The 55,265-nt window shown below is 64.8% G+C and carries 53 protein-coding genes (2 of these 53 only partly in view); 21 read left to right on the top strand and 32 right to left on the bottom strand.

Translation table 11 applies throughout. The features are described 5' to 3' along the window. The 3 genes in view from uraD to ACYVHH_RS14460 are tightly spaced (at most 33 nt apart) and all read right to left on the bottom strand, a layout consistent with a single transcriptional unit that may run on beyond the window. A protein-coding gene (gene uraD, locus ACYVHH_RS14470) for a 2-oxo-4-hydroxy-4-carboxy-5-ureidoimidazoline decarboxylase (protein WP_460565897.1) crosses the window boundary here: on the bottom strand, window positions 1-247 show its 5' portion. It extends 1,532 nt beyond the left edge of the window; only the first 247 of its 1,779 coding nucleotides appear in the window; its start codon is at window positions 245-247; the stop codon falls past the left edge of the window. Window positions 248-252: 5 nt separating this feature from the next. Then, on the bottom strand, window positions 253-1,218 hold the full coding sequence (gene puuE, locus ACYVHH_RS14465; protein ID WP_460565896.1) for an allantoinase PuuE: 966 nt from the start codon (window positions 1,216-1,218) through the stop codon (window positions 253-255). Between the two features lie 33 nt (window positions 1,219-1,251). Next, a complete protein-coding gene (locus tag ACYVHH_RS14460; RefSeq protein ID WP_460565895.1) occupies window positions 1,252-2,010 on the bottom strand; it encodes a GntR family transcriptional regulator in 759 nt (252 codons plus the stop codon). A 117-nt stretch (window positions 2,011-2,127) separates the two neighbouring features. On the opposite strand from ACYVHH_RS14460, the gene uraH reads away from it, so the two are divergent. The 5 genes from uraH to ACYVHH_RS14435 all read left to right on the top strand — a co-directional run bounded on the left by uraH (window position 2,128) and on the right by ACYVHH_RS14435 (window position 6,494). Beyond that, entirely contained in the window at window positions 2,128-2,484 is a 357-nt protein-coding gene (uraH, locus tag ACYVHH_RS14455) for a hydroxyisourate hydrolase (protein ID WP_460565894.1), read from the top strand. A gap of 220 nt (window positions 2,485-2,704) precedes the next feature. Continuing rightward, complete coding sequence (locus tag ACYVHH_RS14450; RefSeq protein WP_460565893.1) at window positions 2,705-3,916, top strand: urate hydroxylase PuuD; 1,212 nt, start codon at window positions 2,705-2,707, stop codon at window positions 3,914-3,916. 115 nt (window positions 3,917-4,031) lie between these two features. Next, a complete protein-coding gene (locus tag ACYVHH_RS14445; protein WP_460565892.1) occupies window positions 4,032-5,510 on the top strand; it encodes a nucleobase:cation symporter-2 family protein in 1,479 nt (492 codons plus the stop codon). Window positions 5,511-5,520: 10 nt separating this feature from the next. Beyond that, window positions 5,521-6,258 carry a class II aldolase/adducin family protein gene (locus tag ACYVHH_RS14440; RefSeq protein WP_460565891.1) on the top strand — a complete coding sequence of 246 codons (738 nt, stop codon included), beginning with the start codon at window positions 5,521-5,523 and terminating at the stop codon, window positions 6,256-6,258. Window positions 6,259-6,287: 29 nt separating this feature from the next. Beyond that, entirely contained in the window at window positions 6,288-6,494 is a 207-nt protein-coding gene (locus tag ACYVHH_RS14435; RefSeq protein WP_460565890.1) for a 4-oxalocrotonate tautomerase, read from the top strand. 120 nt (window positions 6,495-6,614) lie between these two features. Here ACYVHH_RS14435 and pyk read toward each other — a convergent pair whose 3' ends face one another. From pyk to gcl, 5 genes are read right to left on the bottom strand one after another with little or no spacing between them, the layout of a single operon-like run. Continuing rightward, on the bottom strand, window positions 6,615-8,036 hold the full coding sequence (pyk, locus tag ACYVHH_RS14430) for a pyruvate kinase (RefSeq protein ID WP_460565905.1): 1,422 nt from the start codon (window positions 8,034-8,036) through the stop codon (window positions 6,615-6,617). A 2-nt stretch (window positions 8,037-8,038) separates the two neighbouring features. Further along, entirely contained in the window at window positions 8,039-9,340 is a 1,302-nt protein-coding gene (locus ACYVHH_RS14425; protein ID WP_460565889.1) for a glycerate kinase type-2 family protein, read from the bottom strand. Between the two features lie 30 nt (window positions 9,341-9,370). Next, window positions 9,371-10,276: a 2-hydroxy-3-oxopropionate reductase gene (gene glxR, locus ACYVHH_RS14420; RefSeq protein ID WP_460565888.1), complete on the bottom strand. Its 906-nt coding sequence runs from the start codon at window positions 10,274-10,276 to the stop codon at window positions 9,371-9,373. Window positions 10,277-10,324: 48 nt separating this feature from the next. Continuing rightward, window positions 10,325-11,101 (bottom strand): hydroxypyruvate isomerase, encoded by a 777-nt coding sequence (gene hyi / locus ACYVHH_RS14415; protein ID WP_460565887.1) that lies wholly within the window; start codon window positions 11,099-11,101, stop codon window positions 10,325-10,327. A 36-nt stretch (window positions 11,102-11,137) separates the two neighbouring features. Further along, window positions 11,138-12,931, bottom strand: coding sequence for a glyoxylate carboligase (gene gcl, locus ACYVHH_RS14410; RefSeq protein WP_460565886.1), 1,794 nt, complete (start codon window positions 12,929-12,931; stop codon window positions 11,138-11,140). A 114-nt stretch (window positions 12,932-13,045) separates the two neighbouring features. On the opposite strand from gcl, the gene ACYVHH_RS14405 reads away from it, so the two are divergent. Beyond that, entirely contained in the window at window positions 13,046-13,987 is a 942-nt protein-coding gene (locus ACYVHH_RS14405; protein WP_460565885.1) for a LysR family transcriptional regulator, read from the top strand. A gap of 12 nt (window positions 13,988-13,999) precedes the next feature. On the opposite strand, the gene mnmE is transcribed toward ACYVHH_RS14405, so the two are convergent. From mnmE to rpmH, 5 genes are all read right to left on the bottom strand, one after another. Then, window positions 14,000-15,463 (bottom strand): tRNA uridine-5-carboxymethylaminomethyl(34) synthesis GTPase MnmE, encoded by a 1,464-nt coding sequence (gene mnmE / locus ACYVHH_RS14400; protein ID WP_460565884.1) that lies wholly within the window; start codon window positions 15,461-15,463, stop codon window positions 14,000-14,002. 63 nt (window positions 15,464-15,526) lie between these two features. Next, the gene (gene yidC, locus ACYVHH_RS14395; protein ID WP_460565883.1) at window positions 15,527-17,209 is read right to left on the bottom strand and encodes a membrane protein insertase YidC; all 1,683 of its coding nucleotides are present in this window, start codon (window positions 17,207-17,209) and stop codon (window positions 15,527-15,529) included. After that, window positions 17,206-17,487: a membrane protein insertion efficiency factor YidD gene (yidD, locus tag ACYVHH_RS14390; protein ID WP_460565882.1), complete on the bottom strand. Its 282-nt coding sequence runs from the start codon at window positions 17,485-17,487 to the stop codon at window positions 17,206-17,208. Before yidD ends, yidC begins: the two co-directional genes overlap by 4 nt. Beyond that, a complete protein-coding gene (locus ACYVHH_RS14385; protein WP_460565881.1) occupies window positions 17,480-17,917 on the bottom strand; it encodes a ribonuclease P protein component in 438 nt (145 codons plus the stop codon). Before ACYVHH_RS14385 ends, yidD begins: the two co-directional genes overlap by 8 nt. Before the next feature lie 55 nt (window positions 17,918-17,972). Then, window positions 17,973-18,107, bottom strand: a complete 135-nt coding sequence (gene rpmH / locus ACYVHH_RS14380; protein WP_101049475.1) for a 50S ribosomal protein L34 — start codon at window positions 18,105-18,107, stop codon at window positions 17,973-17,975. A 287-nt stretch (window positions 18,108-18,394) separates the two neighbouring features. On the opposite strand from rpmH, the gene dnaA reads away from it, so the two are divergent. The 3 genes from dnaA (at window position 18,395) to gyrB (ending at window position 23,683) form a co-directional block, all read left to right on the top strand. Then, window positions 18,395-19,816: a chromosomal replication initiator protein DnaA gene (dnaA, locus tag ACYVHH_RS14375; RefSeq protein WP_460565880.1), complete on the top strand. Its 1,422-nt coding sequence runs from the start codon at window positions 18,395-18,397 to the stop codon at window positions 19,814-19,816. An 81-nt stretch (window positions 19,817-19,897) separates the two neighbouring features. Continuing rightward, window positions 19,898-21,004, top strand: a complete 1,107-nt coding sequence (gene dnaN / locus ACYVHH_RS14370) for a DNA polymerase III subunit beta (protein WP_460565879.1) — start codon at window positions 19,898-19,900, stop codon at window positions 21,002-21,004. 84 nt (window positions 21,005-21,088) lie between these two features. After that, window positions 21,089-23,683, top strand: a complete 2,595-nt coding sequence (gyrB, locus tag ACYVHH_RS14365) for a DNA topoisomerase (ATP-hydrolyzing) subunit B (RefSeq protein WP_460565878.1) — start codon at window positions 21,089-21,091, stop codon at window positions 23,681-23,683. Window positions 23,684-23,803: 120 nt separating this feature from the next. On the opposite strand, the gene moaA is transcribed toward gyrB, so the two are convergent. Genes moaA through ACYVHH_RS14340 form a run of 5 tightly spaced genes read right to left on the bottom strand, consistent with a single transcriptional unit; the run spans window position 23,804 to window position 29,082 of the window. Beyond that, window positions 23,804-24,958, bottom strand: a complete 1,155-nt coding sequence (moaA, locus tag ACYVHH_RS14360; RefSeq protein WP_460565877.1) for a GTP 3',8-cyclase MoaA — start codon at window positions 24,956-24,958, stop codon at window positions 23,804-23,806. Between the two features lie 21 nt (window positions 24,959-24,979). Further along, window positions 24,980-25,633 (bottom strand): nitroreductase family protein, encoded by a 654-nt coding sequence (locus tag ACYVHH_RS14355; RefSeq protein ID WP_460565876.1) that lies wholly within the window; start codon window positions 25,631-25,633, stop codon window positions 24,980-24,982. Window positions 25,634-25,691: 58 nt separating this feature from the next. Continuing rightward, entirely contained in the window at window positions 25,692-26,006 is a 315-nt protein-coding gene (locus ACYVHH_RS14350; RefSeq protein WP_460565875.1) for a c-type cytochrome, read from the bottom strand. A 57-nt stretch (window positions 26,007-26,063) separates the two neighbouring features. Next, a complete protein-coding gene (locus ACYVHH_RS14345) occupies window positions 26,064-28,547 on the bottom strand; it encodes an arsenate reductase (azurin) large subunit (protein ID WP_460565874.1) in 2,484 nt (827 codons plus the stop codon). Window positions 28,548-28,557: 10 nt separating this feature from the next. Then, entirely contained in the window at window positions 28,558-29,082 is a 525-nt protein-coding gene (locus ACYVHH_RS14340; protein ID WP_460565873.1) for an arsenate reductase (azurin) small subunit, read from the bottom strand. A gap of 194 nt (window positions 29,083-29,276) precedes the next feature. Between ACYVHH_RS14340 and ACYVHH_RS14335 the strand changes: the two genes are divergently transcribed. The 4 genes from ACYVHH_RS14335 to ACYVHH_RS14320 all read left to right on the top strand — a co-directional run bounded on the left by ACYVHH_RS14335 (window position 29,277) and on the right by ACYVHH_RS14320 (window position 33,213). Further along, entirely contained in the window at window positions 29,277-30,113 is an 837-nt protein-coding gene (locus tag ACYVHH_RS14335) for a substrate-binding domain-containing protein (RefSeq protein WP_460565872.1), read from the top strand. Beyond that, entirely contained in the window at window positions 30,113-31,558 is a 1,446-nt protein-coding gene (locus tag ACYVHH_RS14330; RefSeq protein WP_460565871.1) for an ATP-binding protein, read from the top strand. Before ACYVHH_RS14335 ends, ACYVHH_RS14330 begins: the two co-directional genes overlap by 1 nt. Continuing rightward, window positions 31,555-32,859, top strand: a complete 1,305-nt coding sequence (locus ACYVHH_RS14325; RefSeq protein WP_460565870.1) for a sigma-54-dependent transcriptional regulator — start codon at window positions 31,555-31,557, stop codon at window positions 32,857-32,859. Before ACYVHH_RS14330 ends, ACYVHH_RS14325 begins: the two co-directional genes overlap by 4 nt. Before the next feature lie 99 nt (window positions 32,860-32,958). Further along, window positions 32,959-33,213: a VF530 family protein gene (locus tag ACYVHH_RS14320; RefSeq protein ID WP_460565869.1), complete on the top strand. Its 255-nt coding sequence runs from the start codon at window positions 32,959-32,961 to the stop codon at window positions 33,211-33,213. Window positions 33,214-33,216: 3 nt separating this feature from the next. On the opposite strand, the gene ACYVHH_RS14315 is transcribed toward ACYVHH_RS14320, so the two are convergent. The 3 genes from ACYVHH_RS14315 to ACYVHH_RS14305 form a co-directional block, all read right to left on the bottom strand. Continuing rightward, window positions 33,217-35,505 (bottom strand): putative bifunctional diguanylate cyclase/phosphodiesterase, encoded by a 2,289-nt coding sequence (locus ACYVHH_RS14315; RefSeq protein WP_460565868.1) that lies wholly within the window; start codon window positions 35,503-35,505, stop codon window positions 33,217-33,219. Window positions 35,506-35,572: 67 nt separating this feature from the next. Further along, window positions 35,573-35,782, bottom strand: coding sequence for a hypothetical protein (locus tag ACYVHH_RS14310; protein ID WP_460565867.1), 210 nt, complete (start codon window positions 35,780-35,782; stop codon window positions 35,573-35,575). An 83-nt stretch (window positions 35,783-35,865) separates the two neighbouring features. After that, window positions 35,866-37,158: an anion transporter gene (locus ACYVHH_RS14305; protein WP_460565866.1), complete on the bottom strand. Its 1,293-nt coding sequence runs from the start codon at window positions 37,156-37,158 to the stop codon at window positions 35,866-35,868. A gap of 248 nt (window positions 37,159-37,406) precedes the next feature. Here ACYVHH_RS14305 and ACYVHH_RS14300 point away from each other — a divergent pair, with 248 nt between their 5' ends. Beyond that, on the top strand, window positions 37,407-38,765 hold the full coding sequence (locus tag ACYVHH_RS14300; RefSeq protein WP_460565865.1) for a homoserine dehydrogenase: 1,359 nt from the start codon (window positions 37,407-37,409) through the stop codon (window positions 38,763-38,765). A gap of 17 nt (window positions 38,766-38,782) precedes the next feature. Here the strand turns inward: ACYVHH_RS14300 and ACYVHH_RS14295 are convergent, their stop codons facing one another. Next, entirely contained in the window at window positions 38,783-39,664 is an 882-nt protein-coding gene (locus ACYVHH_RS14295; RefSeq protein ID WP_460565864.1) for a Tim44 domain-containing protein, read from the bottom strand. A 163-nt stretch (window positions 39,665-39,827) separates the two neighbouring features. Here ACYVHH_RS14295 and ACYVHH_RS14290 point away from each other — a divergent pair, with 163 nt between their 5' ends. Further along, complete coding sequence (locus ACYVHH_RS14290; protein ID WP_460565863.1) at window positions 39,828-40,247, top strand: TerB family tellurite resistance protein; 420 nt, start codon at window positions 39,828-39,830, stop codon at window positions 40,245-40,247. Between the two features lie 138 nt (window positions 40,248-40,385). Next, a complete protein-coding gene (locus ACYVHH_RS14285) occupies window positions 40,386-41,117 on the top strand; it encodes a hemerythrin domain-containing protein (RefSeq protein ID WP_460565862.1) in 732 nt (243 codons plus the stop codon). A gap of 15 nt (window positions 41,118-41,132) precedes the next feature. Here ACYVHH_RS14285 and ACYVHH_RS14280 read toward each other — a convergent pair whose 3' ends face one another. Both ACYVHH_RS14280 and ACYVHH_RS14275 read right to left on the bottom strand, forming a co-directional pair. Continuing rightward, the gene (locus tag ACYVHH_RS14280) at window positions 41,133-42,491 is read right to left on the bottom strand and encodes a GAF domain-containing protein (RefSeq protein ID WP_460565861.1); all 1,359 of its coding nucleotides are present in this window, start codon (window positions 42,489-42,491) and stop codon (window positions 41,133-41,135) included. Then, the gene (locus ACYVHH_RS14275; RefSeq protein ID WP_460565860.1) at window positions 42,488-42,994 is read right to left on the bottom strand and encodes a hypothetical protein; all 507 of its coding nucleotides are present in this window, start codon (window positions 42,992-42,994) and stop codon (window positions 42,488-42,490) included. The genes ACYVHH_RS14280 and ACYVHH_RS14275 overlap by 4 nt, the downstream gene beginning before the upstream one ends. Window positions 42,995-43,046: 52 nt before the next feature. Here ACYVHH_RS14275 and ACYVHH_RS14270 point away from each other — a divergent pair, with 52 nt between their 5' ends. Then, window positions 43,047-43,397 carry a zinc ribbon domain-containing protein YjdM gene (locus tag ACYVHH_RS14270; protein ID WP_460565859.1) on the top strand — a complete coding sequence of 117 codons (351 nt, stop codon included), beginning with the start codon at window positions 43,047-43,049 and terminating at the stop codon, window positions 43,395-43,397. A gap of 16 nt (window positions 43,398-43,413) precedes the next feature. Beyond that, entirely contained in the window at window positions 43,414-44,028 is a 615-nt protein-coding gene (locus ACYVHH_RS14265; RefSeq protein WP_460565858.1) for a 3'-5' exonuclease, read from the top strand. On the opposite strand, the gene ACYVHH_RS14260 is transcribed toward ACYVHH_RS14265, so the two are convergent. Together ACYVHH_RS14260 and ACYVHH_RS14255 are read right to left on the bottom strand one after the other, a co-directional pair. After that, window positions 44,029-46,212, bottom strand: a complete 2,184-nt coding sequence (locus ACYVHH_RS14260) for a putative bifunctional diguanylate cyclase/phosphodiesterase (RefSeq protein WP_460565857.1) — start codon at window positions 46,210-46,212, stop codon at window positions 44,029-44,031. 2 nt (window positions 46,213-46,214) lie between these two features. Then, on the bottom strand, window positions 46,215-46,976 hold the full coding sequence (locus ACYVHH_RS14255; RefSeq protein ID WP_460565856.1) for an oxygen-binding di-iron domain-containing protein: 762 nt from the start codon (window positions 46,974-46,976) through the stop codon (window positions 46,215-46,217). Window positions 46,977-47,134: 158 nt separating this feature from the next. Between ACYVHH_RS14255 and ACYVHH_RS14250 the strand changes: the two genes are divergently transcribed. The 3 genes from ACYVHH_RS14250 to ACYVHH_RS14240 all read left to right on the top strand — a co-directional run bounded on the left by ACYVHH_RS14250 (window position 47,135) and on the right by ACYVHH_RS14240 (window position 49,010). Continuing rightward, window positions 47,135-48,247, top strand: coding sequence for a 3-deoxy-7-phosphoheptulonate synthase (locus tag ACYVHH_RS14250; RefSeq protein WP_460565855.1), 1,113 nt, complete (start codon window positions 47,135-47,137; stop codon window positions 48,245-48,247). Between the two features lie 59 nt (window positions 48,248-48,306). Further along, window positions 48,307-48,687, top strand: coding sequence for a rhodanese-like domain-containing protein (locus ACYVHH_RS14245; protein ID WP_460565854.1), 381 nt, complete (start codon window positions 48,307-48,309; stop codon window positions 48,685-48,687). An 83-nt stretch (window positions 48,688-48,770) separates the two neighbouring features. Next, the gene (locus tag ACYVHH_RS14240) at window positions 48,771-49,010 is read left to right on the top strand and encodes an SHOCT domain-containing protein (RefSeq protein ID WP_460565853.1); all 240 of its coding nucleotides are present in this window, start codon (window positions 48,771-48,773) and stop codon (window positions 49,008-49,010) included. 7 nt (window positions 49,011-49,017) lie between these two features. Here the strand turns inward: ACYVHH_RS14240 and ACYVHH_RS14235 are convergent, their stop codons facing one another. The 6 genes from ACYVHH_RS14235 to ACYVHH_RS14210 all read right to left on the bottom strand — a co-directional run. Next, window positions 49,018-50,472, bottom strand: a complete 1,455-nt coding sequence (locus ACYVHH_RS14235; RefSeq protein ID WP_460565852.1) for an aldehyde dehydrogenase — start codon at window positions 50,470-50,472, stop codon at window positions 49,018-49,020. A 16-nt stretch (window positions 50,473-50,488) separates the two neighbouring features. Beyond that, window positions 50,489-51,310, bottom strand: coding sequence for an ABC transporter ATP-binding protein (locus ACYVHH_RS14230; RefSeq protein WP_460565851.1), 822 nt, complete (start codon window positions 51,308-51,310; stop codon window positions 50,489-50,491). Further along, the gene (locus ACYVHH_RS14225) at window positions 51,307-52,110 is read right to left on the bottom strand and encodes an ABC transporter ATP-binding protein (RefSeq protein ID WP_460565850.1); all 804 of its coding nucleotides are present in this window, start codon (window positions 52,108-52,110) and stop codon (window positions 51,307-51,309) included. The genes ACYVHH_RS14230 and ACYVHH_RS14225 overlap by 4 nt, the downstream gene beginning before the upstream one ends. After that, a complete protein-coding gene (locus tag ACYVHH_RS14220; protein WP_460565849.1) occupies window positions 52,103-53,131 on the bottom strand; it encodes a branched-chain amino acid ABC transporter permease in 1,029 nt (342 codons plus the stop codon). Before ACYVHH_RS14220 ends, ACYVHH_RS14225 begins: the two co-directional genes overlap by 8 nt. Further along, entirely contained in the window at window positions 53,128-54,018 is an 891-nt protein-coding gene (locus ACYVHH_RS14215; RefSeq protein ID WP_460565848.1) for a branched-chain amino acid ABC transporter permease, read from the bottom strand. Before ACYVHH_RS14215 ends, ACYVHH_RS14220 begins: the two co-directional genes overlap by 4 nt. A gap of 75 nt (window positions 54,019-54,093) precedes the next feature. Further along, a protein-coding gene (locus ACYVHH_RS14210; protein ID WP_460565847.1) for an amino acid ABC transporter substrate-binding protein crosses the window boundary here: on the bottom strand, window positions 54,094-55,265 show its 3' portion. The gene runs 22 nt beyond the window's last position; the window shows 1,172 of its 1,194 coding nt (coding positions 23-1,194); its start codon lies off the right edge, out of view; the stop codon is at window positions 54,094-54,096.

The raw sequence follows: 55,265 nt of genomic DNA, 5'->3' as shown, positions 1-55,265 counted from the left end.
TCAGGGTCTTGGACACCATGGCCTTGCCCGCCAGCTCCGGGTGGGCGCGGATCAGCCTGAGCTGCGCGTCCACACCCGCTTCGCGCACCACCTCGATCATGGCGCGCTTGAGGTGCGCCACGCTGGCGAAGGGCCGCGCTAAGGCGGCGCGCTCGGCAATCCAGGGCGAATGTTCGTAGGTGCCGTCCAGCAGTGCCGTGAATTCGGCGGCGCTGGCGGCGTTGAGCTGTTCTATCGTCAAGGGCATGGCGGTCACTCCCACACGAAGGCGGTGGCGGGGTTGAAGGGGTGCGTGGCCTTCCAGTGGCGCGCAATGTCGATGCGGCGTGTGACCCAAACACGGTCGTGTTTTTCGATGTGGTCCAGGAAGCGCTGCAGCGCGCGCATGCGGCCCGGGCGGCCCAGCAGGCGGCAGTGCATGCCGATGCTCATCATGCTCGGGCGCTCGTCGCCCTCGGCGTAGTGCACATCAAAGGCATCCTTCAGGTATTCAAAGAACTCGTCGCCGTGGCTGTAGCCCTGTGGCAGGGCAAAGCGCATGTCGTTACAGTCCAGCGTGTAGGGCACCACCAGGTGCGGGGCGAGCGAGCCGTCGGTCTTCTTCACCTGCAGCCAGAAGGGCAGATCGTCGCCGTAGTAGTCGCTGTCGTACTCGAAGCCGCCGAAGTCCGCCACCAGGCGGCGGGTGTTGGGGCTGTCACGGCCCGTGTACCAGCCCGCACCGTGCAGTTGCTGGCCATGGTCGCCGGTCAGCCGGGCGATGATTTCCATGCCTTTGTGCAGGTGCTCGCGCTCCAGTTCGGGCTCCATGTTCTGGTAGTGGATCCAGCGCCAGCCGTGGCAGGCGATTTCGTGGCCCAGGTCCAGAAAGGCCTGAGTCACTTCGGGGCAACGCTCCAGCGCCATGCTCACGCCGAACACGGTCAGCGGCAGGCCGCGTTTTTCGAACTCGCGCAGGATGCGCCACACGCCCACCCGGGAGCCGTATTCGTAGATGCCTTCCATGCTCAGGTGCCGGGCCGGGAAGGCGGCCGGGTTGAACATCTCGGACAGGAACTGCTCGCTGCCTGCGTCGCCGTGCAGCACGCTGTTTTCGCCACCTTCTTCATAGTTGAGCACGAACTGCACCGCCACACGGGCGCGGCCGGGCCATTGGGCGTGGGGCGGGTTGGGGCCGTGGCCGTAAAGGTCACGCGGGTAACGCTGTGGGCTGCTCATGGGTGTTGTCTCTTGCGGGTTGGGGGTTGAAGGTCATGGGCGCAGCGCGGCGCCCAGGTCTGAGGTGTGCGGGTTGAAGCGCAGGTTGCGCTCCACGTTGGTGATGTGGTGTTCCATCAGGCGCACGGCGGTGCGGGCATCGCGACGCTCCAGAGCGTCGACGATCTGCACGTGCTCCTGCTGGGAGTGTTCTGCCGAATGGGACGACTGGTACATCAGCGAAATGAGCGACGAGCGCCCGAGCAGGTCGCTGAGCAATTCGGCCAGCACGTCGTTGCCCAGCATGCGCGCCAGCACCACGTGGAAGTCGGCCAGCAGGCGCGTGCGTCCGGTCACGTCGGTGCGGGCCACGGCTTCGCGCTCCTCGCGCAGATGGGCGCGCAGGGCGGCAATCTGTTCGTCGGTAATGCTTGTGCAGAGCTGGCGCACCATGGCGCCTTCCAGCATGGAGCGCACCTCGAACACGTGGCGCGCCTCGTCCACACCGGGCGTGGAAACAAACGCGCCGCGCGCGGGCTCCAGCGTGACCAGGTGGTTGCGGCTCAACTGGTTGAGTGCCTGACGCACGATGGTGCGCGAAACCTTGAAGATGTCGGCGATCTTCTGCTCGGCCAGCTTGGTGCCGGGCATGAGGCGACGCTCGACGATGGCCAGGGTGATCGATTCGACGATGCGCTCGGTGGCGCCAGCGGGTTCGTCACCAGGCACGCTGCGGGCCGCACGGCTGGCCCGCTTGCGCGCGGGTGCAGGCTTGGCTTCCAGTTGCGGAGCAGGGGAAGGTTTGCGGGCCATGTCTCTCTTTGTTGTGTTCAAAGTGTGTGCTAAAGTGTATACAAAAATAAACGGCACTGCAAACACCATGCGCCTTTTTGCCTGCCGCCCCTTCCCACCCTATCTGGAGATCACACCATGGGCCACCTCAGCACCCACGTTCTGGACACCATGAATGGCTGCCCCGCCGCTGGCATGAAGGTGACGCTGCAACGCGTCACCAGCCAGGGCGTGGAAACGGTCAAGAGCATCACCCTCAACCACGACGGGCGCAACGACGGCGGGCCGCTGCTTGACGCCAGCAACATGGCCGCTGGCCGCTACCGCCTGACCTTCGAGGTGGCGGCGTATTTCCGCGCACGCGGCGTGGCACTGCCCGAACCCGCCTTCATCGACACCGTACCCATCGATTTCGGCATTGCCGATGCCGCAGGCCATTACCACGTGCCCCTGCTGGTCAGCCCCTGGGCCTACTCGACCTACCGCGGCTCGTGAAAACCGCCCTGACCGCGCAGGAAATCCGTTAAGCTCTAGGGAAATCCCTGATTTGGGTGTATGCGTAGTTGTATACACTTTATGCACGTCGCCGCGGAGCCCGGTCACCCGGGGCCCATGCATCGGCCCTACCGGTTGCGACGTTTCCTCCTCACAGAGCCCGCAGTGGTGAGGTGTTTGCACAGCCTCAGGCTGTGCTCACATCATTGGTGAGGATGCGATGGATGCATACCTTCTCGACTGGGCCAACCTGCTGCTGCGCTGGGCCCACGTCATCACGGCCGTCGCCTGGATCGGCGCGTCGTTCTACTTCGTCATGCTGGACAACAGCCTGTCCCCCCCCACCCATGGCGACCTGAAGGCCAAGGGCGTGGACGGCGAGATGTGGGCCGTGCACGGCGGCGGCTTCTACCACTCCAACAAGTACATGGTGGCACCCAAGTGGCTGCCACTGCCGCAGAACCTGCACTGGTCGTACTGGGAAAGCTACTCCACCTGGCTGACCGGATTCGGCCTGTTCACGGCGCTGTACCTTTTCAACGCGGGCACCTTCCTCATTGACAAGAGCGTATTCGACTGGACGCCAGCCGCCGCCATCGCCACATCGCTGGGCTTCCTGGTGGCGTTCTGGGTCATCTACGACGTGATCTGCCGCACGCTGGGCCAGCGCAAGAATGGCGACCTGGTGGTGGGCGTGCTGGTGTTCCTGTTCATCGTGTTCGCCTCCTGGCTGGCCTGCCAGCTGTTTGCGGGCCGCGCCGCCTTCCTGCTGGTGGGCGCCATGATCGCCACGGCCATGAGTGCCAACGTGTTCTTCTGGATCATTCCCGGCCAGCGCAAGGTGGTGGCATCGCTGCGTGCGGGTGAAACACCCGACGCCATCCACGGCAAGCGTGGCAAGCAGCGCAGCGTGCACAACACCTACTTCACGCTGCCGGTGCTGATCGCCATGCTGTCCAACCACTACGGCTGGCTGTACCAAGGCCCCAACAACTGGTTGGTGCTGGTGCTGCTGATGCTGGCGGGCGCCCTCATCCGCCACAGCTTCGTGGCACGCCACAAGGCCCACGTGCTGGGCCGGCGCACGCCGTGGGAACACGCCGTGGCAGGCACCGTGGTGCTGGTGGGCATGGCGGTGTGGCTGGCCCCCGCCGCTCCCAGCCCCGAAGCCAGGGCCGCTGCCAGCCAGCCCGTGGCCTTCGCACAGGTGCAGAGTGTCATCGAGCAGCGCTGCGCCATGTGCCACAACGAAGCACTGCCAAGCAAGGGCGTTGCCCTGCACACCCCTGAGCTGGTCAAGCAACATGCCCAGGCCATCTACCAGCAGGCATCGGTGCTCAAGCTGATGCCGCTGAACAACGCCACGCAGATCACCGAAGACGAGCGTGCCCTGATCAAACGCTGGTTCGATCAGGGAGCAACGGTCAACTGACCGCCCGGTTCCCCCCCTCCACCCAAGCGCAGCCCGCCCGAAAGAAATCAGGGCGAAGAGGCGAGCTGCGCCTGTGGTGGACCACTTCAACCACAAAAAACCCCTGGAGACAACCATGAGTGAGACCGCAGTCCACCCCGTGGATGAAAAACTGCCCACCGGCCGCCTGGCTGCGCTGGGCCTGCAACACGTGCTGGTGATGTACGCAGGCGCGGTGGCCGTGCCGCTCATCATCGGCCGCGCGCTGAAGCTGAGCCCCGAGCAGGTTGCACTGCTCATTTCCGCCGACCTGTTCTGCTGCGGACTGGTCACGCTGATCCAGAGCCTGGGTGTGACACGCTACTTCGGCATCAAGCTGCCGGTGATGATGGGCGTGACCTTCGCGGCCGTAGGACCGATGGTGGCCTTCGCCAACGCCACACCGGGCGTGGACGGGGCGCGCGCCATCTTCGGCGCGATCATCGGTGCAGGCATCATCTCGATGCTCATCGCCCCCATGGTGAGCAAGCTGCTTCGGTTCTTCCCGCCCGTGGTCACCGGCACCATCATCGCCATCATCGGCATCAGCCTGATGCGCGTGGGCGTGGGCTGGGCCCTGGGTGGCCCGCCCCCGATGGCCCAGAGCGTGGACGTGCCCAAGCTGGTGGCCATGGTGGACGGCGCCAAGGCCGCAGCAGCGCAGTCGGGCGCCGAGCTGACCAAGCTGCCCGGTCCCATTCCCATGGTGGACAACCCGGCCTACGGCGCGCTGGACAACCTGGCCATTGCGGCCGTGGTGCTGGTGTTCATTCTGCTGCTGGTGAAATACACGCGGGGCTTCGTGGCCAACATCTCGGTGCTGCTTGGCATTGTGGTGGGCTGCGTGATCGCAGTGGGCATGGGCAAGATGAATTTCGACAAGGTGGACAAGGCACACTGGTTCGACGTGGTCACGCCCTTCGCCTTCGGCACGCCCACTTTCGACATCGTGATGATCCTGACCATGACGCTGGTGATGATCGTGGTGATGATCGAATCGACCGGCATGTTCCTGGCGCTGAGCGACATCACGCAAAAGCGCATCACCCAGCCGGAGCTGGCCGCAGGCCTGCGCACCGACGGCCTGGGCACGCTCATCGGCGGCATCTTCAACACCTTCCCGTACACCAGCTTTTCGCAGAACGTGGGGCTGGTGGGCGTGACGGGCGTGCGCAGCCGCTGGGTGTGCGTGGCGGGCGGCGTCATCATGATCGTGCTGGGCATGCTGCCCAAGATGGCGGCCTTCGTGGAATCCATCCCCACCTTCGTGCTGGGCGGCGCCGGGCTGGTGATGTTCGGCATGGTGGCGGCCACGGGCATCCGCATCCTGGCCAACGTGGACTACCGGGGCAACCGCAACAACCTGTACATCGTGGCGCTGTCCATCGGTTTCGGCCTGATCCCGCTGGTGGCGCCGCGCTGGACGCAGCAGATGGCCCACGGCCTGCACCCGCTGCTGGAAAGCGGCATTCTGCTGACGGCAGTGTCAGCGGTGGTGCTGAACCTGTTCTTCAACGGCGCCCGCGAGGACACCGAAGGCGCCATTGAAGCGGCCAAGACCGCCGAGGCACACTGACCGGCAGGCCATGCGCCCTCCACGCACCGAAGGCGAGGTCCGCAAGGACCTCGCCGCCGCTTTCCGGCTTGCCGCGCTGGCGGGCTGGGACGACACGATCTACACCCACCTCTCGGCAGCCGTGCCCGGTGAGCCGGGGGTGTACCTCATCAACGAATTCGGCCTGGGGTTTGACGAGGTGACAGCATCCAGCCTGGTGAAGGTGGACCTGCAAGGCCGGGCCGTGGACGGCAGCGGCCGACCGGTGAACCCGACGGGCTTCACCATCCACGGCGCCGTGCACGCAGCACGCCCCGAGGTGGAATGCGTGATTCACCTGCACAGCCCCTGGGGCGTGGCACTGTCCATGCGGCCAGAAGGCTTGCTGCCCTGTTCCCAGTGGGCCATGCGCCTGCACGGCCGCCTGGGCCGCCACCCCTACGAAGGCCTGGCTCTGGGCGCAGACGAGCAACGCAGGCTGGTGACCAACCTGGGGGCGCTGGACGGCCTCATCCTGGACAACCATGGCGTGCTCACCGTGGGCCGCACCGTGGCCGAGGCGTTCATGTTGATGCACATTCTGGAGCGGGCCGCGCAGGCCCAACTGCGCGCCATGGCCGCTGGAGCACCCGTATTGGTTGCCACACCGGAACTGGCCGAACGCACGTTGCGGCAATGGCTGGGCGACGGCAGCGAACGCGATGGCGACCTGGAATGGCCCGCCCTGCTGCGCCGCGCCCACCGCCTTTCGCCGGGCTTTGACCTTTGACAACCTTTGTTTCTACTGGAGTACCTGCCATGCCCGCCCTTCGCGTGGAATTGTTCAAAGGCCGCACGCCGGAGCAAAAGGCCGAACTGGCCAAAGCATTGACCGACGCCTGCGTGCGCGTGCTCGGCGGTTCGCCCGACGGGGTGGACATCCTCTTCTTCGACATTGAGCGGCACGACTGGTCCACTGGCGGCCAGCTCTGGAGCGACAAGGCGCCTGCGCCGCCTGCGAATTGAGTCGCCACGCTGTCGCTGCTGTTCTCTTTCACCTGCCTGTGGGTGGCCTGGACGGCCATCCCGCAAGGTGTGTTCACTGGCTACCCGGCTACTGGCTGTTGACGCAGCCAGCAGCCTGAGTCACACCGTGGCAATGCGCATCAGGTTGGTGGTGCCGCTCTCGCCAAAGGGCATGCCTGCGATCATCACGATGGTTTCCCCCGGCTGGGCAAAGCCGGTTTCACGGGCCACGCTGCAGGCCTGCGTGGTCATCTCGCGGCCGTCCTGAGCCCCCTGGACGTGCACGGAATGCACGCCCCAGGCCAGCGCCAGGCGGCGCGCAGCGGCACGGCTGGGCGTCAGGCTCAGCACGGGGGCGTCGGGCCGTTCGCGCGCGGCGCGCAGGCTGGTCTGGCCAGAACTGGTGTGGCACACAATGGCCGACGCCCGCAGCAAGGCAGACGCACGGCGCATGGCGCAGCACACGGCGTCGGCCACACCCGCTTCGCCCGGCACGGGCGACGAGTGCGAAGCCTCGATCAACTGGCGGTACAAAGGGTCGGACTCGGTGCCTTCGATGATGCGGTTCATCATGGCCGCAGCCGCCACCGGGTGCTTGCCCGCCGCGGACTCGGCAGACAGCATCACTGCATCGGCACCGTCGTAGATGGCGGTGGCCACGTCAGACGCCTCGGCGCGCGTGGGCACCGGGCTTTCGATCATGGATTCCAGCATCTGCGTGGCCACGATCACCGGCTTGCCCACCTTGCGGCAGGCGCGCACGATGCGCTTCTGAATGGCAGGCACACGCTCGGCGGGCAGTTCCACCCCCAGGTCACCACGCGCCACCATCACGGCGTCGGCCTCGGCTACCACCTCGTCCAGCCGGTCGATGGCTGAAGGCTTTTCCAGCTTGGCCACAATGCCTGCACGTGCACCGATGAGGGCGCGGGCCTCGGCCACGTCCTCGGGCCGCTGCACGAAGGACAAGGCGATCCAGTCGGCGCCCAGTTCGAGCGCGGCATCCAGGTCGCGGCGGTCTTTGGGTGTGAGCGCCGAGATCGGCAGCACCACACCGGGCACGTTCACGCCCTTGCGTTCCGACAGGCGCCCGCCCACGGCCACGAGGGTGTCGGCGCTGCTCGCATCGCAGCGCTGCACCACCAGGCGCAGCTTGCCGTCGTCCAGCAGCAGTTCGGCGCCCGGCACCAGCGCGGCAAAAATCTCGGGGTGGGGCAGGTTCACCCGCTGCGCGTTGCCGGGCACGGGGTCCAGGTCGAGCCGGAAGGGCTCGCCTGGCACCAGTTGCACCGGGCCGTCGGTAAAGGTGCCCACGCGCAGCTTGGGCCCCTGCAGGTCGGCCAGAATGCCGATGGGGCGGCCAGTCTCGGCCTCCAGCTCGCGCAGGATGGCAAAGCGCGCGGCATGATCGGCATGGCTGCCGTGGCTGAAGTTCAGCCGGAACACGTCCACGCCCGCCAAGAAGAGTTCACGGATGGTCTCGCGGTCGGCGCTGGCCGGCCCCAGGGTGGCGACGATCTTGGCTCGCCGCGTTCGACGCAGGGTCATGTGCTTCCTTGGTCCGGCGCCTCGATGACGATGGCCCGGAAATCGTTGACATTGGTGAGCGTGGGGCCAGTCACCACGGAGGCCCCCACCGCTTCGAAGAATCCATGGCCGTCGTTGTTGGCGAGGCTGTCCAGCGGGCGCAAGCCTTGCGCCCAGGCACGCGCCAGCGTGTCGGGGCCCACCAACGCGCCAGCAATCTCCTCCAGCCCGTCCACGCCGTCGGTGTCACCCATCAGCGCGTGAATGCGCGGGTGCCCACCCACCGTGATGGCCATTGAAAGCAGGCACTCCACGTTGCGCCCGCCCCGGCCCTGCCCGCGCACAGTCACGGTGGTTTCACCGCCCGACAGCAACACGCAGGGCGCGGCAAAAGGCTGGTTGCGCCCGGCCACCTGCAAGGCCATGCCGCCCAGCACCTTGCCCACGTCACGGGCCTCGCCTTCCAGCGCATCGCCCAGAATGTGCGCGGGGTATCCCGCCTCACGGGCCACGGCTGCAGCAGCTTCCAGCGCCATCTGCGGCGTGGCCACCATGCGCGTTTCGGCCCGGGCCAGGCGCGGGTCGCCAGGCTTCACAGACTCGCCACGGCCGCTCTCCAACACCTCGCGCACTGGCGCGGGCAGGTCGATGCCGTAACGGCGCACGATGGCAAGCGCGTCTTCGCAGGTGGTGGGGTCGGCCACGGTGGGGCCGGAAGCGATGTCGATGGGGTTGTCGCCCGGCACGTCGGACAGCAGCAATGTGACCACACGTGCCGGGTGGCACGCCGCCGCCAACCACCCGCCCTTGATGGCCGACAGGTGGCGACGCACGCAGTTCATCTCGCTGATGGTGGCGCCGCTGGCCAACAGCGCGCGGTTGACGGCCTGCTTGTGCTCCAGCGTCAACCCATCGATAGGCAGAGGCAGCAGGGCCGAGCCGCCACCCGAGATCAGGCACAGCACGATGTCGTCTTCGCGCAGGCCCTGCACCACCTGCAGCAGGCGCTGCGCGGCTTGCAGGCCTGCGGCGTCAGGCACGGGGTGCGCGGCCTCCACAATTTCAATGCGTTCGCACGGCACGGCGTAGCCGTAACGCGTCACCACCAGGCCGCTCAGCGGGCCGTCCCAGTGCTGCTCCACCGCCTGCGCCATGGCGGCAGACGCCTTGCCCGCGCCAATCACCACTAGCCGCCCAGCGCCCAGTTCGGCACGGGTGGGCAGGTGGGGCGGCACGCACAGGGCAGGCTGTGCAGATGCCACCGCCGCATCGAACATGCGGCGCAGCAGTTGGGCGGGCGTGGCGGTGGTCTGGGTCATCGTCGGGCTCTAGGTGGTGAACGGGTTGCGTCAGCCAGCGCTCTGGCCGATCTCGAAGTTGTTGAGTTTCTCCAACGCACGCACGATACCCGAATGGTCCCAGGCCGAGCCGCCGTGCGACACACAGGCACTGAAGAGCTGCTGGGCATTCGACGTGGCGGGCAGCGCCAGCCCGAGCGACTTGGCCGCGCTGAGCGCCAGGTTCAGGTCCTTCTGGTGCAACGCAATGCGGAAGCCCGGGTCGAAGGTGCGCTTGATCATGCGTTCGCCATGCACCTCCAGAATGCGCGATGTGGCCAGCCCGCCCATCAGCGCCTGGCGCACCTTAGCGGCGTCGGCCCCGGCACGCGCTGCAAACAGCAGGCCTTCGGCCACGGCGTTGATGGTCAGCGCCACCACGATCTGGTTGGCCACCTTGCAGGTCTGGCCGTCACCGTTGCCACCCACCAGGGTGATGTTCTTGCCCATCACCTCGAACACCGGCTTCACGCGCTCAAACACCTCCGGCTTGCCGCCGACCATGATGGACAGCGTGGCGTTGCGCGCGCCCACGTCACCACCGGAAACCGGCGCGTCCAGGTAGTCACAGCCCAGGGCCTCGATCTTCTGCGCGAACACCTTGGTCTCCACCGGCGAGATGGAGGACATGTCCACCACCGTCTTGCCCGGGGTCAGCCCCTTGGCCACGCCTTCTTCACCAAAGAGTGCCTCTGCCACATCGGGCGTGTCGGGCACCATGGTGATGATGATGTCGGCTCGCTCGGCCACGCCACGCGCGTTCAGGCATTGGGTTGCAGAACTTTCGGCGATCTCTGCAGGCACCTTGCCGTGGGTATAGACGAAAAGCTGGTGCCCCGCCTTCATGAGGTGGCCCGCCATGGGCGTGCCCATGATGCCGAGGCCGATGAAACCGATCTTCAGGGGTTGCGTTGTCATGTGTTTCTCCTTGTTGTGGATGTGCTGGTGCAATGTTGAGGAAGGGGTTCAGGCCAGAGCCTTCAGCCAGCCCAGCCCAGCCTCGGTGGTGCTGGCGGGCTTGTATTCGCAGCCCACCCAGCCGTCATAACCAATACGGTCCAGGTGGCGGAACAGGAAGGCGTAGTTGATCTCGCCCGTGCCCGGCTCGTTGCGCCCGGGGTTGTCAGCCAGCTGCACGTGGCCAATGCGCGCCAGGTGCTTTTGCAGCGTGGCTGCCAGTTCGCCTTCGGTGCGCTGGGCGTGGTAGATGTCGTACTGCACGAAGGCGTTGTCGGCGCCCACCTCGTCCAGCAGGTCCAGCGCCTGTTGCGTGCGGCTCAGGTAGAAGCCGGGAATGTCGTAGGTGTTGATGGGCTCCACCAGCAGGCGCAACCCTGCAGCCTTGAGGCGCGCAGCGGCGTGGCGCAGGTTGGCCACCAGGGTCTCGCGCAGCACGCTGTCGGGCACCCCGGCCGGGGCCTTGCCCACCAGGCAGTTGAGCTGCTTCACCCCCAGCGTCTGCGCGTAGGCAATGGCACGCTCCACACCTGCGCGGAATTCCTCCACGCGGTCCGGGTGGCAGGCAATGCCGCGCTCGCCTGCATCCCAGTCACCAGCCGGCAGGTTGTGCAGCACCAACTGCAGGCCGTTGGCGTCGAGCCGGGCCTTGATGTCATTCGCCTCGAAGGCGTAGGGGAACAGGAATTCCACCGCCTGGAAGCCCGCACGCGCCGCAGCGTCAAAGCGGTCCAGGAAAGGCAGTTCCGTGAAAAGCATGGTCAGGTTGGCCGCAAAACGGGGCATGGTTCAGTCTCCTTGTGTTCTCAAAGTCGCAACGGTTCAGTCCAGCAGCGCCACGGCGGTGGGCACGTCTGCCTTGTTGGCGGCCAGTTCCTCGAACTCCGTCACGTTGTCGATCTCGGTGCCCATGGCGATGTTGGTCACACGCTCCAGAATCACCTCGATCACCACCGGCACCTGGAACTCGGCCATCCAGGCTTCGGCCTGGCGGATGGCGGGTGCAATCTCCTCTTGCCGGTGCACGCGGATGGCCTTGCAGCCCAGGCCCTCGACCACCTTCACGTGGTCCACGCCATAGCCCTGCGCGGCGGCGTCGCCAGCGGGGGCGTTGATGTTCTCGAAGCCCAGCTGCACGCAATAGTCCATGCTGAAGCCGCGTTGCGACTGGCGGATCAAGCCCAGGTAGCTGTTGTTCACCACCATGTGGATGTAGGGCAGCTTGAACTGCGCACCCACGGCCAGTTCTTCGATCATGAACTGGAAGTCGTAGTCGCCCGACAGCGCCACGAGCTTGCGTTGCGGGTCGGCGGCGCGCACACCCAATGCGGCAGGCACCGTCCAGCCCAGCGGGCCAGCCTGCCCGCAGTTGATCCAGCGGCGCGGGCCGTACACGTGCAGGAACTGCGCGCCCGCGATCTGGCTCAGGCCGATGGTGGAGACGTAGGTCACGTCCTTGCCGAAGGCGTTGTTCATGCACTGGTACACGCGCTGCGGCTTCATGGGCACGGTTTCGAAGTTGGTCTTGCGCAGGTACTCGACCGAGGACTTGCGGCCCAGACACTCGGTGGCCCATGCGCTGCGGTCGGGCAGTTGCCCGGCGGCGCGCAATGCCTTGGCGGCTTCCACGAACAGCTCCAGTGCGGCCTTCGCGTCCGACACGATGCCGTAGTCCGGCGCGAACACACGGCCAATCTGCGTGGGCTCAATGTCCACGTGAATGAACCTGCGGCCCTTGCAATACACCTCTGGCGAACCGGTGTGGCGGTTGGCCCAGCGGTTGCCAATGCCCAGCACAAAATCACTGGCCAGCATGTTGGCGTTGCCGTAGCGGTGGCTGGTCTGCAGGCCGCACATGCCCGCCATCAGCGGGTGGTCGTCGGGAATGGCGCCCCAGCCCATCAGCGTGGGAATCACGGGTATGCCGGTGATCTCGGCAAACTGCACCAGCAGGTCTGCCGCGTCGGCGTTGATGATGCCGCCACCTGCCACGATCAACGGGCGCTCGGCGGTGGCCAGCATCTCCATCGCCTTGTCGATCTGCTTGCGCGAGGCTGCAGGCTTGTACACCGGCAGCGGCTCGTAGGTGTCGATGTCGAACTCGATCTCGGCCTGCATCACGTCAAACGGCAGGTCGATCAGCACCGGCCCCGGGCGGCCCGAGCGCATCAGGTGAAACGCTTGCTGGAAGGCGCGCGGCACCTGGGCGGGCTCCAGCACGGTGGTGGCCCACTTGGTCACCGGCTTGGCAATCGACGCAATGTCCACCGCCTGGAAGTCTTCCTTGTGCAGCCGTGCGCGCGGCGCCTGGCCGGTGATGCAGAGGATGGGAATGGAGTCGGCCTGCGCGGAATAGAGGCCCGTGATCATGTCGGTGCCCGCAGGCCCCGACGTGCCGATGCACACACCGATGTTGCCCGGCGCGGCGCGTGTATAACCCTCCGCCATGTGCGAGGCGCCTTCCACGTGGCGCGCCAGGATGTGCGAAATGGTGCCGCGTTCGCGCAGTTGCGCATACAGCGGGTTGATGGCCGCGCCAGGCACGCCAAACGCCTGGGTGATGCCTTCCTTCTCCAGCACCAGCACGGCCGCCGTGGCGGCTTTCATCTTGGGCATGTCTATCTCCTGTAGGTGGGTTTGCTATGCGTCTGGTGGAATATTCGCCCCGGCAACTCGGATTCGGAAGGCGGCGCTGGCGCATTTCGCTTATTCCATGGTGGAATACCGTCTATGGAACGCATACAAGCCATCCGCCTGTTCGTCCGGGTTGTGGACCTGGGCTCCTTCAGCAAGGCCGCCGCCGAACTGGGCATAGGGCAGCCCGCCGCCACCAAGCAGGTACGACGCATGGAAGCCCAGCTGGGCGCGCGCCTGCTGCACCGCTCCACACACGGCGTCACGCCTACCGAAATCGGGCTGCTCTATTACGAGAAGTGCAAACTCATCACCCACCACGTGGAAGAGGCAGAGTCCGTTGCGGCGTTGCTGCAGACGCAGGTGCAGGGCGCACTGCGCATCAGCACCTCGGTGGCCTTCGGGCGGCGCGTGCTGGCACCGCTGGTCATGCAGTTCATGCGCATGAACCCGCAGCTCCAGGTGGACCTGAGCTGCGACGACCGCTATGTCAACCTGGTGGAACAGGGCGTAGACGTGGCCATCCGCATGGGCCCCCTGGCCGACTCCACCTTGGGTTCACGCTACCTCGGCCTCAACCCCTGGGTGGTGGCCGCCTCGCCGGAATACGTGAAACAGCGCGGCACACCATCGACGCCCAAAGACCTGAAGGACCACGACGCGCTCATCTACAGCACCGTGCAAGGGGACGCGCGCTGGCAGTTCAGCGGCTCGGGCGGGCGTTCGGCCACGGTACCCGTGCGCGGGCTGCTGCGCTCCAACAACCTGTCGACCCTGCTGGTGGCCGCGCGCGAGGGCATGGGCATTGCCGCGCTGCCACGCTACGTGGCGGAAGAATCGTTGCGCAAAGGGTCGCTCGTTCCGCTGTTGGACGAATGGCAGCTGCCGCAGCAGGAAATCCATGCGGTGTACCCCTCTCCCCGCATGGTGCCGACCAAGGTCACGCAGTTCATCGACTGGTTGCAGGGCCAGTTCGGGCCCGAGTGGTGGGCGCGCACGGCAGGCGCGGGCAAGCGCAAGGGGTTGCCCCAGGAATGAGGCAACGGGCACTCACTTGCCAATGCAGAACGACGAGAAGATCACACCCAGCAGGTCGTCGGAGCTGAAGGCCCCGGTGATCTCGTTCAGCGCGTTCTGCGCCAGCCGCAGTTCCTCGGCCAGCAGGTCCAGCGACTGAGCCTGCGCGGCCAGGTGCAAGGCCGCCAGCTCCAAATGCTCATCCACCTGGCGCAACGCCTGCACGTGGCGCTCGCGGGCAATGTAGAGCCCTTCGGCTCCGCTCTGCCAGCCAGCCAGTTGCAGCAAGCGCTGCCGCAGGGCGTCCAGCCCGTCACCTGTCTTGGCCGAAAGACGCAGGTTTTCGTGCGCAGCGTAGCCTGGCGCGGTCACGGTTGAAGGCACGTCCTGCGTCGTGGGCAGGTCGCAATCTTCCGACACATCGGCCTTGTTCCACACGTCGATCACCGTCACGCTGGGGGGCAGGCGCGCGTCCAGCAGAGCCGCGATCTCGGCATCCGCCCCGTCGTACGCAGGCTGCCCCACGCGCGTCAGGTCGTGCAGGAACAGCACGGCATCCGCCGCCTCGATCTGCCCCCAGGCCCGCTCGATGCCAATACGCTCCACCTCGTCGATACCCTCGCCCTCGCGCAGGCCTGCGGTGTCGATCACGTGCAGCGGCACACCTTCTATCTGGATGGTCTGCTGCACCACATCGCGCGTGGTGCCCGCAATGGGGGTGACGATGGCAAGCTCGGCCCCGGCCAGGGCATTGAGCAGCGAACTCTTGCCCGCGTTGGGCTGCCCGGCAATCACCACCTTGATGCCCTCGCGCAGCAAGGCCCCCTGGCGCGTCTTGCGCATCACTTCGGCCATGCGTTGCTGCAGCCGCTCCAATTGCCCCTGGGCATCGGCCTTCTTCAGGAAGTCGATTTCCTCTTCAGGGAAGTCGAGCGTCGCCTCCACCAGCATGCGCAGGTGGATCAGCGCGTCGCGCAGCTCGCCAATCTCGCGCGAAAAGTCCCCCGACAGCGAACGCGACGCGCTGCGCGCCGCCGCCTCGGTGCTGGCATCGATCAGGTCGGCAATGGCCTCGGCCTGCGCCAGGTCGATCTTGTCGTTCAGGAAGGCCCGCTCGGTGAATTCGCCGGGCTGGGCCAGGCGCAGCCCCGGCAGCCGCGCGCGGCCCGTGACGCTGTCCAGCTCGGCCGCAGCCCCCAGGCAGCGCGCCAGCAGCAGCTGCAACACCACCGGGCCACCGTGGGCCTGCAGCTCCAGCACGTCTTCGCCGGTGTAGGAATGCGGCCCCGGGAAATGGATGGCCAGCCCGTGGTCGATGGGCGAGCCGTCGGCATCCCGGAAGGGCAGGTAGGTGGCTTCACGGGACCTGAGGGCCCTGCCGCACAGCGCCTGCACCAGCGCCCCCAGCCCACGGCCGGACACGCGCACGATGCCCACCGCACCGCGCCCGGGTGCGGTGGCGATGGCAACGATGGGGTCTTGGTGGCGGGGCAGCATGATCAACGGGAGCAGCGGTAGGCAAGGCCAAGGAAAAAGGGCCGCTGAAGCGGCCCTTTGAGGTTACTTGAACTTCGGCATGTTGAACTTCAACGGCACACCCATGCGGTGGTTGATGTACGCCTGCTGGGCGATCGTCAACACGTTGTTGGTGATCCAGTACAGCACCAGGCCAGCCGGGAAGAAGAAGAACATCACCGAGAACATGATGGGCATCATCCACATCAGCTTGGCCTGCAGCGGATCGGGCGGCAGCGGGTTCAAGGCAGTCTGGAACACCGTCGTCAGGGCCATCACCAGCGGCAGGATGTAGAACGGATCCGGCGTGGAGAGGTCGGTGATCCAGCCCACCCAAGGCGCGTTGCGCATCTCCACGCTGGACAGCAGCACCCAGTACAGCGCGATGAACACCGGGATCTGGATCAGGATGGGGAAGCAGCCGCCCAGGGGATTGACCTTCTCCTCGCGGTAGATCTTCATCATCTCCTGCTGCATCTGCTGCGGGTTGTTCTTCAGGCGCTCGCGCATTTCCATGATGCGCGGGTTGATCGCCTTCATCTTGGCCATGCTGCGGTAGGCGCTGGCGTTGAGCCAGTAGAAGGCGGCCTTGATCAGCACCACCAGCAACACGATGGCCCAGCCCCAGTTGCCCACGAAACCGTGGATCTTTTCCAGCAACCAGTACAGCGGCTTGGCCAGGATGGTCAGCCAGCCGTAGTCCTTCACCAGTTCCAGGCCGGGCGCCAGGCTCTCCAGCATCTTCTCGGCCTGCGGGCCGACGAAAAGGCTGGCTTCCAGCGCCTTGGTCTCGCCGGGAGCAACGCTGCCCACGCCGGTGATCATGCCCGCGGAGTACAGGCCACCAACCTTGCGCACGAAGTTCTCGCGCTCGGTGCCCTGGCCCAGCAACCAGGCGCTGGCAAAGTAGTGCTGCACCATGGCCACGTAGCCGTCGCTGGCCATCTTCTGGAAGCTGGCCTTGTTCTTGTCCACGTCCTCGAAGCTGACCTTCTGGTACTTGGATGCCTCGCTGTACACGGCCGGGCCGGTGAACGTGGAATAGAAGGGGGTCTCGCTCTCGGCCTTCATGCCGTCGCGCACCAGTTGCAGGTAGAGCTGCGGGGTGACGGCCGCGTCGCCACGGTTGATCACCTCGTGCTTCACGCCGATGTCGTAGCTGCCACGCTTGAGCGTGTAGGTCTTGGCCAGCACCAGGCCGCCCATGGGCTCCGACTCGAAGCGCAAGGCCAGGCTGTCCTCGCCATCGGCCAGCTGCGTGCCGCCAGACACCAGGCGCATCGGCGTCTTGTGGGTCGGGAAATTGCCGCCGATCAGGCCGGTCTGCGCCACGTAGGTGTGCTTGTCGTCCTGGGTCAGCAGTTGCAGCGGCTCCAGGGGCTGGTTCTTGTCCAGACCGGTCACGGCAGCGTGCTTGAGCATCTGCGCTCCCACCAGAGAGCCGCCTTCGCTGTCGAACGTGAGCTTGAGCACGTCGGTCGTCACGGTATGGGTCTGGCGCGGAATGCTCGGGGCCTGGGCGGGCACGTCAGAGGCACCGCCCGCCGTCGCGCTCGGCTGGGGCACGCTGGCGTCGGTGGCAGCTGGCTGCGTGGCCACCGCCTTTTTCGAGCTGCTGGAGGGGAAGAAGGTGGCCTGGTTGCCGTTGTAAATCTGCCACTGGTCCCAGATCAGGATCAGCGAGAAACCAAAAATCACCCAGAGGATGGATCGGCGGATGTCGCTCATGACGGTTTCTTTTCAGTCGTTGCGGACGTTAGAGAGGAGAACGGCCGTTGCACCTGCTCGGGCACGGGGTCGCAGCCGCCGTCGCACCAGGGGTGGCAACGGCCCAGCCGCTTGAGGGTGAGGTAGCTGCCTGCCAGCGCGCCGTGCCGCTCCAGCGCCTGCAACGCGTAGGCGGAACAGGTGGGCTCGAAACGGCAGGATGAGCCCAGCCACGGGCTCAGCAAAAGCCGGTAGCCCTTGACAAGGGCCACCAGGAAGCGCTTTGGCCAGTCAAGCATGCGCGCCCCCCGCTTCGGCTGTGTGACGCAAACGGCGCGCCAGGCGCTCGCCCAGCAATTCCTGCAGTTCCGCGCGCGCAGTCCGGCGCAGCGCATCGGACGTTGCGCTGACGAACTGATCGCGTGCAAAGCCGCTGCGCAAGCGCACCACCAGCGCCTGCGGCGGCAGGGTGAGGGCAAGCTCCCGCGCCACCGCGTAGATCTGGCGGCGCAGGGTATTGCGGGTCACGGCACGCCGTGCCCACCGCTTGGGGATCAACACACCCAGCCACGTGCCACCGCCGGGAAACAACCCGTGGGCACCGCTGTGGGCGGAGGTGTCGGTCATGTGCAGGGCGAAATGCTGCGTCTTGGCCACCGGCGGGCCAGCCAGCGCTGCCTCGAACTGGGGGCGAGAACGGATGCGCTCCAAGCGACAGACCCGAGGCATGGACAAGCCGGCGGACTCAGCCGTGACGGACGGCCGAAGCTGGCTCAACCCTGACTCAGACGGCCAGGCGCTTGCGACCCTTGGCGCGGCGTGCGTTCAGCACAGCACGGCCACCGCGGGTCTTCATGCGAACCAGGAAGCCGTGGGTACGGGCGCGTTTGATTTTGGACGGTTGGTAGGTGCGTTTCATGATTCGGTCCAATCGGGTGCGCTTAAAACCGCACTGCAGGCTGGTGCCCGCGTGGCGGCCCGGCTGCGCGCCCGGGTTAGAAAGGGTTCAGATTCCAAGGGAACCCGTGATTATTGCAAAATTTCCCGGTTTGGCCAAATGCGGGGCATTCAAGCACGACCGTTCGCACGCCGCCATGGCACAAACCAGCATGTGGATAACTCCGGTTCCGCACTACAATCCAACGCTTGCCCAGCGCGAGCTTTCCACAAGCGCCCGCCGCTCCCGTCCGTTTGCACACCACCCCCATGAGCCAGCCCCATCCCATGTCCGACGCCCCACAAGGCACGCCCGATCTGTGGCTGGCCTGCGTCGAACGGCTGGCGCAGGACATGCCAGAGCAGCAGTTCAACACCTGGATCCGCCCGCTCACGGCCAAGGTCTCCGGCGGCGGTGAAAAAGTCACGCTGGCCGTGGCCAACCGCTTCAAGATGGACTGGATTCGCGCGCAGTACGCGGGCAAGATTGCCGCCGCGCTCGAAACCCTGGCAGGCAAGCCGGTTCAACTGGAGTTAGCGCTCGCTCCGCGTGAAGCGCCCACCAGAACTGGCGTTGGCCAGCCTGGACGCCCCACGCAGGCGCCGCAAGACCCGGTGTTCGCCGAACTGCCCGAGGTACCCTCCCCGCCCGAACCCAAGGCCGAAGCCCACAAGCACCGCCTCAATACCGCGCTCACCTTCTCCACCCTGGTGGAAGGCTCCGCCAACCGCATGGCGCGCGCTGCGGCCATGCACGTGGCAGGCAGCCCGGGGCAGTTGTACAACCCGCTGTTCATCTACGGCGGCGTGGGCCTGGGCAAAACCCACCTGGTGCACGCCATCGGCAACCAGCTGCTGGCCGACAAGCCCGGCGCCAAGGTTCTCTACATCCACGCCGAGCAGTTCGTGTCGGATGTGGTCAAGGCCTACCAGCGCAAGACCTTCGACGAGTTCAAGGAGCGCTACCACTCGCTGGACCTGCTGCTCATCGACGACGTGCAGTTCTTCGCCAACAAGGAACGCACGCAGGAAGAATTCTTCAACGCGTTCGAGGCGCTGCTGGCCAAGAAGAGCCACATCGTCATGACCAGCGACACCTACCCCAAGGGGTTGACGGGCATCCACGAGCGCCTGGTGTCGCGCTTCGACTCGGGCCTCACGGTGGCCATCGAGCCGCCCGAGCTGGAAATGCGCGTGGCCATTCTCATCAGCAAGGCCGAGAGCGAAGGCACCGCCATGCCCGAGGACGTGGCCTTCTTCGTCGCCAAGAACGTGCGCTCCAACGTGCGCGAACTCGAAGGCGCACTGCGCAAGATCCTGGCCTACTCGCGCTTCAACCAGAAGGACATCTCCATCCAGCTGGCGCGCGACGCCCTGAAAGACCTGCTGTCGATCCAGAACCGGCAGATCAGTGTGGAAAACATCCAAAAGACGGTGGCCGACTTCTACAAGATCAAGGTCGCCGACATGTATTCCAAGAAGCGGCCCGCCAACATTGCCCGGCCGCGCCAGATTGCCATGTTCCTGGCCAAGGAACTCACGCAGAAGAGCCTGCCCGAGATCGGCGAGCTTTTCGGCGGCAGGGATCACACCACCGTGCTGCATGCCGTGCGCAAGATCGCGGCAGAGCGCCAGACCGTGAGCGAGCTCAACCAGCAGCTGCACGTGCTGGAGCAGACGCTCAAGGGCTGAGCCCTGTCAGGAAGCGCCTCGCAAAACTGTGACAATGTGTATGGCAATCACCACCCGTCAACCCGGTAAGAAAGCAAGGACATGATCGTTTTTCAATCGACCCAGGACAAAGTGTTGGCCGCGCTGCAGTCGGTGGCGGGCATCGTGGAACGTCGTCATACCCTGCCAGTGCTGGCCAACGTGCTGATCCGCAAGACAGCCGGCCAGGTGCAGCTGACGACCTCGGACCTGGAAATCCAGATCCGCACCCACGCCGACCTGGGCGGTGACGACAACAGCTTTGCCACCACCGTGGGCGCGCGCAAGCTCATCGACATCCTGCGCACCCTGCCCGCCGACCAGACCGTGAGCCTGGAATCGCAGCAGTCCAAGCTGGTGCTCAAGGGCGGCAAGTCCAAGTTCACCCTGCAGACCCTGCCCGCCGAGGACTTCCCGCTGGTGCAGGAGTCGCCCAGCTTCGGCCCGGTGTTCAGCGTGCCGCAAAAAACCCTCAAGAGCCTGCTGGGCCAGGTGTCGTTCGCCATGGCGGTGCACGACATCCGCTACTACCTCAACGGCATCCTCTTCGTGGCCGAAGGCAAGAAGCTCAGCCTGGTGGCTACCGACGGCCACCGCCTGGCCTTTGCCAGCGCCGAGCTGGACGTGGAAGTGCCCAAGCAGGAAGTGATTCTGCCGCGCAAGACCGTGCTGGAACTGCAGCGCCTGTTGAGCGACAAGGACGGCGCCATCGAGATGCAGTTCGCCGCCAACCAGGCCAAGTTCAGCTTCGAGGGCATGGAATTCGTCACCAAGCTGGTGGAAGGCAAGTTCCCCGACTACAACCGCGTCATTCCGCGCAACCACCAGAACATCATCATTCTGGGCCGCACCGCACTGCTGGCCGCGCTGCAGCGCGCCGCCATCATGACGAGCGAGAAGTTCAAGGGCGTGCGCCTGAACGTGGAGCCCGGCGCACTGCGCGTGGCCTCCAACAACGCCGACCAGGAAGAGGCGGTCGACGAACTGGACATCGAATACAACGGCGACGCCATCGAGATCGGCTTCAACGTGACTTACCTGATCGACGCGCTGGCCAACATGAGCCAGGACATGGTGCGCGTGGAACTGGCCGACGGCAATTCGTCGGCCCTCGTCACCATCCCCGACAACGAACACTTCAAGTACGTGGTGATGCCAATGCGCATCTGACAAGGCCTTGAGCCTGCAGCCCCTTCCTCGAACCCGCGCACCCGTGCGGGTTTGGGCTTTTGAAGACACCCGAGATTTTTCATCATGAGCGCAGAAAACACCCCCGCAAACGACGCCCAGCAGCCCCACGTCACGGCCGGGGCCGACGGCTACGGCGAAGGTGCCATCCAGATCCTGGAAGGCCTGGAGGCGGTGCGCAAGCGCCCAGGCATGTACATCGGCGACACGTCCGACGGCACCGGCCTGCACCACTTGGTGTTCGAAGTGGTGGACAACTCCATCGACGAGGCACTGGCCGGCCACTGCGACGACATCGTCGTCACCATCCACACCGACAACTCCATCAGCGTGACCGACAACGGTCGGGGCATTCCCACGGGCGTGAAGATGGACGACAAGCACGAACCCAAGCGCAGCGCCGCCGAGATCGCGCTGACCGAGCTGCACGCGGGCGGCAAGTTCAACCAGAACAGCTACAAGGTGTCGGGCGGCCTGCACGGCGTGGGCGTGAGCTGCGTGAACGCGCTGAGCAAATGGCTGCGCCTGACGGTGCGCCGCGAAGGCAAGGTGCACCAGTTGGAGTTCGCGCGCGGCTTTGTGCAAGACCGCCTGCTGGAGACCGTGGACGGCTTTGAAGTCAGCCCCATGAAGGTCACCGGCGCCACCGAAAAGCGCGGCACCGAGGTGCACTTCCTGCCCGACACCGAGATCTTCAAAGAGAACAACGACTTCCACTACGAGATCCTGGCCAAGCGCCTGCGCGAGCTCTCGTTCCTGAACAACGGCGTGCGCATCCGCCTGATCGACGAGCGCAGCGGCAAGGAAGACGACTTCTCCGGCGCGGGTGGCGTCAAGGGCTTCGTGGAATTCATCAACCAGGGCAAGAAGGTGCTGCACCCCACGGCCTTCCACGCCATTGGCGCACGCCCGGCCGAAAGCTACGGCGGCATTCCCGGCACCGAAATCGGCGTGGAAGTGGCCATGCAGTGGAACGAGAGCTACAACGAGAACGTACTCTGTTTCACCAACAACATTCCACAGCGCGACGGCGGCACCCACCTGACCGGCCTGCGCGCCGCCATGACGCGCGTGATCGGCAAGTACATTGCCGACAACGAACTGGCCAAGAAGGCCAAGGTGGAAGTGAGCGGCGACGACATGCGCGAAGGCCTGTGCTGCGTGCTGTCCGTCAAGGTGCCCGAGCCCAAGTTCAGCAGCCAGACCAAGGACAAGCTGGTGAGCAGCGAAGTGCGCGCACCGGTGGAAGACATTGTGGCGAAGGCGCTGACCGAGTACCTGGAAGAGCGCCCGCAGGACGCCAAGATTCTGTGCGGCAAGATTGTGGAAGCCGCCCGCGCCCGCGAGGCCGCACGCAAGGCCCGCGAGATGACGCGCCGCAAGGGCGTGCTCGACGGCATGGGCCTGCCCGGCAAGCTGGCAGACTGCCAGGAAAAAGACCCGTCGCTGTGCGAAATCTACATCGTGGAGGGTGACTCCGCAGGCGGCTCGGCCAAGCAGGGCCGCGACCGCAAGTTCCAGGCCATTCTGCCGCTGCGCGGCAAGATCCTGAACGTGGAAAAGGCCCGCTACGAGAAGCTGCTGGCCAGCAACGAAATCCTCACCCTCATCACCGCGCTGGGCACCGGAATCGGCAAGGCCAGCGAGGACGACTTCAGCGGCAAGGGCAAGAGCGGCGCCGACGACTTCAACATCGACAAGCTGCGCTATCACCGCATCATCATCATGACCGACGCGGACGTGGACGGCGCGCACATCCGCACCCTGCTGCTCACCTTCTTCTACCGCCAGATGCCCGAGCTGGTGGAGCGCGGGCACATCTACATTGCCCAGCCCCCGCTGTACAAGGTAAAGGCTGGCAAGGAAGAGCTGTACCTGAAGGACGCTGCTGCGCTGGACGGCTTCCTGCTGCGCATTGCCCTGAAGGACGCGAGCGTGTTCACCGGCGGCGCCAATGCCACCACGCTGAACGGCGACACCCTGGCCGAGCTGGCGCGCAAGCACCAGGTGGCCGAGAGCGTGATTGCACGCCTGAGCGCCTTCATGGACGCCGAGGCACTGCGCGCCGTGGCCGACGGCGTGAGCCTGAACCTGGACGGCATGGAAGAGGCAGCCACCAGCGCCGCCGCCCTGCAAGTGGCCCTGCGCGAACTCAACACCACCGGCGTGCCCGCCGAAGTGGCTGCCGAGTTTGACGTGCGCACCGACAAGCCCATCCTGCGCATCAGCCGCCGCCACCACGGCAACATCAAGAGCAGCATCATCACGCAGGACTTTGTGCACGGTGCCGACTACGCTGCGCTGGCCGAGGCCGCCGAAACCTTCCGCGGCCTGCTGGGCGAAGGCGCCAAGGTGATGCGCGGCGAAGGCGAACGCCAGAAGGAAGAAAAGGTGGGCGACTTCCGCGAGGCCATGCGTTGGCTGATTGGCGAAGCCGAGCGCACCACCGCACGCCAGCGCTACAAGGGCCTGGGCGAGATGAACCCCGAGCAGCTGTGGGAAACCACCATGGACCCCGAGGTGCGCCGCCTGCTGCGCGTGCAGATCGAGGACGCCATTGAAGCCGACAAGGTGTTCACCATGCTGATGGGCGACGAGGTGGAGCCGCGCAGGGACTTCATCGAGACGAACGCGCTGCGGGCGGGGAATATTGACGTTTGAGGCCTGTCGTCATGGCTCGGCCAAGGGGAGCGCGCCAGCCTCGCGCGCGCATCCTCGGCGACTCCATGAAGTACATCGGCATGATGCCCGAGGGTATCGGCGGAAAAAACGGTTGTTAACTTAGCCACCGATGTAACTCATCTCCGGACGAGCGTTGTGACTTGGTTGAAGGGAAATCGCTCCCCGAAGTTGGGAGTACCTTTCGCGACGCCCGAGCCAAATGCCGCGTATCACACCTCTGAGTTGAGCGTCAGAAACTTGTTCTGACTGACGCAATAACTTTCTCAGGTCAAGGCCTTGGCTGCCGAACAGGCACAAGAAAAAACGTCCATCGGTGGACAGTCTTGCACGGTTGCATTCTGCACAAAAGGCCTTGGTCACACTGCTGATGACCCCCATCTCGCCCAGGCGTTTGTCGTGCTGACCGTCGGCGCCGACGTATCCGAATCGCTGAGCTGTCTCGCCTGCGGTGTTGGCACCTAGGGGTACCAGAGGCAGCTCGGCAGAAACTCTCTGGACTATTTCATCGCCAGGAACAACATCATCGAGTCGCCACCCATTGGTGGCGCCCACATCCATGAACTCGATGAAACGCAGGGTGATACCGGTGCCATGAAAAAACTTGGCCATGGGAACGACCTCGTGGTCATTGACGCCGCGTTTGACGACCATGTTGACCTTGATGTTAGATATCCCGGCAGCCTGCGCTGCCTCGATGCCCTCCAGCACCTTTCCTACCGGAAAATCCACATCGTTCATGCGCCGGAACACGTCGTCGTTCAAGCCATCGAGGCTGACCGTCACGCGATTGAGCCCCGCAGCCTTGAGCGCCTTGGCCTTTCGAGCCAACAGCGACCCATTGGTCGTCATGGTCAGGTCGATGTGGTTGCCCTCAGGTGTGCGCAGTTGGGCAAGTTGCTCCAACAGGTTTTCCAAGTTCTTGCGCAGCAGCGGTTCGCCCCCGGTCAACCGAATCTTCTGCACTCCCAGTCCGACAAACTGCCGGGCAAGGCGATTGATTTCCTCAAAGCTCAACAGCGCGTCGTGTGCAAGGTACTTGTGGTCTTTGCCAAAAATGTCTTTGGGCATGCAGTAGGCGCAACGGAAGTTGCACCTGTCGGTGACACTGATTCGCAGGTCACGCAGGGGCCGTCCCAAGCCGTCCTTGACTGGACCAGTGGCGTGCGACGTCGTGCTGTCATCCATCACGCCAGGTACTCGAAATGCTCGATGGTCCACCAATGGAATGACTCTGGCCAATGTGGGCTCACTCATAAACCCCTTCCTCCGTGAACGTCAGAGCGATGTGACAAACGCATCTGAACTCGGATGCAGTCTGGCAGCCTTGCGCTTGGTGACGGTGCCGATGTTCACAAAGCAAACAGCCTCTTCTCCATCTGCCAGGGAAAAAAGCTTGCGCATGCGGGGTGACTGCATGGCCTGCCCACTGGTCAGGCTGCTGCCAAACCCCTGGCTGTGGGCCATGAGCAGCATGTTTTGAACTGCACAGCCAACGGAGACCATGCGTTCAAGCTCTGGGATTGATGGCTCGCAAGCGCCAAGGCGGGCAACCACGAGCATCAAACAAGGGGCACGATGAGCCTTCTCCCTGGCGGATTCGATTTGCTCAAGCGTTGCGCCTGGGTCGCGGTCAATCAGCGCCAGGGCAAAGACCTCGGCCAACTCGGCGCGTTTGTTTTGCGGCACCAGAACGAAGCGCCAGGGCCGCACGAGGCCATGGTCGGGAGCAGCTGCCGCAGCACGAAAAATCTGCTCAAGCGCCTGCGGCGACGGCCCCGGCTCGTCAAGCCGCTTGGGCGAAATGTTCTGCCGTGATGTGATGAGTGCATACGCACCATCCAGAAAGTCATCCTCCGTGCCCGCTGGAACAATCAGTCTGCCGCTTCGGCCTGCGATGCCGCTTGAGATACCGTTTGAGGTCGCACCCACAGTTGTCTCCTATGGATGACCCCGAAGCCAAGTCATCGGCTCCGAGGCCGTCATCGTTTTATTTGGCTGTCGACAAAACCCACTTGGCCAGTGCTTTTGCGTCGGCATCGCTCAGTGCCGCCTGGGGCGGCATGGGCACCGCACCCCACTTTCCTGAACCACCTTTTTTGATGCTGGCGATCACCGTCGCTTCAGCGTCTTTCTGGCCTTTGTATTTTTTGGCGACATCCTGGTAGGCAGGTCCTACCACTTTGGTGGACACCGCATGGCACGCCATGCAGGCGTTCTTCTGAGCCAATTCCAGACTCGCTTGGCTGGCCAAAGGCAGCAGCAATCCACCCATGGCAACGAGCGCACTCAATTTCAATGTCATGTTGTCTCCGTCAAAAGCTGAAATGGTTGCGGGTGGCCGCAGCCACCCGCTTGAGGCTTACGCGTAGCGGCGGTCCTTGAAGGAAATCGTCTGCTTGTAGTCGTCCACGCTACCGACGCGGCGAATGCTGCCCCACGTGCCCTTGTAGTAGGGAACCACGTTGCGGTCGACCCAGCTGGTCACCACATCCCCGTGCACGCCCTTGATGTAGCCAAAGAGCATGAAGGTGTGGCCAGGCTTCACCGACTTGAGCGGATATGCCATCGCGTAGGTGCTGCCGTAGTCATTGAAGACCTCAACCACATCGCCCGGGTTGACGCCGAGCTGGCGTGCATCCTCGGTGTTCATCTCGATGAAGGCCATCGGGATGCGGTCGCGGACAAACGAGTTGTACTGGTCGTGGTACGCCGTCTGCCAGACCTCATTGGCACGACCACCATTGAGCCAGAACTTGTGTTTGGCTTTTTGCGCCGCTACAGGCTGCGGCAGTCCGTTCCAGGGAGCAGGCTTGAATTCCGCCTTGCCATCCTTGGTGTCAAACTTTCCATCGTCGTAGTGCATGGGTGTGCCAATCAGCTTGTCGCCCTCAACGCGTTTGATCGGCAGCTGAACACCGTTGTTGCCGGCCTTGCGCAGCAGTTCGTAGGTAGCGAGGTAACCAGTGTCCCCGCCCTGGCTGTCAATAGGGCCAACACCCGGACGACCGGCGCGTCGGAAGCCGTCGTTGAACGCATCCTCCTCGGTCTTCCACTCGAAGCCTTCAAAGCGCTTGGCCATCTCCGGCTTGTTGTCGCGCAGGTACATGGCTTTGAGGGTATTGGCAATCTCGGCGGCAATGAGGCAGTCGGGTTTGGCGGTGCCAGGAGGGTCCATGAACTTCTCTGAAAGACGCAGACGGCGCTCGCCATTCATGGAAGTCAGGTTCATCTCACCCGGATGTGTAGCCGGCAACAACAGATGCGCCTCTTCCGAGATAGTGGTCGGATACAGGTTCATGGCGGCAATGAACATACCCCCCTTGTTCTTGCAGGCGTCGTAGATGACTTCGATGAGTTGCTCAATAGACGCCCCGCGCGCCTTGGCGATCGCCTCATTGACAATCTTGGCTCGCTTGCTCAACACCAGACGATGCTGTTCGGCGTTCAGAGTGGTTTGGAACGGGTTGGTGCCCCACAAGGTGTACATCAGACCTTTGCCGCTGATGACCTCCTGGTCGATGTATATCTTGGAATTGCCCGGATACGGAGGGCGGGTGTATCCCTCCTGGTGCCCCCCCAGTCGGCAGACTCCGGTGCCACGACGTCCCACGTTCTGAGTCGCCAACACCAGGCTCACCAGCGCACTCTGGATGACGTAGTTGTCGTTGCCCCAGATGATGCCCTTTTCATACGGGTGGAAAGTGCGCGGGCGGTGGCCGGATGCCTTGGGCTTGTAGGCCCACTCTGCCGCCTTCTTGAGCTTGTCTACCGGAATGCCTGTCGCCTTGGATCCGTCCTCCATACTCATGCGGTTGGTTTTCACCGCATCTTCGAAGCCGCGAGTGTGCTTGGCAATGAAGTCCTTGTCGTGCCAGCCCTGTTCAACGACGTAGGTGAACAGGGTGTTGAACAAGGCGGTATCCGAGCCGGGCTCGATGTCGAGGTGCAGCACATTCTCCTTGCCAGCCACCTGTTCGCAGATGGCCACGGTCGCGGTGCGGCGCGGGTCGACGATGATGACTTTTGCGGCGGCGGCCGTCTCGCCAGGGAACCACTTTTTCTTCTTGTCCACCGTGGCGCCGCTCAAGTTGGGCAGCCAATGGTTCAGGAAGTAGTTCGACTGCGTTTCGTAGGGGTTGGCGCCAGTGCACAGGATGGTATCGGCGACCTGGGCGTCTTCGTAGCTGTTGTTCAGCTCGCCCACCCCCATTTCCCGGGTGGCGTGACACTCCGAGTTGTAGGCAGGCCGGTTGTGGATGCGAACCATGGGTGTCTGCAGTGCACTGAACATCAGCTTACCCGTGCCCCAGGTGTTCTCGAATCCGCCGCCAGCACCACCGTGGTCAAAGCAGTCGTAGAACAGACCGCTCGGCCCGTCGTTGTCCAGAATCTTCTTGGTCAGGCCCGCGTACAAGGCCATGGCGTTGTCCCAGCCGGTGTCGAGCCACTGGTCGCCGCGGAAGATGCGCGGGTTCTTCAATCGCTCCTTGCCGATGCCATCGTGCGCGTACATGTACGAGGCCATCTTGCCGCCGCGCGTCGAGGACAAGCCGCTGTTCACCACACATTCCTTGTCGGGAACAATCATGATGTTCCAGCGTTTGCCAGACTTGTCGGTGATGGTGTTGGTCATCGCCTTGGTCATGGTCACGGCCAGGGGCGGCACCTGCTTGGTGAAGTCCAGGCCCAGTGCGTTCTGACTTGCAGGCCGCCCGCCTTCTTTGTTGGCGTCCCACTTGTAAACGTTGTAGCCACATCCGACGATGCAGAAGTGGCAAGTCATGTTGGACTTTTGCGCGTCCTTCGGAGGCAGCGCGATGCGGTCATTGATGTTGGTGGACATGCTGCGCTCCTTACAGAATGTTGGACTGGCGGCCGTAAATCAGGCCATCGACGCCGACTGCCGTGACCGAATCGGACTTGCTGTCGTACTCCAACTTAATCTTGGGCAGATCCTCCGTCGCCTGGCCACACACCATCTGGCCACCGTTCTCTGGGTCGAAGATGGAGAAGTGGCAACCGCACTTGAAAGTACGGCTTCCGCCGTCGTAAGTGACCGGGCAGCCCATATGGGTGCACATGGCACTGAACGCCACGATGTCACCATTTGGACCCACCCCGCCCGGCACCGCCGTGCTCATGCGAATCACGTAGCAGGGTGAGCTGTTGTCGGGGTACATGAAGGTCGAAGCTTCATTGACCTTCAGCGATGCAGCCTTTCCGACCGATTTGCGCGGATATGGCAGCGTCGTGTTGCCAGCGTTGGCAGGCTGCGCCGCATTGGCGTTATGAATGGGAATCACGGTGGCACCGGCCGCCGCCGCGGCCACGCCGCCGGACTTCAAAAAGAAGCGGCGGGCGATTTTGACGTCTTCCATGTTGTCTCCTGGTTGAAAAACTGACCAGGCCAACGTTGCAACCCGCGTGCCATGAGTGAAACCGATTCAAATCAATGACTTAGAAAATGGCGATTGCTTTATTGGGTTGTTTTGGTAACATGCATCGATCAATAGAGTTACGAAAACGTAACCATCGGAGACAAACATTGGACAGACGAACATGCCTGGGTGCCATGGCTGCGGTCGCCGTCGCCACGCCTGCCTTGGTCAGCGCTACAACGCACAGTCAACTGAGAATTGGGCTCACGCCGGTCATCCTGGCCGACCAGATCGCCTTCCTGTCGCGATGGGGCAAATACCTCAGTGCACGTGCCGGGGCAGACGTTGAATTTGTCGCCAGAGACTCTTACCAAAGCATTCTGGACCTGCTTTTTTCAAAGCAACTGGACGCAGCGTGGATTTGCGGCTACCCCTACGTGCGGTTCGAGAGTGAGCTGCAGCTCTTTGCCGTCCCGCTCTATCTGGGTCAACCCTTCTACCAGGCCTATCTGATTCGTCCCGCAGGCGGACCAACCGCCGTGCATGGATGGTCCGACCTCAAAGACAGGGTACTCGCATACTCCGACCCGTTGTCCAACTCCGGCTGGCTGGTGGCACAGGCGCAGTTGGCCAAGGCGGGGCTGACCCCAAGAGACCTCAGAAAAGGTTTCTTCACCCACAGCCACCGTAACGTCGCCGAGGCTGTGGCTGCCAGGCTGGCACAGGCGGGCTCCATTGACGGTTACGTTTGGGAGACCATGAAGGCCCAAGGTATGCCCGCGGTCACCAAGACGGAAGTTGTGTGGAAGTCAGAGCCCTTTGGATTTCCTCCACTCGTCACCAGACGTAACGACGACCCGCACAGGCTCGGCAAGCTGAAGCAAGCGTTCTTGGACATGGCAGATGACAAGGTGGGGCGGGACTTGTTGGCCTCGTTGAATCTTTCAGCCTTTGCCAATGGCACTCCCAGCCTGTTCGAATCCATACGCAAACAAGCCCAGACAGTACCGGGAAGCGGAGTGACAGGCTGATGCTGCGACGCCTGCCCTACCGGGTTCAAATCCCTCTAGGCCTGTCAATGGCGGTGCTGATTGCGGCCATTCTCGTGACCGCAGTGACAGCACGAGTGCAGGCCACCAATGCTCGCCAGGAAACGGTTTCGTTGCTCGACAGGGCGGTCGTCCTGGTGATGGCCCAAGTTCGCCCCATGCTTGCCGCGGACGACACATGGCGTGTTTTCTCCCTGCTGCGCGACACCGCTCAACTCATCCCTGGTGCGCCGACGGGCCACGCGAGGCTGGCCATCCTGGGGGCCGAGGGCGAAGTGGTCGCCGCCTCAGATCCCGTCCAGCTCGACACTGGCCGCCAGATACTCGGTCAAAGCTGGCATGGCCAAACCCTCCAAGCCCCACAGTACATGGTAGGACGCTCTCAGCTGGACCTGCCGGATGGAGCCATCCTCTGGGTGGACCCCATTCGGAGTGAGGACGGCCAGACGATTGGGTTTGTGTTGACCGAGGTGGATGCCAAGGTCTTCAGGCCAGATTGGGCGTCCTTGTTCCGCACCGCACTGGTGGGCATGGCTCTCGCCGTCATGCTGCTGGTGCCTCTGGGTTGGTGGGCCGGACAACGCATGACCCGCCCTGTGGGTCGTCTGGTGGATGTCATTGAGCGCATTGGTCGCGATGACCCGTCCACCCTGAGAAGACAGATACCCGTCACCGCAGACCCTGAGTTCAGCCGAATCGGTGGCGCTGTCTCTCAGTTGATGGGTGAACTTGAACGCAGCAAGATTGCCGAGGAGCGGGCGCTGTCTGCCGAACGTCTGGCGGCTGTTGGACGGATGACGGCAGCAGTTGCGCACGAAATCAACAACCCGCTGGCAGGCTTGCTGACCGCCACCCAAACACTGCGCCTGCATGGTGGCTCCGACGATATCCGGGGGCGCACGGTCGAGCTTCTCGACCGAGGGCTCCAGCAAATCAAAACCACAGTTGCAGCCCTGTTGCCGCAGGCGCGGATGGAGGACCGGCCGCTTGAACCCGGCGACTTGGACGACATCGTCACCCTGGTACGCACTTCGGCAACCAAGCACAAGGTCGATATTGAAACACTGGTCGAGGTGGAGTCTGCTTTGCGTGTTCCCTCGGCGCCACTTCGTCAAGTCATGCTCAACCTGCTGCTGAACGCCCTGAAGGCCGCCGGAGAAAACGGACGGATTTCAGCCCGTCTTCAAGTCGATGCAGCCCAGGTTTGCTTTTGCGTCAGCAACACCGGTCCACCGCTAACCGAAGAAAAATTTCGCAGCACGTTAGCGGCAGAAAGCGGTCGTGACCCCCGTGGATTCGGCCTCTGGGTGTGCCAGGAGCTGGCCAGCCACTTGCGAGGGCGGTTCGAACTTGATGCAACCTCACATTCACAGACCTGTCTGGTGTTCTCGGTGCCTAACCGGGAAGCCGTCGAGACCGAAGCATGACCACCATTCTCTTGATCGAAGACGATGCCATCATGGGCGAGTCCTTGCAACAACGCTTCGAAATCGAAGGCATGGCGGTCACTTGGTGCCGTCGTCTGCAGGAAGCCGAATCGGCCTTAGACATGACACCGAATGCCGTCGTCAGCGACGTCCGCCTTCCCGATGGCTTGGCGACAGCCTGGTTCCTTGAGTTACCGGCTGATGTGCGGTCGCTGCCCTGGTTCTTCTTAACGGGTTACGGAAGCGTGAATGATGCAGTGAATGCCATACGCGCGGGGGCACGCGAGTACCTCACCAAGCCGTTTGATATCGAGCATCTGGTCCAACTGGTTCATTCGGCGGTGGCCGTGGACCGGCATCAGGAAGAGGAAGCCATCCTTGGCATTTCGCCAGCCATGCGAAGGGTTGAGGCGATGGTGCGCAAGGTTGCTCATCAGAAAGCGTCGGTACTCTTGTCTGGAGAATCCGGAGTGGGCAAAGAAGTCGCGGCACAACTGATTCACAACCTGGACCCGCGCAGCGCCAAAGGTGAATTCGTCGCCGTCAACTGTGCGGCCATCCCAGAATCCATGTTGGAGGCGGAGTTCTTCGGCTACGAAAAAGGGGCATTTTCGGGTGCAGTACGGGGTCACAAGGGCTACTTGGAGCGTGCCAACAAGGGTACGTTGTTTCTTGATGAAGTGGGTGAGTTGCCCGCGAGCATGCAAGCCAAGTTGCTGCGCGCTCTGCAGGAGAAATGCTTCTTCCGCCTGGGGGCGGAAAAAACCACACAAAGCGACTTCCGCATCCTGGCGGCGACCAACCGCGACCTGTACGCTGAAATGAACGCTGGCAAATTCCGTGAAGATTTGTTCTACCGTCTGGCCGTCATCAAGATTGAACTCCCTCCTTTGCGCGAGCGCCCTGAGGACATTCGCTGGCTGACCGAGAAGCTGTTGGCCCAGATGGTGGTTGAGCAAGGTCGCCCGCTGGCAGTGTCTGAATCATTTCAGCGTGATGTGATGGCTCGCCAGTGGCGAGGCAATGTGCGGGAGCTGCGCTCCTATTTGGAAGAAGCGGTTGTGCTCAGCGACGGCGGCATTCTGGATACACCGGTTGAGTCGCGCCACTCCGACACCACAGCGAGTGTGATTGACATTGACATCGCCCCGCTGCAAAGCGTTGTCGAAGTTGCAGAGCGTGCGCACATCCAGCGGGCCCTGACCCACTGCTCGGGCAGCGTGGGCAAGACGGCAGAGCTACTTGGCATCAGCCGCAAGACCTTGTGGGAAAAGATGAAGAAGCTCTCGCTGTCTGTCTAATGCATGCAGTGAAACCCTTACCACCAAGCTGGTGGCGCGCCAGGAATTCACGTGCGGCATTGATCGATGGAACCCGCACGGCACAGGCACAATCCCCCCATGAACGACACCCCACCTCCCGCTGAACAACCGCGAAACCCTCTCCACGGTGTGACCCTGGAGGCCATGGTCAAGGCGTTGGAGGCACATTACGGCTGGGCGGATCTGGCACGCAGGATTCCCATTCGCTGCTTCACGCACGACCCCAGCGTCAACTCCAGCCTGAAGTTCCTTCGCAAAACACCATGGGCGCGCGAAAAGGTGGAAGGCCTTTACCTGTTCATGCTGCGGGAAATCAGGCGCCAGCAGCGCTGAAAACTAGCGCTGCAACCGTCCGCCAGGAAACACGTCCAGCAGCGTCTCAATGTCAGCAGGCTTGCTCAGCAGAAAGCCCTGCACCAGGTGGCAACCGGCCTGCCGCAGAATGTCCAGCTGGGCGCCGGTTTCTATGCCTTCTGCAATCACATCCAGCTTCATGTGGCGCCCAAGGTCCAGGATCGTCTGGGCAATGGCGCGGTCGCGGGGCTGGTCGGGCAGATCGCGCACGAACGAGCGGTCGATCTTCATGGAGTGGATGGGCAGGTTCTTCAGCATGGCCAGCGACGAATGCCCCATGCCAAAGTCGTCCAGGCTGATCTCCACGCCAATGGCGCGCAACTGGTGCATCACGGCAATCACCTGTTCGGGCTGCTTCATCAGCATGCCTTCGGTCAGCTCCAGCACCACGTGCGAAGGCGAAATGCCCAGCTTCTGAAGCAAGCGGCTCAGCCTGTTGGGCAATTCCCGGCTGGTGAACTCCGACGCCGCCATGTTGACGTGCAGCTTCAGCCCATCGAACCCCGCGCGGTGCAGGCGCACCAGGTCTTCACAGGCCTGCGCAGCCACCCAGCGGCCCATCTCAACAATCAGGTGGCTCTGCTCGGCAATGGGAATGAACCAGTCGGGCGGAACCAGGGTGCCGTCGGGCCGGCGCCAGCGCACCAGTGCTTCCACGGCGTGCATGCACCCGCTGCGGGTGTCGAAGATGGGCTGGTAGACCAGGTGCAGGGCACGGTCCTGCAACGCTTGGGCCAGCTCGGTTTCGGTCTTCAGGCGCCGCGCCAGCGATTCGCTCTGGAGCGCCAGCGAACTGGAGTCGCTGGTGGAAAACACGTCGCAGCCGTTGCGCCCGTTCTGCTTGACGCGGTACATGGCCGCATCGGCGCTGCGCAGCAGTTCGGGGCCGGTCTGGCCGTTCTCGGGAAAGCGGCTCACGCCAATGCTGGCAGACACCGTCAACGCCACCCCTTCGTAATGGACAGGCTGGCTGGCCGCCTCCAGAACCAGCGCCACCAGCCGTGCCCACTCGGCGTCGTCGCGGTGCCGCAGCAGCACGGCAAATTCGTCGCCGCCCAGGCGGCCCACGCAGCTGCCCTCGGGCGCCAAGGCCTTCAGCCTGCGCGCAAACTCTTGCAATACCTCGTTGCCCGCGTCGTGGCCAAACGCGTCGTTGATGGGTTTGAACCGGTCCAGGTCGATGAACATCAAGCCAAAGGCATGGCCTGTACGCACCGACACTTCGCACTGCCGGTTGAGCTGCCGGTAGAAGCTGCTGCGGTTGGCCAGCTCGGTCAACTCGTCGATGTGCGCCAGGCGGTGGATGACGGCTTCGTTTTCCAGGCGCTGGGCCGTCTGCGCAATCAAGGCGCCGATGGTGGCCGATAACTTGGGCAACTGGGCGTCGGGCTGGCGCGACAAGGTGCTGTAGAACTCCAGCACGCCGGGGCGGTGTTGGTCGCCGTTGTCCGTCACGTAGGTCACGGGGAACACATAGCCCGACCACAACCCGCAGTCGTGCGCGCTGCTGCGCCGCAGGAAGGTGGGGTGATCTGGCACGTCTTCCACCCATTCGGCCTGCCCGGTGGCCCAGACGCGCCCCACCAGGCCTTGGCCAGGCCCCATCGACAGCGCCGAACTTGCACTGCTGAACGCGCCCACGTCGTGGTCTGGCTGGTGCCAGAAATGCTTGCACACCAGGCGCGGCCCTTCAGCGTGCGCCGGGTCCATGGCCCAGTAAGCACCCCACTCCCAACCCAGGCTGCGGCAGACCAGCTGGATCACGTTGACCATGGCATGGTCCAGCACTGGCGAACCCACCAGGTACTCGGTCAGTTCGTACCCCAGCCGCTCCCGCACCGCTGCGTGTTTGCGCTCGGTCACGTCCAGAAGCATGCCCGCCACCACACCGGAAGCCGAAGCAGGAAGCAGGCTGGCACGCAGCCAGCGCATGCCGGATTGACCGTCAATCACCCGGAATTCGAGCAACGCGGGCTCTGGCGGCAGCCTCCCCGCCAGCACCTCCATCAGCCTCAGGGAGTCGTCGGGGGCCACACAGGCGCAGGCTTCCTCCCGGCGCAAAGTCACCGCGCCAGAGAACCCCAGAAGCGCACCGGCATTGCCCGTCAGGCTCACCAATCCGGTGCGCCAGTCGTAGTGCCAAAGCCCGAAACCCGCCGCGTCTTCCAGCGCTGCCGCAACGGCTTCGTCATGAGTTGCCTTTACGAAGGAGACTGCTGGCGCAAGACTGTCCGCATCCTGGTCTTGATGCCGGGTGGTTAAACAGGACATGCCATTTCCCTGATGAAATCAAGGGGAAACCCTAAGCAACTTGCATGCCCGGGTAACAGTTGGCAACTCACAGCAGGGAAGCTTCGTACCCCGCCTGTTCCAGCACCGCAACAATGTCCAGCGGTGTCATCAGCGCCGTGTGGCTCACCCACACCGTCTGCCTGACGAGGCTGACCTCGGCCATGTCCACGCAGGGCAGGTCTTGCAGCTCGAACATGACGACTTCAACATCGTCTTGCGACAGCAAGGCGGGTACGCGCAAGAGGGTTTCCGGCATGGCAACCTCCTTCACGGGAAGGCCCTCCCGCCTTTATTGTGCGCCTGCAGCAGCGCATCGCCAAGCGGCGGGCGCAGCGCAGGTCACAGCCCCATCCAGCCCCACACCACCGCCAGCGACACCAGGGTGATGGGTAGGCCGATGACGGCATGGCGCTTCCAGTCGATGACGATGCCCTGCTTTGCTGCCAGATCGGCCACGATGAGGTTGGCGATGGACCCCACCAGCAGCAAGTTGCCTGCGAAGGTGCTGACCAGCGCCAGCATGGCCCCGGCATCGGCGCCCTGCGGCCCCAGGTGCGGCAACAGCAGCATGACGGCCGGCACGTTGGACACCAGGTTGGACAGCGTGGCACCCAGCACCAGCAAGGCACCAGGGTCGGTCACCGCCACGCCGTGCGCACCGAGCCAGGCCACGGCCTGTGCCGCCAGGCCGGTGGCCTCGAAAGCGTGGTTCACCACGAACAGGCCCATGAACAGCAGCAGCAGCGGCCAGTCGACAAAGCCCATCACGTGGGACGAATGCAACCGACGGCTCAGCAGCAGAACACCCGCCCCCACCAGTGCCGCCACATCGCGCGGCCAGTCCGTGAACAGGAAGATGAACAGCAGCGCCGTGGCCACCAGCAGGCCCTTGGTGGTCTGCCAGGGATCAAAGGCGGGCTCGTCTTCCTGCGGCACGGCCACCCCCACGGCCCCGGCCAGTTCGGGTGCGCCCTTGCGCGCACCCGGCCCATAAGCCAGCCACCACCACAGCAACCCCAGGCTGACGAGCACTGGCGGCAGCGCCTGGCGCAGGTAGCCGCCAAAATGCAACTGCAGCACAGAACCGATGAGCATGTTCTGCGGGTTGCCGATCAGCGTGGCCGCCGAACCGATATTGGCCGCGCACGCCAGCCCCACCAGGAAGGGCAATGGGTCCAGCCCGCGCCGCAGACACAGGCGCGCCACCACGGGCGTCATGGCCAGGCAGATGATGTCGTTGGAGAACACCGCCGACAACGCCCCTGCCACGGCGATGAGCGCGGCCAGCAAGCCCGCGCGGGACAGGGGCAGAGCGCCCACGCGGCGGGTGACCTCGGTATAGAAGCCGCCCAGGCGCATCTGCGCCGACACCACCATGAAAGCAAACAGCAGCACGATGGTGGGCAGGTCTACGGCGCGCGCTGCGTCTTCCACCGGCAGGCCGGTGAGCGCGATGACGGCAATCGCCCCCAGCAGGGCCACGCCCGAGCGGTCCAGCTTGAGGCGGGGCAGCCCCCCCAGGAACATGCCCAGGTAGACCAGCAGAAAGACCAGCACCACACCCCAATCGGCCGGCGCGTGCCCCAGCAGTTCGGGCGTGGCAAGGGCTGCGGCAGGCGGGTTGGCACTCATGGCGTGGGTTCCGGCAAACACGTGGGTGCGGCATCTTAGCAACGCCCTTGCGGGCTGTTGCGCCAACTGACCCTACAATGGCCGAATGCAAAGGCACATTCACCAGATGATGATTACCACCTCCACCCTGCGTGGGTTGAGGTGTTGAGCCAGCTGTTTGTCTGACGCATACACCCAAAGGCCCCGCCGGTGAAGGACGGGGCCTTTTGTTTTTCTCCGTACCGCCACTGGCCCACACGGAGAAAACCATGTCGCACCCGCACCCTGTCAACCCGCCCGTAGAAGCTGCGCCTTTGCGCGTGGGTCTGCTGGGCTTTGGCACCGTGGGCTCGGGCACCTGCAAGGTGCTCGCCCGCAATGCTCACCTCATCCGCGCCCGGGCAGGCCGCCCCATCGAGCTGCGGATGATCGCCACCCGTACACCCGAGCGCGTAAGCCAAGGCGCGGCCAGCGGGATTGCCTTGATGCCCAGCGCCCACGATCTGGTGAGCCACCCCGACCTGGACGTGGTGGTGGAAGCCATAGGCGGTTGCGGCGCGGCGCGTGACCTGGTGTTGCAGGCCATTGCGCAGGGCAAGCATGTGGTCACGGCCAACAAGGCTCTGCTGGCCGAACATGGTGAAGAAGTGTTTGCCGCGGCAGCCCGGCACAACGTGACGGTGGCCTTTGAAGGCGCGGTGGCGGTGAGCATTCCCATCGTCAAGGCCCTGCGCGAAGGGCTGACCGCCAACGACGTGCAATGGCTGGCTGGCATCGTCAACGGCACCAGCAATTTCATCCTCACACAGATGCGGGAGCACGGCACCACGTTCGAGGCCGCTCTGGCCGAAGCCCAGCGCCTGGGCTACGCCGAAGCCGACCCGAGCTTTGACGTGGATGGCATTGACGCCGCACACAAGCTGGCCTTGCTGGCCAGCCTGGCCTTCGGCATGCCACTGCGTTACCACCAGATCCAGCCCAAAGGCATCGCCAGCCTGGAAACGGCCGATTTCGAGGGCGCAGCGGCACTCGGCTACACCATCAAGCTGCTGGCAACGGCGAAGAAGTCTGAGCAAGGCGTGGCGCTGGCCGTGCAACCCACGCTGATCCCCAAGGACAGCCTGATGGGCAAGGTGGATGGCTCAATGAACGGGGTGATGGTCAAAAGCGATGCCGCAGGCCTGACCATGTACTACGGCGCGGGGGCCGGTTCGGAACAGACGGCGTCTGCCGTGGTGGCGGACCTGGTGGACATTGCACGGGACAAAGGCAACGCCCAGACCGGCCGGGTGCCCCACCTGGGTTTTCACGAAACGCCCCTGGCCGCACCGCGCATCGCCGCCCCGGAAAACCGGTGTGGACACTTCGGCGTGCGTTTGCCGCTGGCGCCAGGACTGCCCAGCGCTGGCACCGACGTCAGGCCGGTGCTTGACGCCTTTTCACGCCACGGCGTGGGCGTGGCCAGAAGCCACCGGTGGACAGGCGCGGCGCCGCAAGGCAGCGGGCAGCTGTTCCTGCAAACGGAACCCACCACGCTGGGCACCCTGCTGGCGGCCGTGAAAGCAGCCGAGGCCCTGCCGCAGGTTGGCGGCAGGGCCTCGGTGTTGCCGGTCGAAGACCTCAGCTGACGCCAGCGGCTGGCGCCTTACTGGGCCTGCTGGATACCCGCCAGCACCCAGCCGCCGCTGCCGGTGCGCGGCTTCTCCAGGTGCCAGATTTCGTTGAACGGCTCCAGCGGGCCTTGGGCGCCTTCGCGCACTTCACCGGTGAAGCGCACGCTCACCACATAACGGGCGGTCTCTTCCGCCACCTCGATCACGTCGGCGTCCACCCGCACCACTTCGGTGGTCTGGGCGGCAGCGCCACGATCGGTGATGTCCATCTTCAGCTCGGCGAACATCTCGGGCGTGGTGAACTGGCGGATGTCGTCGAGGTTGCCCGCGTCGTTGGCGGCCTGCAGACGGATGAACTGCACCTTGGCGTTGCGCACGAAGCCCGCCACGTCGAAGTCGGCCGGGATGGCGGACTGGCTCAGACCGCTGCCGATCATGGAGCCGCCACCGGTGGAAGCGCCCGCGGGGGTGCGCGGCATCAACACGTCGTGCGCCGGGGCGCGCTGCGCATCGGTGCCAGCGCCGGCGTAGGCCATGCGCGGTGCGGACTGGGCCGCGCGCTTGCGCATGATGAAGCCGATGACGGCGAGTGCCGCCATCACAGCCAGGCCAATCAGCAGCATGGTGGCCATTTCTTCACCAAAACCGAGGTAGGAAGCCAACGCCGCCAGGCCCAGACCAGCGGCGATACCGGCCAGCGGGCCCATCCAGGAACGGCGGGGCGCGGCGGCCGTGCCCGCAGCGGCGGCGCCAGTGGGCGCAGCGGTGGCGGTGTTGTCGGGCGCCTTCTGCGCGGGCGCGGTGCGTTGCATGCCAACGGACTTGCCACTGCCCAGCCGCTTGGCTTCGGCGTCCATGCTCACCAGGGAAAGGCCCAGCGCGAAAGCCAGGGCCAGGGTCGAGAAAAGCTTCATGTGTGTCTCCGAAAAAGTGAAGAGCTTGGACCGTGAAGGGTACGCCGTTTGACAGGCAGAAAAAATATGATGATCTCTGATTGAAATTCAGTTTTTAAAGGAATGACAAGAGGCCAGCTTCTGGAACAGAATGACACTTGTCAGAAGAACAAAAACCCCGCCCATGCGCACATACCCTGGCAACAGTCCTGAAGCCGCTGCACGCATACTGGCCATCGCGCTGGTGGCCGACGGCCACTACTCGCTGGTTGAACTGCAGGCGCTCGACACGCTGGCCGCCAGCCAGCGGCTCGGCCTGTCGGCGCAGGCCTTGAAAGAGGTCATCGCCGATTTCTGCCGCGACCTGCTGCAGATGGCCGGAGGCGAATGGACAGGGTCGCACCGCATGGACGCCGCCTGCCGCCTGCGGCTGCTCAACGAGGTGACCGACCCCGACTTGCGCCAGCTGATCGTCGAGCTGGCCCAGGCCGTCGTCGAGGCCGACGGGCACCTGACCGATGGCGAAGCGCAGTTGATGGACACCCTCAGCCGCCTGTGGCGCCAGCCTGCCAGCGCGCCAGGCCCGCAGCGCACACCGCGTTGAAACCCTGTTTAAGAAACTTTTACGGAACACGTAAGGCATTCTTAGGAACGCTTGCCGGGGCGAATTTCTAGACTTCTTCGCATGGCGTTCGGCATGGTGCCGGGAGCCAGACACCAACCCTTGCGAAAGAAGGACACCATGAATTTCGACACCCAGGAAATGGCCAAGCTGGCCGACGCCCAGGCCCCGCGCCTTGACATGTACGGCCCGATCCACAAGGCCATTCGCGCACTGATGTGCGACACGCTGCTGGCCGTGGGCCGTGCCGACCCGCAGGACGCCGTTGAACTGAACGAGACCCTGGCGCGCGTGGACGTGCTGCTGACACTGTGCGTGCGCCACGTGCAGCACGAGAACAACTTTGTGCACACCGCCATCGAGGCCCGCTTTGCGGGTTGCAGTGCTGGCGTGGCCGAAGAACACCTGCACCACCTGGAACACATTGGCGCCCTGCGCCGCGCCAACGATGCCGTGCGGCAGGCGTCTGCCGGGCAAAAGCCAGCTATGTTGCATGCGCTCTACCAGCAGCTGGCCCTGTTCGTGGCCGACAACTTCCAGCACATGCACGTGGAGGAAACCGTGCACAACGACGCACTGTGGGCCCATTACAGTGACGCCGAACTGCACGCCGTGCACGCAGCGCTGGTGGGCTCCATTCCACCCGAGGAGATGATGTTCATCCTGCGCTGGATGGTGCCGCACCTGAACCCGGGCGAACGCGCGGGCATGCTGGCCGACATGCAGGCCAACGCACCGGCGCCCGCTTTTGCCGCAGCGCTGGAGGTGGTGCGGCCGCACCTGAGCAGCCAGGAGTGGGGCAAACTGGCCAGCGCGCTGGGGCTGCAGGCCGTGCCCGGCCTGGCCAGCTGACCGGCAGCTTGGCTTTCAGGCTGCCACGTCGGACAGTTCCAGCGGGCGCCGCACCTGCAGCCGCAGGCGCCCGCGCCCGCATTTCTCCAGGCGAAGGTCTGGCCCGTACTCGCGCAAACGCCGCTGCAGCAGCACCAGCCGCGCCTCCAGGTTGTCGCTCACGTCGGGCAGGCCGATGGTCGGGTCCAGCCGCAGTTCCCGGTTGGAGAACTCGGTGCGGCCCCGTGTGCGGTGCTCGCGCAGCATGCACCACAGAATGGCCCCGGCCACGCCCTTGATGAGGTAGTCGTCGCCGATGAAGATGCTGTTGTTGGCCTGGTAGCGGCGCACCCGCAGCGGCGGACCGTCCACCGCGAGCGATTGGGCAGGCTCCGCCGCCTCGGCAACGGCATCGGCCGGCTGGGTGCTGTCGCGCAGGTGGTCGATGGCAGCCCCCAGGTGCCCGGCAATGACCACCAGCGCGTCCTCGTCCTCGAAGTTGAAGCGCAGGTCCTGCGGGCTTTCCACGAACAGCACGCCCAACAGACGGCCGCCGCTGACGATGGGGACCGCCAGCTGGCTGTGCGGCTCGTGCAGGCCGGGGTAGGGAATCTCGGTGGCCGACGGAATCGCTCCCTCACCCGGCTGCACGCTCTTGCGCAGCGCGCGGCTGTACAGGTAGGCGCTGTTCATGTGCGAAATGCGCACCGGTGTGCGCTCGCGCGCTGCCACGCCAATCACGCCGTCACCCAGTGCGATTTCGGAACCCACGCCCGAGCGGTCGTAACCCAGGCTCGCCACGGTGTAGAGGCGCTGCGTCAGCGGGTCGAGCATCAGCAGCATGGCGTGATCAATGCCAAGCAGCGCCTGAAGGGTGTCCAGGCAGGTGTCCAGCAAGGACTCCAGCGAAGTGCATGCCGACAACCGCTGGGCCGTCTGGCGCAGCGAGCCCAGCAGGCTGCAGCGCGCCGGGGCATCGGGCAGCAGGGGCTGGCCCAGGCATTCGATCTCCAGCACCTCGTAGATGTCTGAGCCGAGCAGGCGAAAAACCCCGTCCATGCCCGCGTGCGAGGCAATGCCCGCGAGTTGCGCCTTCATGCTCTCGAAAACGGGGCCCGCCGACTCGGTGCGCAGGTAACGCAAGTGCAAGCGAAAGAACTGCGCCGTGACCGGGTGCAGCAGCAGCACCGTGGCGCGCGGGTTGGCCAGAATGTTCTGCCGCGTCTTGTTGAAGAACTGGAAAGACAGGGCAACATGCCCTTCGTCCATGTAGAACACCTGCGAGATGTACGCCACGTTGGGCGTGCCGTCGATGGCCGTGGTGGCCATCATCGAAGGGATAGCACCTTCCAGGCAGGCCCGCAGGGCCGACAGGGGCAGGCAGGCGGTGCTCATGCCGCAGAAGGGTTGGGGCTGAGGGCCTGACCCGCCTGGGGGCCGGGGGTCTGGTCAAACGCCACGTCGGCCAGCAGATGGATGCCAGCAAGGTCGGCGGGGTCGTGGTTCAGCATGGCCTGCACGAAGCGGGGCTCGAACCCCACCAGGCCCACCTGCAACTCCATGGCAGCCTGGTAGCGCGCCAGCTCCGCCAGGGCGCCCCCGTCCACGGGCACGACCCGCGCACGCGCGGACTTGATCTGCACAGTGAGGTGGCTGTACGGCTCGCTGAACACCACGGTGACGCGGCCCGTGTCTGCCACGTCCTGCAGCAGCTGGCGCGCCTGGCTGCGGCCGAGGTAGACGGTGATCTCGGCCCCGCCCCCGGCAAGCCGGTAACCCAGCGCGCGCATGACACTGGGCACCAGCGCACGGCTGCAAGAGCCGACGATGGCCGATACCCCCCGTTCCATCATGGCCAGGTGTTCCGGGCGAAGCTGCGGTGGGGAGGGAGTGTCCACCGGGCGATTGTATTCAGCAAAGATCACAGCGGGTGTGTGCCAGAATCCCCGGATGAATACCCCCACCGTTCCCCCCTGCCCGCAATGCGGTCTGGAAAACACCTACCCCGACGGCGAAACACTGATCTGCCCGGACTGCGGTTTCGAGTGGTCGACCGACGAAGCCAGTGACGACGCCGGTAACGATGACACCAGCGTGCGCGATGCCAACGGCAACCTGCTGGCCGACGGCGACAGCGTGATCCTGGTGAAAGACCTGAAGGTCAAGGGCGGCGGCACGCTGAAGAAGGGCACCAAGGTCAAGGGCATACGCCTGGTGGATGGTGCCGACGGGCACAACATCGACTGCAAGACCGATATGGGCAGCCTGTTGCTGAAGTCGGAATTCGTGAAAAAGGCCTGACCGCCAGCCACGCGCGATGGAGCCGATTGCAGTCATCGACTTCGAGACCACGGGCATGTCGCCCGAGACGGGCGGGCGCGCCACCGAAGTGGCCATTGTGTTGCTGGAAGACGGCCAGGTGGTGGACCGCTACCAGAGCCTGATGAACGCCGGGGTGTGGATTCCGCCGTTCATCACACAGCTGACGGGGATCACCAATGCCATGGTGCGTGAGGCCCCCCCTGCCGCCGAGGTGATGCGGGAGGCCGCGCGCTTTGTGGGCAATGCCCCCATGGTGGCGCACAACGCCTCGTTCGACCGCAAGTTCTGGCAAGGCGAACTGGCCCGGCTGGCGCTGGCGGCGCCACAGCCCTTTGCCTGCACGGTGCTGCTGTCACGCAGGCTGTACCCGCAGGCCCCCAACCACAAGCTGGGCACGCTGGTGGACTTCCACGGGCTGCCCCGAACGGGCCAGGCGCACCGTGCGCTGGCTGATGCCGAAATGGCCGCCGCCTTGCTGGGCCGCATCCAGCAGGACCTGCGCGAACAGCATGGAGTGCCGCAACCGGACCACGCCCTGCTGATGGGCCTGCAGAACTGCAACCGCGCCGCCGTGCCCCACTGGCTGCGGCAGCGCGCCGCGCAAGGCTGATCAGGGCATGGCCGGCGTGGGCAACCCCAGGTGGTAGCCCTGCGCGAAGTCGATGCCGATCTGCCGCAATGCCTGCCACAACTCTTCCGACTCCACGAACTCGGCCACCACCTTGATGCCGATGTCCTGGCACAGGTGGGTGAGGTTGCGCACCAGAGAGTGATCGATCTTGGAGTTGAGGATGTTGCGCACGAAGGCACCGTCGATCTTCACGAAGTCGAACGACAGTTCGCGCAGGTAATGGAAGGAGTTGTAGCCGCTGCCGAAGTCGTCCAGCGCGAACAGGAAGCCCTTTTCGCGCAGCGTCGTCAGGAAGGTGCGGGTGTGCGTCATGTCGCCGATGGCGTCGCGCTCCAGCAGCTCGAAGACGATGGTGCTGGGCGGAATGCCCAAGCGCGCGCAGAGCTGCTCGGCGTAACCGATGACGCCCCGCCCCTGCAGTTCCTGTACCGACAGGTTGATGAACAGCTTGACAGGTGGCTTGCCCTCGGCCATCCGGCGGTGCAAGGCATGCAGGGCGTGCTCGATGACGGCACGGTCAAGTTCGCGCCCCAGCCCGTAGCGCTCAATCGTTTCGATGAACGCACCCGCCGACACGGTTTCGCCGTTTGGCTCCCTCAGCCGCGCCAGCGTTTCGTAGGCGAACAACTCGCCGTTGTGGTCGAAGATGGGCTGGAAGTACGGCATCACCCGGTCTTCCTTTAGGGCCAGGCGCAGCTTCTCGACCAGGTCCCGGGTCAGGCGGTTGTTGCGCAGCTGGGTGCCCACCGACTCCATGGTGCCGATGCTGTCCTTGCCCTGCTCCTTGGCGCGGTACAAGCCCATGTCCACACCCGCCATCAGGTCCGAGACGGTGTCCGCGTCGCGCGGGTAGGTCACCACGCCCACCGAGGTGGTGACGTGGAAGCGCTTGCCGTCCGGCGACAAGTAGTGCTGTTCCTTGAGGCGGCGGCGCAGCTTTTCGGCTGCCACCTGTGCGCCCTCGCGCCCGGTTTCGGTGAGCATGAGGATGAACTCGTCCCCGCCGAGGCGGGCCGACAGGTCGCCCTTGCGGGTTTCGGCCTGCAGGCTTTCGGCAATGCGGCGCAGCACCATGTCGCCACAGGGGTGGCCCCAGGTGTCGTTGACGTCCTTGAAGTCGTCAAGGTCGAGCATGAGCAGCGAGAACTCGTGCCCGTGCCGCCGTGAACGGCCCACTTCGTACTCCAGCATCTCGTTGAAGTAACGGCGGTTGTGCAGGCCGGTGAGCGGGTCGTGGCTGGAGTAGTACTCCAGCTCCGACAGCGTGCGCCCCAGCGCCTTGCTGGATCCCACCACCATCACCATCACCGCCAGGATGGAGCGGATGACCGCGATCTCCTGCGGGCCGGGGCGGCGCGTGCTGGCATAGGCCACGCCCAGCAGGCCGGCAAGGTTGACGTTCTCGATCTCGGGCACCGAGACCATGACCATCTCGACGTCGTCGATGGTGCTCTGCTTTTCCAGGCTCTCGATCTCGAATTCTTCGATGTCGAGCGGCGCGTCTTCGGGCAGCTTGAGTTCGCGCAGCATGTCGCGCGCGAGCCGGTTGCGGGCCAGGCGCTTGTTCTCTTCGGTGGGGTGACCCACGTAGTACAGGTTGAGAGACAGCCCGTGCGCCTCGCCGAAGGCGATGAAGAAGAACTGGAAGGGGAAGACCTGCTGGAAGCTGTTGAGGATTTCCTGGACGAAGGTCTTCCACTGCGTGACCTTCTCGTGCGAGAGGATGATCTGCTCCAGCACCGTGCTCTGGCGTTCCAGCAGTTCCTTTTGCACCAGGGTGCCAGCCAGCTTCTGCGCGGTGTCGTCAAAGCGCAAGAGGATGCTGCGCAGGTCGGTGCGGTTGACAGCACCACGCGTCTGGCGCATCTGCACCAGCATCGGCAGGGCGGTCTCCAGGTTGCGGCAGCGCTCGATGGCCTGCCCCAGGCCTTCGAGCAGCTCACGCCGCGTCGCCTCAGGCATATCGAGCTGGCGCAGGCCATCCATCGTGCGCGTCAAGCTGGTCATCAGCTCTTCGTGCACCCCTGAAGCCATCTGGGATATGGCCTTGCTGAAGCGCTGCACGCGCATCTGGTTTTCCAGCAAGGCGGCAAAACGCTGCACCACGAACAGGCGCATGTCCGCGATGTTCTGCGGCAAGGCCGGCACTCCAGCGGCGTTCATGCTCAACGCTCCTGCGTGATGTCGGGCAGCAGGTCCATGCCGCACTCCAACTCGCGGAACCAGTTCAGGAAGGCAGGCACCGCCGCCCCCCGGTAGACCGGTCCGTGCTGGGGCGCGAGCATCTGGATGTCAAGCTTGGACACACGCTCCACCCAGGCGCGTGCGGCGCGGTTGCCACACATGTAGCGGCGGTGGAACCCGATGATGTTGGGCAGGTGCGCGTCGAAGTCGTCCACGTAGGGATCGTCGTTGTCGGACGGCATCATGGCCGCGCCGATGTCGCCGGTGAACAGCACCTTCGACACCGGGTCGTACACGTTGATCTGCCCTTCGGAGTGCAGGAAGTGCGCAGGCACCAGTTCCAGGTCGAAGCCCGGGGAGATGGTCAGGCGCATGCCGCGGTCCGGCACGGGCTCGAAACGGTGCATGTCCTCGATGCCGTAGTGCGGCACGAAGCGCGTCCAGATGTGCGAGATGTACACCGGCGCGCTGGTCATCTCCAGCCAGGTGGCAATGCCTCCGACGATGTCCGGATCCTGGTGCGACAGCACGATGGCCTTGATGCGGTCTGGCGGCAGGTAGCGCAGCAGCTCGGTGAGCACGCGCGGCATCACACCGAAGCCGCCCGGGTCCAGCAGCACACCTTCGTTACCGTGCTGGACGAGGTACTGATTGGAGCGGACGCCGTCTTCCTCTCCGGGCTCGCTTTCGTTGAGCAACACGAAGCGGTGGTCGTCGGTGTCGTACAGTTCGATGTTGTGCATTCGGGAGGTCTGAGATAGGGAACAAAAACCCTGTTTGGATTCTGGTTATCGGCGGGCAGTATAGCCACAGGTGACCTATGCCACGCCAAAGACCGTAACGCGTGACTGTGCTTTCCCGCACATACAACACCTGCAACCTTGCCCGCCAACCACCTGCCATGACCCACGTTCCCGCCACCCGCGCCCCCTACACCCACGACACCACCCGGATCGACGACCTGCGCATCAGCGCGGTGCGCCCGCTGATCACCCCTGCGCTGCTGCAGGAGTGGTTGCCCGTGACCGACGCCGCCCAGGCGCTGGTGGAGCAAAGCCGGGCGGCCATCTCGCGCGTGCTGCATGGGCAGGACGACCGGCTCGTGGTGGTGGTGGGGCCCTGCTCCATCCATGACCACGACCAGGCCATGGAATACGCACGCCTGCTCAAGTTCCAGGCCGACGCGCTGGCCAGCGAACTGCTGGTGGTGATGCGCGTGTACTTTGAAAAACCGCGCACCACCGTGGGCTGGAAGGGCTACATCAACGACCCCCACCTGGACGGCAGCTTCGCCATCAACGAGGGGCTGGAACGCGCGCGCCAGCTGCTGCTGGACGTGCTGGGCGTGGGCCTGCCCGTGGGCACCGAGTTCCTGGACCTGCTGTCGCCGCAGTTCATCAGCGACCTGGTGAGCTGGGGCGCCATTGGCGCGCGCACCACCGAAAGCCAGAGCCACCGCCAACTGGCCAGCGGCCTGAGCTGCCCGGTGGGCTTCAAGAACGGCACCGACGGCGGCGTGAAGGTGGCCACCGACGCCATCGTGGCCGCCAGCGCCCCCCATGCGTTCATGGGCATGACGAAGATGGGCCAGGCGGCCATCTTCGAGACGCGCGGCAACGACGACTGTCACGTCATTCTGCGCGGCGGCAAGCAGCCCAACTATTCGGCAGCAGACGTGCAGGCCACCTGTGCAGCGTTGCGCGCGTCCGGCTTGCGCGAGCAGGTGATGATTGACGTGTCGCACGCCAACAGCAGCAAGCAGCACCAGCGCCAGATCGACGTGGCGGCCGACGTTGCAGCCCAGGTGGCGGGCGGCGACCACCGCATCATGGGGGTAATGATCGAAAGCCACCTGAACGAAGGGCGGCAGGACATCGTGACCGGGCAGGCGCTGCGCCACGGCGTGTCGGTCACGGACGCGTGCATCGGGTTTGCGCAGACAGTGCCGGTGCTGGAAAAACTGGCCGAGGCCGTGCGCCAGCGGCGCCAGACGCCGCCGCTGGCGCACGGCTGACTTCCGGGGCAAAATCGCGGACTCCAATACCCCATAGACTATCCAGAACAGGAGCCACGATGAAGACAGCCCAGGACCTGGTGGCCGTAGCCAAGCGCGCCGTGACCGAGATTCCCGTGAACGATGCGGAGGCCGCGATCCGCGACGCCGACGTGTTGCTGGATGTGCGCGAAGCTGACGAGTTTGCCAGCGGCCACCTGCCCGGTGCGGTGCACGTGTCGCGCGGCATGCTGGAGTTCAAGCTGAGCGGCTCGCCCCAGCTCAGCGCGCGCGACCTGAAGTTCGTGATCTACTGCAAGACCAGCGGCCGCGCCGCCCTGGCGGCGGCTGCCATGAAGGAAATGGGTTACCTGAGCGTCAAGTCCATCGCTGGCGGCTACGACGCCTGGGTGGCATCGGGCAAACCCGTGGTGAAGCCGGAGTTGCCGTCGTTCGGCTGAGCGCACCGACCACCACTTGCACCGAAGGTTTTTGAGGCGTAGTCTGCAAGCCGGGCGGCGGAATCCGCAGCAAGGAGGCAGGCATGTGGAACTGGTCGGAATGGCACGGCCCCATGGGCATGGGAACGGGCGGCATCTTCATGCTGCTCCTGCTGGTGCTGGTGCTGCTGGTGGTGGTCGTGCTCATCCGCTGGATGCTGCGCAGCACCGAAGACCCGAGGCGCGAGCGGCGCACGCCCCTGGACATTCTGGAGGAGCGTTACGCCAGCGGCGAGATCGGGCGCGCGGAGTACGAGGAAAAGCGCCGCGACCTCGGCGGTTGACGCCCGTTCAGAACGGGTAGTGGCGCGGTGTGGTCTGCACGGTGATCCAGCGCAACTCGGTGAACTCGGCAATGCCTGCCTTGCCCCCGAAGCGGCCAATGCCCGAGCCCTTGACGCCGCCAAACGGCATTTGCGCCTCGTCGTGCACGGTGGGGCCGTTGACGTGGCAGATGCCCGAGTCGATCTTGCGCGCCACGTTGAAGGCGCGGGCGATGTCGCGCCCGAAGACAGCGGCGCTCAGGCCGTACTCGTTGTCGTTGGCACAGGCAATGGCCTCGGCCGTGTCCTTCACCCGCACAATGCACTTCACCGGCCCGAACGTTTCTTCCTGGTAGATGCGCATGGCGGGCGTGACATGATCGAGCACGGTGGCGGGCATCAGGGTGTTCTCGGCCTTGCCGCCGCACACCAGCCTGGCGCCCTTGGCCAGGGCATCGTCGATCAGCTCGTTGCAATGGTGCACGGTATTCATGCCGATGACCGAGCCCAGCACCACCGGCTCGGGCTTGCGCGGGTCGCCCAGCGGCAACGCCTTGGCCTTGTCGCCGAACTTCTTCACGAATTCGTCGGCCACCTTCTGGTCCACGATGATGCGCTCGGTGCTCATGCAGATCTGGCCGCTGTTGGCAAAGCAGCCGAAGGCCGCGCCGTTGACGGCATCGTCCAGGTCGGCGTCGTCAAGCACGATGAGCGGCGCCTTGCCGCCCAGTTCCAGCACCACGGGCTTGAGGTATTTGGCGCAGGTCTGCGCGATGATCTTGCCCACCTTGGTGGAGCCGGTGAAGTTGACACGGCGCACTGCTGGGTGGGCCACCATGGCTTCCACCACGGCACCCGCGTCGGCCGGGGCGTTGGTGACGTAGTTGACCACGCCGGGCGGGAAGCCCGCGTCCTGCAGGGCTTCGATGATGAGGCCATGGGTGCGCGGGCAGTTCTCGGAACCTTTGAGGATGACGGTGTTGCCGCAGGCCAGCGGCGTGGCAATGGCGCGCACACCCAGAATGACCGGGGCGTTCCACGGCGCGATGCCCAGCACCACGCCCGCAGGCTGACGCACGCCCATGGCCAGGCTGCCCGGCACGTCGGAAGGGATCACCTCGCCCGCCACCTGGGTGGTGAGGGCTGCCGCCTCGCGCAGCATGCCTGCGGCCAGCATCACGTTGAAGCCCGCCCACATGCCGGTGGCACCGGTCTCGGCAGCCACAGCTTCGATGAAGGCTGGGGTCTTGGCCTCCAGCGCGTCCGCCGCCTTGAGCAGCAGGGCACGGCGTTCGCCGGGGCCCGTATCGCTCCAAGTCTTGAAGGCTTCGGCAGCGGCTTCGCAGGCCAACACGGCGTCCGCCGGTGAGGCGGCGGGCGCGCGTGTGGCCACGGTGCCGTCGAGCGGGTTGCGGCGCTCGAAGGTGGCGCCGCGTTCTGCGGTGACTTTGAGGCCGTTGATCAGCATGGACAGGTCGGACATGGTTGCTCCTTGAAGGTCAATGTGCGGGGGAATGCGTGTTTGCGGCAGGTTGCCGGGCGTGCGCGGCACGCTCGGCAGTGGTGGTGTCGGACGCGGGCGCGCCCAGGTAGGCTTCGCGGATGACGTTGGAACGGGCCAGCAGACGTGCCGGGCCGCTGGCCACCAGCGCGCCGCGCTCCAGCACGTAGCCCCGGTCGGCCACGGCCAGTGCCTTTTTCACGTTCTGTTCCACCATCAGGACGGTGGTGCCCGCGTCGGCAATGCGCCGGGCCATGCCCAGCAGTTCATCCACCATGCGCGGGGCCAGCCCCAGGGACGGCTCGTCCAGCATCAGCAGGCGCGGCGCGCTCATCATGGCGCGCGCCACGGCGACCATCTGCTGCTCGCCGCCGCTCATGGTGCCCGCCAGCTGCTGGGCGCGCTCGCGCAGCTTGGGAAAGTCGGCAAAGGCCTGGTCCACGCGGCGCGCACGCTCGGCCTTGGGTAGCAGCCAGCCGCCCAGCTCCAGGTTCTCCAGCACCGACATCTGGGGAAAGAGCTGGCGGCCTTCGGCCACCAGTGCCACGCCAGACTGCACGATCTCGTTGGTTTTTTCGGGCAGCTCCTCGCCATCGAGCAGCACCGTGCCGCTGCGGCGGATGAGTCCGTTGAGTGCCTTGAGCAGCGTGGTCTTGCCCGCACCGTTGGGGCCGAGGATGACGGTGAGCCCAGGACGGACCTCGAAGCTCAGGCCGCGCAACACCAGGAAGTTGCCATAGCCCGCACTCAGGCCTTCGACCCGCAGGTGCGCACGCTCGCTGCCGCCCAGCGTGAAAGGGGTGTCGCGGTACCACATCATGCGGCGGTTTCCTCCATCATCTCGTCGCCCAGGTAGGCCTCGATCACCTCGGGGTGGCGCACCACTTGCGCGGGCGTGCCATCGGCTATCTTGCGGCCCTGGTGCAGCACGATCACGCGCTCCACGTGCCGTAGCAGCGTGGTCACGGCATGCTCGATCCACACCACCGTCAGGTCCAGCTCGTCGCGCATGCGGCGTATCAGCCGAGCCATCTCTTCAATCTCGGCCTCGGTCAGGCCTGCGGCCACTTCGTCGAGCAGCAGCATGCGCGGGCGCGTGGCCAGCGCCATGCCGATCTCCAGCAGGCGCTGTTGCGACGGGGTGATGGCCGAGGCAGGCAGATCGGCCTGCGCCGCAAGACCGATGAGCGACAGGATGCTGTCGGCCGTGCGCAGGGCCCAGGGCACCTGCGCCTCCTCACCCCAGAACACCCACTTGCGCGGGCGGCGGCCAGCGAACTTCAAACCGAAGGCGATGTTGTCGCGCACCGGCATGTCGGCAAACACGCGAGGGGTCTGGAAAGTGCGCGCAATGCCGTGCGCCGCATAGCGGTGCGGGCCCTTGCCACTCAGGTTGCGGCCGTCGGCCAGCAGGCGGCCGCTGGTGGGCCGTGTCACGCCCGAGATGGCGTTGAAGAAAGTCGTCTTGCCCGCGCCGTTGGGGCCGATGATGCCCACCAGCTCGCCCGGGCGAAACACCGCGTCCACGCCATCCACAGCGGTCAGGCCGCCGAAGCGCACCGTGACTTCGCGGGCTTCGAGCAAGGGCGGCAGGTGGTTTTGGGGGTGCAGCTCAGTCATAACGGTGCTCCTTGGCGCGCTGCTTGCGGCGGGCTTCGTCGCGCGCCTTGTCCCCGCTCCATTCGTAGCGGCGCTCGGCCCACCAGGCGCGGGTGTCGCTCCACCAGTCCTTGAAGGTCTCCAGTCGCAGCGACGCCAGCCCGCCCGGCAGGTACAGCACCGACAGGATCAGCAGCAGCCCGAGCGACATCATGTAGAGCTGCGGCACCTGCAGGCGCAGGGTCTCGGCCAGCACGCTGAACACGATGGCCGCGATCAACGGGCCCCACAGGGTCATGGCGCCGCCGATCAGTGCGATGAGCACCGTCTGGAAACCGATGAAGGGGTTGAACACCGTGTGCGGGTCGATGTAGGTCCAGCGCACCGACATGGCTGCCCCCACCGCGCCAGCGAAGGCAGCCGTCAGCGCAAAGCCCGCGATCTTGATGAGCCGCGTGTTCACGCCCAGGGTCTGCGCGCGCTGCTCGTCGGCCCCTATACCCCGCATGGCCAGGCCAAAGCGCGTGCGCCGCAGCACGATGGACGTGGCCACCGCCAGCACCGCCAGCAGCAGCACGGTCACGTACACGGTGTCGCGCTCAGGCACCACCATGAGCACGCGGCCTACCGTGCCGGTAACGCTCTTCTCGTAGTAGGTGATGGCGTGGCGGATCAGCTCGGTCATGCCGAAAGTGAGCACCGCGAAGTACGTGCCGCGCAGGTGCAGCACCGCCGCCCCCATCACCACAGCCACCACGGCGGCTGCCAATGCACCCGCCAGAATGACCTGCGCCCAGGGCAAGGTCTCCAGCAGCAGGGCGCTGGCGTAGGCACCAATACCGAAGAACGCCGACGTGGCCAGCGACAGGTAGCGCGTGGTGCCACAGAACAGGGCCCAGCTCGACGACAGCACCACATACATCATGCAGGTGAGCGCCATGGACAGCACGAACTCGCTGGCCAGCCCCGGCAAGGCCATGGCCCAACCCGCCAGGCCAAACAACACCAGCAGGTCGCGCACAAGAATCTGGCGTGAGTTCATGCCTTCCTCCCCTTGCGCGCGAACAAACCTTCGGGGCGCAGCAACAACACACCAATGAACACCACGTACGACAGCAGCGCCTTGAGCGATGGGTTGGTGAAGTGCATGCCCACCGCCTCAATGACGCCCAGCAGCAAACCGCCCGCCAGCGCGCCGCCCATGCTGCCAAAGCCCCCCAGCGTGATGACGATCAACGCCGTGACGGTGTAGGGTTCACCCATGGAAGGGCTGATGGTGTACGCCATGGACAACAGGCAGCCCGCCACGCCCGACAGCCCCAGGCCGATGCCGAACATCAGCGGGTGCAGGCGTTTGGTGTCGATGCCTACCAACTGCGCTCCCACGGGCGACTGCATCAGGGCTCGCACGCCCTTGCCCAGCAAGGTCATGCGCAACAGCGCGATGAGCGCCCCGGCAAACGCAAGCGCCAGCACGAACACCAGCAGCTTGTTGGCGGCGAATTGCGCGCTGCCGATGACCACCGGCTCGGTCAGGTAGTCGTAGCCGCGCAGGTCGCCGCCCCACACGTAGGACACGAAGTTCTGCACCAGGAACATCAGGCCGAAGGCCACCATCAGCCCGCGCGCCTCGAACACGTCCAGGTTGGGCGAAGTGGCGGTGAGGCGGCGAAAGCACAGCCAGTGCACTGCCAGGCCCAGGGCCATCAGCACCCCGAACGAGACAGGCAGCATCAGCAAGGGGGACAGTCCAAACTCGGTTTGCACCATCCAGGTGAGGAAGGCCCCAACCATCAGGAACTCACCGTGCGCAATGTTGAGGATGCGCATCAGCCCGTACTGAAGGTTCAGGCCCAGGGCGACGAGCGCGTAAATGCCCCCGGTGATGAGACCGGAGGCGATCAGCTCGATCCAGGCGGAAAAGGACATGGGTTACAAGTAGAAAATGCGGCCCCCGGCCAGGGCGTGGCAGCCCTGACGCAAGGACGGTTTCAACAGGGGTGGTTACCAGGCTGGCTTGCTGGGGTTGAGTGCGGCGGTGGCCACCTGCTTGGGCCAAACCACCTCGAACTCACCCTTCTGCCATTGCCCCACGGTGCCCGGGGTGCCCACGTTTTCGCTGCCGTTGAAGCGGATGTCGCCAATGATGGTCTTGTGGGTGTTGCCCGCCACGTAATCGCGGATGGCCTTGCGGTCCAGGCCCACCTTCCCGACGGCGGCAGTGAGGATTTCCAGCCCTGCCCAGCACGCGCCGCTGGCCCAGCGGTCGGGCTCCTTCTTCTGGCTGGCCACATGGGCGTCGAAATAGGCCTTGGCACCGGCGCTGGTCTTGCTGTTCCACGAGCCCATGCCCATTACCCCCTCGGCACCCGCCGGCGTCATCACCTGTTTGTAGAGCGGGAAGGCCGTGCCCACCGACGCGTAGAAAAACTTCGGGTTGAATCCGATTTCCTTGGCCTGGCGGCTGGCCAGGATGGTGTCGGGCGGGTAGGTGAAGCCCACGAAGGCGTCGGGCGCCTTGTCCTTCATCGAGCGCAGCACGGGCGACAGGTCTTTCACGCCGCCGGGGTAGCTCTTGTCTTCCACCATGGTGATGCCGCTGCCCTGCAGCGCCACCTTGAGCGCGGCAAAGTTCTCCAGCCCGAACAGGTCGTCCACATAGATGCAGGCCAGGGTCTTTACGCCATTGGCCTTGAACATGTCGATCATGGCGCCCACCATGGGCGCGGGCTGCTGCAGCAACAGGAAGAAGTAGGGCAGCTTCAGTTCCGCCAGGCGCCGGGACAGGGCCGTGGGCGCCAGGAAGGGATAGCCATACCGGTTGGCCAGCGGCGCGACAGCGAAATTGGCGCCGCTGCCCCAGGGCGGCAGCACCAGGTCCACCTTGTCGCTGCCCATGAGCTTTTCGTAGGTGCGGATCACCGTTTCCACATCGCTGCGGTCGTCGTAGCTGATCAGTTCGATCGGCCGGCGCACGCCCTTGACGTTCAGGCCGCCCGCCTGGTTCTGCTGCTCCGCCCACATCAGGTAGTTGGGCTCCTGGCTGGTCTGTGCGCCACCGGTCCAGGGACCGGTGCGGGCCATGGAATAGCCCACGCGCACAGGGCCGGACTGCGCCAGCAGATGTGGCGCCACGGACATGGCGCCGATGGTGGCAGCGGCGCCCTGCAGGACGG

The organism is Hydrogenophaga aquatica, assembly GCF_054780915.1.
Note: the sequence above shows the minus strand (reverse complement) of the source record. Positions and strands in the feature narration are given on the sequence as shown.

What these genes read in the sequence shown, in the direction of transcription:
- puuE (WP_460565896.1), bottom strand. Translation starts at nt 1,218, where the DNA reads ATGAGCAGCCCACAGCGTTACCCGCGTGACCTTTACGGCCACGGCCCC.
- ACYVHH_RS14460 (WP_460565895.1), bottom strand. Translation starts at nt 2,010, where the DNA reads ATGGCCCGCAAACCTTCCCCTGCTCCGCAACTGGAAGCCAAGCCTGCA.
- uraH (WP_460565894.1), top strand. Translation starts at nt 2,128, where the DNA reads ATGGGCCACCTCAGCACCCACGTTCTGGACACCATGAATGGCTGCCCC.
- ACYVHH_RS14450 (WP_460565893.1), top strand. Translation starts at nt 2,705, where the DNA reads ATGGATGCATACCTTCTCGACTGGGCCAACCTGCTGCTGCGCTGGGCC.
- ACYVHH_RS14445 (WP_460565892.1), top strand. Translation starts at nt 4,032, where the DNA reads ATGAGTGAGACCGCAGTCCACCCCGTGGATGAAAAACTGCCCACCGGC.
- ACYVHH_RS14440 (WP_460565891.1), top strand. Translation starts at nt 5,521, where the DNA reads ATGCGCCCTCCACGCACCGAAGGCGAGGTCCGCAAGGACCTCGCCGCC.
- ACYVHH_RS14435 (WP_460565890.1), top strand. Translation starts at nt 6,288, where the DNA reads ATGCCCGCCCTTCGCGTGGAATTGTTCAAAGGCCGCACGCCGGAGCAA.
- ACYVHH_RS14425 (WP_460565889.1), bottom strand. Translation starts at nt 9,340, where the DNA reads ATGACCCAGACCACCGCCACGCCCGCCCAACTGCTGCGCCGCATGTTC.
- glxR (WP_460565888.1), bottom strand. Translation starts at nt 10,276, where the DNA reads ATGACAACGCAACCCCTGAAGATCGGTTTCATCGGCCTCGGCATCATG.
- hyi (WP_460565887.1), bottom strand. Translation starts at nt 11,101, where the DNA reads ATGCCCCGTTTTGCGGCCAACCTGACCATGCTTTTCACGGAACTGCCT.
- gcl (WP_460565886.1), bottom strand. Translation starts at nt 12,931, where the DNA reads ATGCCCAAGATGAAAGCCGCCACGGCGGCCGTGCTGGTGCTGGAGAAG.
- ACYVHH_RS14405 (WP_460565885.1), top strand. Translation starts at nt 13,046, where the DNA reads ATGGAACGCATACAAGCCATCCGCCTGTTCGTCCGGGTTGTGGACCTG.
- mnmE (WP_460565884.1), bottom strand. Translation starts at nt 15,463, where the DNA reads ATGCTGCCCCGCCACCAAGACCCCATCGTTGCCATCGCCACCGCACCC.
- yidC (WP_460565883.1), bottom strand. Translation starts at nt 17,209, where the DNA reads ATGAGCGACATCCGCCGATCCATCCTCTGGGTGATTTTTGGTTTCTCG.
- yidD (WP_460565882.1), bottom strand. Translation starts at nt 17,487, where the DNA reads ATGCTTGACTGGCCAAAGCGCTTCCTGGTGGCCCTTGTCAAGGGCTAC.
- ACYVHH_RS14385 (WP_460565881.1), bottom strand. Translation starts at nt 17,917, where the DNA reads ATGCCTCGGGTCTGTCGCTTGGAGCGCATCCGTTCTCGCCCCCAGTTC.
- rpmH (WP_101049475.1), bottom strand. Translation starts at nt 18,107, where the DNA reads ATGAAACGCACCTACCAACCGTCCAAAATCAAACGCGCCCGTACCCAC.
- dnaA (WP_460565880.1), top strand. Translation starts at nt 18,395, where the DNA reads ATGAGCCAGCCCCATCCCATGTCCGACGCCCCACAAGGCACGCCCGAT.
- dnaN (WP_460565879.1), top strand. Translation starts at nt 19,898, where the DNA reads ATGATCGTTTTTCAATCGACCCAGGACAAAGTGTTGGCCGCGCTGCAG.
- gyrB (WP_460565878.1), top strand. Translation starts at nt 21,089, where the DNA reads ATGAGCGCAGAAAACACCCCCGCAAACGACGCCCAGCAGCCCCACGTC.
- moaA (WP_460565877.1), bottom strand. Translation starts at nt 24,958, where the DNA reads ATGAGTGAGCCCACATTGGCCAGAGTCATTCCATTGGTGGACCATCGA.
- ACYVHH_RS14350 (WP_460565875.1), bottom strand. Translation starts at nt 26,006, where the DNA reads ATGACATTGAAATTGAGTGCGCTCGTTGCCATGGGTGGATTGCTGCTG.
- ACYVHH_RS14345 (WP_460565874.1), bottom strand. Translation starts at nt 28,547, where the DNA reads ATGTCCACCAACATCAATGACCGCATCGCGCTGCCTCCGAAGGACGCG.
- ACYVHH_RS14340 (WP_460565873.1), bottom strand. Translation starts at nt 29,082, where the DNA reads ATGGAAGACGTCAAAATCGCCCGCCGCTTCTTTTTGAAGTCCGGCGGC.
- ACYVHH_RS14335 (WP_460565872.1), top strand. Translation starts at nt 29,277, where the DNA reads ATGGCTGCGGTCGCCGTCGCCACGCCTGCCTTGGTCAGCGCTACAACG.
- ACYVHH_RS14330 (WP_460565871.1), top strand. Translation starts at nt 30,113, where the DNA reads ATGCTGCGACGCCTGCCCTACCGGGTTCAAATCCCTCTAGGCCTGTCA.
- ACYVHH_RS14325 (WP_460565870.1), top strand. Translation starts at nt 31,555, where the DNA reads ATGACCACCATTCTCTTGATCGAAGACGATGCCATCATGGGCGAGTCC.
- ACYVHH_RS14320 (WP_460565869.1), top strand. Translation starts at nt 32,959, where the DNA reads ATGAACGACACCCCACCTCCCGCTGAACAACCGCGAAACCCTCTCCAC.
- ACYVHH_RS14315 (WP_460565868.1), bottom strand. Translation starts at nt 35,505, where the DNA reads ATGTCCTGTTTAACCACCCGGCATCAAGACCAGGATGCGGACAGTCTT.
- ACYVHH_RS14310 (WP_460565867.1), bottom strand. Translation starts at nt 35,782, where the DNA reads ATGCCGGAAACCCTCTTGCGCGTACCCGCCTTGCTGTCGCAAGACGAT.
- ACYVHH_RS14305 (WP_460565866.1), bottom strand. Translation starts at nt 37,158, where the DNA reads ATGAGTGCCAACCCGCCTGCCGCAGCCCTTGCCACGCCCGAACTGCTG.
- ACYVHH_RS14300 (WP_460565865.1), top strand. Translation starts at nt 37,407, where the DNA reads ATGTCGCACCCGCACCCTGTCAACCCGCCCGTAGAAGCTGCGCCTTTG.
- ACYVHH_RS14295 (WP_460565864.1), bottom strand. Translation starts at nt 39,664, where the DNA reads ATGAAGCTTTTCTCGACCCTGGCCCTGGCTTTCGCGCTGGGCCTTTCC.
- ACYVHH_RS14290 (WP_460565863.1), top strand. Translation starts at nt 39,828, where the DNA reads ATGCGCACATACCCTGGCAACAGTCCTGAAGCCGCTGCACGCATACTG.
- ACYVHH_RS14285 (WP_460565862.1), top strand. Translation starts at nt 40,386, where the DNA reads ATGAATTTCGACACCCAGGAAATGGCCAAGCTGGCCGACGCCCAGGCC.
- ACYVHH_RS14280 (WP_460565861.1), bottom strand. Translation starts at nt 42,491, where the DNA reads ATGAGCACCGCCTGCCTGCCCCTGTCGGCCCTGCGGGCCTGCCTGGAA.
- ACYVHH_RS14270 (WP_460565859.1), top strand. Translation starts at nt 43,047, where the DNA reads ATGAATACCCCCACCGTTCCCCCCTGCCCGCAATGCGGTCTGGAAAAC.
- ACYVHH_RS14265 (WP_460565858.1), top strand. Translation starts at nt 43,414, where the DNA reads ATGGAGCCGATTGCAGTCATCGACTTCGAGACCACGGGCATGTCGCCC.
- ACYVHH_RS14260 (WP_460565857.1), bottom strand. Translation starts at nt 46,212, where the DNA reads ATGAACGCCGCTGGAGTGCCGGCCTTGCCGCAGAACATCGCGGACATG.
- ACYVHH_RS14255 (WP_460565856.1), bottom strand. Translation starts at nt 46,976, where the DNA reads ATGCACAACATCGAACTGTACGACACCGACGACCACCGCTTCGTGTTG.
- ACYVHH_RS14250 (WP_460565855.1), top strand. Translation starts at nt 47,135, where the DNA reads ATGACCCACGTTCCCGCCACCCGCGCCCCCTACACCCACGACACCACC.
- ACYVHH_RS14245 (WP_460565854.1), top strand. Translation starts at nt 48,307, where the DNA reads ATGAAGACAGCCCAGGACCTGGTGGCCGTAGCCAAGCGCGCCGTGACC.
- ACYVHH_RS14240 (WP_460565853.1), top strand. Translation starts at nt 48,771, where the DNA reads ATGTGGAACTGGTCGGAATGGCACGGCCCCATGGGCATGGGAACGGGC.
- ACYVHH_RS14235 (WP_460565852.1), bottom strand. Translation starts at nt 50,472, where the DNA reads ATGTCCGACCTGTCCATGCTGATCAACGGCCTCAAAGTCACCGCAGAA.
- ACYVHH_RS14230 (WP_460565851.1), bottom strand. Translation starts at nt 51,310, where the DNA reads ATGATGTGGTACCGCGACACCCCTTTCACGCTGGGCGGCAGCGAGCGT.
- ACYVHH_RS14225 (WP_460565850.1), bottom strand. Translation starts at nt 52,110, where the DNA reads ATGACTGAGCTGCACCCCCAAAACCACCTGCCGCCCTTGCTCGAAGCC.
- ACYVHH_RS14220 (WP_460565849.1), bottom strand. Translation starts at nt 53,131, where the DNA reads ATGAACTCACGCCAGATTCTTGTGCGCGACCTGCTGGTGTTGTTTGGC.
- ACYVHH_RS14215 (WP_460565848.1), bottom strand. Translation starts at nt 54,018, where the DNA reads ATGTCCTTTTCCGCCTGGATCGAGCTGATCGCCTCCGGTCTCATCACC.